Genomic DNA, 57,479 nt, shown 5'->3' on the forward strand with positions numbered 1-57,479 from the left:
GCAACAATTGCGACGATGATCGCCGCAATTCCTTGCAGCCATTCCATAGCCTCACCCCCTTTGCCGTAAACTCGGCCCTGGCGGTGAGGCTTTTCCGTTCTCCCTTGCCTATGAATATTTTACCATGTAGTAGAAGAATAGACTAGGCGAACAATTCAAATAAAGAACAGAAATAATAGGATGATAAGAATCGGAATCGTCAGAAAGAAGAACCCGAAGCAACCGAATAGCATTAGACTTGACGAAACTTTGTTTTCGTCCATTATATACCTCCCCTAAAAATCGTATGAACTTTAACCCCAAAACGCTGTATTGCGTTATGGAGTGGCTGGGTAACGTATGTCACTCAGCGTATTTATTTTCTAATTCGAGGAGGACGTAAGATGATCGAAAATACACAAAACGCACAAGAGGAACGCCTCAAACAACTATTTGCAACGTGGCATCACCTCATACAGACACAAACCGCGGGGCACGATGTGCACCGGGAATTAGATACTGTTATTGAAGCGGTGTTCAACGAGATCGACAAAGTAGATGGTAATGATGTTGGCGACAATAATGCGCAAAAACTGAACAAAAGCTATGCATCCGCGTTACGTGATTTTCATCGAAAAAAATAATGAAGAAACCGCGCATGATAAAAAAATTATGAGGTGAATTTATGGGTAAATATATCAAACATCAAGTTTCAAGGCGGGCCAATCAAGGAGAACGGAATAAAAGGTAAAAACGTCAACCATAAATAATTTATCATCGTTTGTGTGACGTTTTTTTTTATATCGTGCCCGTCTCGTAGCGGGCCAATGGCACGCGTGTAATATAGCGTGGTTTTCTCGTCTGCCTCGTCGCAGATAAACACGGGCGTTGGCCATATGAGTCAACGCCCGTTTATATTTTACGAGGAGGAATAACGAATGAATATGCGAGCATTAAATAATAAATACATCCTCGCCGCACGAGAGGAAGGTATGTCATGGAGAAATATGGACGCTTTTGATTATGACGGTGATATTTTCAAGTCAATCGAAGTACTTAGAGATAAAGGGTATAAGATTTTTTATCTGTCCAAAGTTCAGTATGCCATCGATACGATTTTAAAAAACGAGGAAGAGAAATAGTGGTTGTTTAATTTAGACATAAAACCCCGCCAACACAGGCGGGGTTTTTCTTTTTGCGTCAGTAAGTCCGGAAGAAATTCCAACGTAAGGCACACACGTCAGACTGACTGGATTAACCGAAACTCACCGCGCAGGTGAATAGTTCGCTAAGGATCGTTCAGAAACCTTCCATTGTCCACGGTTTTTTTCTTGGTGACCTGCTATACGTCCTTCTCGCACGGCTTTGATAACCGCCGTGGTGGATACGTCAGACTGCTTCGCCGCTTCACTGGCGGAAAGAAAGCGATCCTTTTGCGCTGGTTCTTCGTCTACCAGGTCGCCGTGACTTGGTGACGCTTTTCCCTGCGCAATTGCAAGCCGATACTCAATATCTTCTACTACTTGGTATAGTGGGGTATTAGCGATTTCACGCGTAACCACTCGACTGCCTTTCATTAGTGGATTGTCAGGCGTTTGTATAAGTCTGAGATAGTCCGCGCGTGGCATATTGGTTTTGTATGCGGAAAGACATTCTGTATAGAATGCGAACTCCGTGTCTGTTAGTTGATGTAAATCAATGACATTTCCGTCTAACGTCACGTGTATATCATACATGTCGTTACCTCCTATGCAACTCTTAAACTTATTATAAACTAAACTTAAACTTATGTCAACTCCCCCGAAGGGGAGGGGAGAGGATTATTCCTCATCCCCGATGATTTCAGCAATTCCGGCAATATTTACGTATACCGCCTCTTGCTGAAATTCCTTCCGCACCCACCGAGCGATTTCAAGGAATTTTGGGATTTCCGTAAGAGAGTTAAGAGCGATCATGTATTTGTCGTTTGTGTCTTTATATGTTTTTTCGCCTCCTTTCCAATATCCTGAAATCGTTCCTTCTTCGACGGACACACCTCCGAACTCTTCAATAATAATGTTGCGGAGGTTTTTCAGTTTCGAGACCGAAAAGGGATTGCCGTCATTGTCTGCTTGCGGAATCAGGATGTAAGTTTCGATCAATCTGACCAGCTCCTTTTAATATGTTGTGTGCCTTACATTTATTATATTAAACTAAATATAAACCTAAGTCAAGGGTTTTTATCAATTTTTTAGTTTAAATATTTTTCGTTGTTAGGAGGTTAGTGGGTGGGGAACTGGGTAGAAAACGAAGTATATACTTACGTAGACGAAAACGGTGAAGAGAGAATTTCCGCCCCCTTAGGTTCACATAAAGTCATAAACATAAAACAGTCAGAAGCATATCGACAGAAATTAGAACGAGAAAGACAACAAGCGCTTAACCGCGGTCGCACATGGGTCGCGTGTTACCACGAACCAATTCGATCAATAATTAAACAGTTAAAACTTACGGAAGCGGGCGCAATCATTAAACTCCTACCTTACTTACGATTTAAAAACGGTGGGCGGTTAATTAACGAAGGATTACCACTGAAACAGAGAGATATTCAACGTATTCTTGGGCGCGGAAAAGAAACGGAGTATACGCAGGTTATCCGTAAACAATTCGAGGTGCTCGGCGACGTAATTTGGTGTGACGAAAACGAACCCTTTTACCCTGTTTGGTGTGACGAAAACGAACCCTATTAAAAACGCTGAAATCCGCGCCATATAAGGGTGAATCGGTGATTTTGGTGGAAATGTTCTCTTTATCTTTAGTTGTACGATATTGACGGTTGTTTTTGGCTTACGCCAGCACTTCGCCTTACGGCTTGTGCAAGGATTATTTATCCTGCGGATATTTTTCATTATGAGGTTCATTCCGCAAGAAAAATGATAGTGGAGCCGATAGGCGACACTGGCGAAGCCATATAAACATACGGGAGTTATTCGGAAGGTAAGAGAGAGGCGGTGAATGAAAATAAGCGACGCGTTAATTGAGTATTACGAACGGCAGGTCGATGAGTATTACCGCAATGAGGAGATTGAATTTTACGAGTATAAGAAGGAAGAATTAAATAAATTCCTCGTGTGTAGCGATTCGCAGTCCTTATACGCTTGACTATTTTAGGAAGGTGGTGGACGCATTGAAAAAGCTGGAAGCTCGTCATTATAAAGCGATATATTACCTATCGCAACCAAATCACGGTGGATTAACGATGGAGGAAATCGCCAAGGAATGCGGAGTTTCCCGCAAATCCTTATACGAGTGGAAGAAAAGCGAACTATTCCAACGTGAGTTGAAGAAGGAAATACGACGGACGGTAGGCGACCGTATCCCTGAAGTGATTGACGCTATGTTCCGCGAAGCGATTGAGAACGGAAGCGGGAAACATGCGGAATTGTTGTTGAAAACGTACGGCGATATGCTTACGGATAAGATCGAAGTGGAAGTGGATCAGACAGTTAATGACAAGCGAGAGGTGAGAGACGCTGAGGCATTACAACGGAAGGCAGACGAATTATTAAGACGGTTTAATAAGGATGAAAGGAAAGAAGATGATGCGCAAGATTAATGTAGGGTACAAATTATAGTGTGTCACCCTTTGTAAAATACGGTGCATTATAATAGGAAGGGACTCAATTCGGAAAGGGTACCAAATGGTGACGGGTGTTACCTTATACCAGCGACATGCTTCTGATGGAGACCGACCCTAGAAATTTTTCAGAGCGGAAAACTGAAACGGAATGATATACAAAATATCCAACAAATGTAAATCATTTATGCATTATCGTATACATCCGGGGTGTCCATATAGGGAAGACGGGGAAAGAGTATGGGAGGATAGGTGGTGGTAGGTGTGGTGCGACTGTATCCCTTGTATACCAAGGTATAGCGCATGTACACCACACACCACATACGCATGTACATAACGTAATGTATAAAGCATTGATCAAAGCAATAATCAAAACGAATTGAACAAACGTTGTTATATCAACGATTGTCATAACGCATGAATGCAACACAATATCATTTTGTGACTTTCTTTATTCTTTAAAATGAATTAAAATAAATAAAAGAATTTTCAGTTTACTTTCCATTTCTTTGTTTCAGCCGAAAATTTTCCGGACCCCCAGGCAGGTGGGGTAAAGCCTCTGGGACTGACGCGCCAAAAATATCGACACCAATTTTTAATATTCGGGGTAACACGTGTCACCCAACGCAGAAGGACTTAACCGCGCACCTAACGAATACCATACGATGAAGAACACACGAGGAGGATTTGACGAGCGTTGAAGACGGAAAAAGTAGTAACGATTGTAGCAGCGGTTTTTATCATCGTACTGTTCGGTATATTATCTTTTAAGGGCGCGGAATCAACGAAGCAGAAGGAGGCGGAGAAAAAGGACTTGGAAGGGTACCGTAAAAAAGTAGACGCTATTTTCAAAGACATGGCGGATGATGTAATGAAGTACACGAAACAGACGGAAACAGAGGACAGTACGGGAGAGTTTCTAGCGATGGCTCAAGTGAACTCTAGCCTAGACGAAGGTCAAGACGCATTACTTAAGGTAGAAACGCCTGATGAGTACGAAGAGCAAGAAGCGGAGGTAATGAGTCGATTAGAGGACGCAATAAAAACGTGCTCAGACGTAATAGGTCTTTACACGGAAGAAAAGAATGAAGAGGCATATAACAAAATTCAAGACGTAATTGATAAATTTGCAGAGGCACTGAAAGAGAAAAACGAAATGTTTGGGTACGAATAACAAGGACGCGTTTCACATGACGCGTCTTTTGTGTGCTTGAGGGGAGTGGGAGGAGGGATCGGAAGATGACAACGGTAGACACAGTTATTTCGGGAATGGTTGCGGGATCAATTATCACAGCGTTGTTTTTGTTGCCCACCGGGTTTGCGCTTGGCGTGTTGTGGACACAATTAACATCACGCAGGATTATATGAGGAGGGTTAGAGATTGAACGGTTTCCTGAACGATCAGTTCAAGAATATGCTGAAAGAAACCCGTAGAGGTTGAGGCATGGCAAACAAACGAAACAATCTATATTGATACACTGGAAGGTACAATGAAGGCGCGTCCAGGAGATTGGATCATACGAGGGGTTCGCGGGGAGTTGTATCCGTGTAAGCCGGATGTATTCGAGAAGACATACGAAATAGTCGAGGAGGAATAACGGTAGTGGGACGGAGGATTAATAATTCCATTCGCGAATAAATATATCGAGTTGACACACCGAGGCAGGGAATTACGGAACCAAGTCGATCAGGCACGCGAAAGGGACAACCGAACAAAAACACAAAAGGATTTAGAATTATTCGAGAAAGTTTACAGTAAGTACAAACGACACTTAACCGAAGTTAGAAAAACCGTGGTAGAGTCGTAGAGGATTTAATTCAGCGACTGGTGCGAGAGAGCGCCTGGAGGAAGTCGCAGTGGGATTCAGGCGAACATACGGTGAATAATTCACTGGAAAACCAGGCTCCCGAACTGTAAAAGGATTGTATGGTTTTACCGGAAAAATGGTACTTCAGAGAAGTGATATTATATATTGATCACTACTAAATACGCTTTCAGCTCAAGGGAAACAGGGTAAATTTAAATGATAATTACATCGTCATACAATCATTCTTAACGATGTAATTAACGAAAATAAAGAGTTTAAATCTACATTTGCGACAAAAGAAAACGGTGCACCCGAAGGCGCGCCGTTTAAAGTTCAATATTCGCGTATACTTCATCGATCTTGTCTTGCTGGATTCCGATATATCGCAGCGTATGACCTTGCGAAGAGTGGTTGAATATTTTCTGCAGTAACGCAAGGTCAGTCCCTGCTTTGTATGCGTGGTAACCGAACGTTTTCCTGAGCGAGTGGCAACCGATTGCGTCATCAATTCCGACTTTTTCTGCTGCGGACTGCAAAGCGCGGAATGCCGTAAACCGTGTGATGGAATTTCCGCCTTTTCGAGATGGAAATAAGGGCGCGGCATCCGGTTCGTTAGAGATATAGCGGTTAAATTCTCTTTTGATTGTGTTGTTGATGCGGAACCGCTTCACCTTCCCTGTCTTTTGCTCTCGCACTTCGATAAATTCTTTTCCGCGTATATCACCGACAGTCAGTTTAAGGACATCACTGATCCGCAAGCCGGAATTGATGCCTAGGACGAACAGGAATCTGTCGCGGGGTTTAAGAACACGTTTCATTTTTGCGATTTGCTTTTTGTCGCGGATCGGTTGTACGGTGTTCATTCTAATCACTCCGTTCTCGTTTTGTTGCGTTAATTATACGAACAAATAACGAATATGTCAACGATAAAATATGCTATACGGGAGGTGGAAAGGATCGCATGGGTTAATGGGCGATGGATCAACCGCGAAGATCGGCAAGAGATGATTGATGCGTCTAAGAAGCTCATCAAGACATATACGGATAACATCAATGAGCTTTCCTCTGACGATTTAGAGGAACTGGAACGCGAAATTAACGAACTCGAACGGTTGGAGCGTATTCATCGTGCTGAGGTGGATATGCTTTATTTCTTTTACGAGTATTTTTCGGATGCACGAAACCCAGGGAATCCGGATAACTTGGTTCCTACGCCGGACGTTGACATGGACGACGCTCCACCGTTTCACCAGAAGTTGTCACGTATTCTAGATTCGGTTTCTAATCGAAATAAAACCGCACGTATCGCATGGGCGGCGAGTCGTGGTCATGCTAAATCAGCGTATTTATCAAACGCTTTTCCCGTACGCGAGATCGTGTATCGTAAAAGAAAAATGATTTTGATTATCTCGGAGACTAACGCGGGGTCAATTAAGTTTCTCAAATGGGCATCGTCGCAGCTAAAGTTCAATTTAAAACTCCGCGAGGACTTCGGCGAATTACTTTACGAACAGAAGTCGAGGAACGAAAAAGATTCCGAAACAGCGTTTCTCACGACAAGTGGAATCAAAATGGAAGCGACATCACTAGGTACACAAATTCGGGGTTTCCGTAATGGATCACAGCGACCTGATTTGATTATCTTAGATGACCTTGAATCAAGGGACTCTAACAATACTCCCGAATTGCGACAAAAGGCTAAAGACTGGCTAAACTCCGACTTGATGCCTGCTTACGACCCAACGTGTACCGCAGTTATTTTTATGGGTACGATCGTCCACCCGGATTCACTTTTAAATTACGTGCTTAATGAACGTCGCGATTTCATTAAAAATAAGTTCCCAGCAATTCTTTCTCACCCTGAACGGACTGATTTATGGTCGGAGTTCGAACGGATATACAAGGAGTACGAGCCGACACAAGAAGAGTACGACGCGATGGAGTACGCTGACGAGGAAACAAGGACTCCGAACGAAGAGGCGGCACTTAGGTTTTACCGCGAAAACAAAGAAGAAATGGACAGAGGGGTTAAGGTCTTATGGCCTCAACGGTTTCCTATGTACGAGTTAATACTTGAAAAGCAGAACTACGGAACGAAAGCATTTAACTCGGAATTTATGAACAACCCTATCGACGAGGAGTCTCGCATATTCAAGCCGGAGAATTTTTACTACTGGGATGATAGAGATCCTGGTTTTACTGTGCCCGCAAAGGGATACGATGTCTTTATGGGCGTAGATTTTGCGATGGGGAAACAACGTGGGGATTATAGTGCAATCGTCACGATTGCAAGGGACAGCAAAACAAAGCGGAATCTAGTTGTAGATGCGTGGGGAGATAGAGTACACCCGGATACTTTTATAAAAATCATCGTTGACAAGGTTTTGAAATATCAGCCGACACGAATAGCAGCAGAAGCGCAAGCCGCACAGGAGTTTTTTACTTTTAAACTCAAGGAGGCGTTGAGGGCTAAGGGGTATCCTTCTGGAACAAGGGTCAAGGAAGTAAAGCACAGGACGCGAAAAGAATTGCGCATTGAAGCATTATTGCCGGAGATCGAAAGCGGGCGTTTGCAGTTTTGCCGCAAGCACTCGCTTTTGTTGTGGCAATTTGAAGCATATCCGCAAGACCACGACGACTTACCTGACGCGCTTGCGATGGCGTGGGATATTGCGAAGAAAGGTGCGCGGGAAGTCGTGACGAAACCCATATGGCTCTAATTAACGAAAGGAGGGAAATCCATGACTAAATTATTCGATGTGGGCGGACAGTTTCCGGATGACGCATCACTTGAACGTCTAGCTAAATACGAAATAGGGAGGAAGATATTCAAGGGACGCCTCGAAGAAATTCGGGACCGCGCGCTAGCAATTTATAAAAGCGATGACAGTAGACGAATGCAGTACGAGCAATTAAAGACATTACTTATCGTAGTTAATTTACCTGATATCCTTTTGACAAAGCCCGCTGATTTGATGGTGGGTGAAACGCCGAGTTATGAAACGGGATTGTCAGACGAGACAAGAGAACAGAAAGCACTTGCAGATATTGTAGAGAAAAACAGTATCTCTAAGATGATTCACGAGACGGTGATTGGAGGAGGGTACCGGGGAGATTCTTTTTTAAAGGTTCGAAACGATTATCGCGAAGATTTCAGCGAAACGCCGGACGGGAAGCCTCCGTCAGGAGTCAAACGGGAGCCGATCGTTGAACCGATCGACCCATCATTCGTTTTTCCGGAAACCTCGGATAAAAATCGAAAGAAATTCAAGGCGATCAACGTCGCATTTGTCGATTGGGTAGATGGCGGTAAGGAAGAAATACCGTTTCTTGAAGTTGAGAGGCACGTTCCCGGATACATCTATCGAGAACGCTTCCGCTTGACGGGACAACGCGTCGAGCGAGTAGACGACGTAGATATTAGCGTATTTGATATCAATGAACAAATAGGGGAAACAGAGGTAATCGAAACTGGAATACCACGTTTGTTGGTATTCCATATCCCATATAAGACAACTGATGACGAATGGCAAGGGATAAGTGGAGTCGAAAAAATGGAATCTGTTTTACAAGCGATTAACGAACGCTTGGTACAAATAGACTACATCCTATGGAAACATGCAGACCCGACGATGTACGGTCCAGACTTGGAGAACAACGCACAGCAGATCGGAACAAGCGGCATGTATATCAAGGTCGAAAAGGAAGACCATACGCCAGGGGCTGTGACATGGGATTCGAAAATGGACGGAGCATTTAGGGAACTTGACTATCTGATCGGAATCGTTTACCAGTTAGCAGAAACTCCGCAATGGCTGTTCGGTACAGTTATCTCCGAACGAGGAACAGACGGGGGGACGGGAACGTCTCATACGGACAGTGCCGCGATTAAATCAAGATTTATGCCGATCTTATCAAAGGTAAAGCGTATAAGGATGCACGTTGACACTGCAATTCGGGATGCATTATTAACTGCAATGGAAATTGAAAATAGAGCAAATGACGGCGTCGATGATTTCGAGCCATACGAACCGATCCGTCCGGTTATCAAATGGAAGGATGGTATTCCAGCGAATGAAAAAGAGCTTGCTGAAATCGTTGCTATTCGCACAGGAAATAAACCGAATCTCGATGTGCAGTCCGCAATTAAGATGCAGGACGAGGTTGATGACAAGAAAGCAAAAGAAATTATGCGCAGAATTAAAAGGGACGAAGAGGACACATTCGGAACTGTTGATGCGTCTATTTTTAATGCGACTAAACAGGAGCAACAAGAAAAACCGGAAGAGGAATCGGAAAAAGAAAAATTCGAGAGCGGGGATAAATAATGCGTATTCCCCCGAAACCAAACTACGAATACGAAGTTGATGAATTAGTACGCCATTATCAACGAACTATACGTGAAATACTCGCGGAGTTGGAACGATTTGATTTAACGGATTATCGGAAAGAAAATGCGCGTGCACTACTGATGTATATCTCCGAATTGCTGGCCGATCTAAATGAAAATGCGGCAGCATGGGTAAAAACAAACATTCCGAAAGCAGCACAAGAGGGCGTTTCTCACACTATTTATGAACTCGGCGTTGTCCCTACACTAACGGAAGCCAACCGGATGTTTAAGTTTAATCGCCCGAACAAAGAGGCTATCGAGGCAATCGTAGCAGATACACAAGCCGATCTTTTAGCGGTAACACAAAATGTTGAACGAAAAGTACGTTCAGCCGTCCGACAAGTGACGGCTGAAGTCATGCGGCACAACTTGACACGAGGGCTCAATGGCGTAAAGGGAATTAGGAGTGAAATCCTTTTCGAACTAAGAAAACGTCTAGGTGATTCCGTTAACACCGGGATTATTGACGCTGCGGGGCGCCGTTGGAAACCGAGAGTATACGTTGATATGTTGTCGCGTACAAAACTTATGGAAACGTACCACACGGCGAAGATAAACGAAGCACTCGGAAGGGGTGCATATTTGGCATTAATTTCGGCGCACGGTGCGAAGGATGCCTGTCGATTTCATGAAGGCCGGATTATGAAGTTATCCCCCAACGCTCCGGGGAATTATCCGACGTATGACGAATTGCACGCTTCAGGTCAGATATGGCATCCAAGGTGTGCGCATACCTTCACAACGTTCATGTCAGAAGAATATTTACCTGCGGATGTAAAGAGAAAAGCAGAGCGACAGGCAGAACGGGGTGAACGTGCGCTAGCTACTGGCGGAAGAGATCCAAAAATCGATTGAGCTACCCGCGGTGTACTTCGACTCTTAATAATTCGTGTCCTGGACGGAAGACATTAAAAGCCGCATAATTTTCGAGGCGTTGCTCGTTAAAAACGAATATGGAGGTTATTACGAAATGAAAAAGAAAAAACGTAGTTTGAAAATGAATTTGCAGTTTTTTGCGGAAGAAACAAAAGAAACAGATACGGAACCGTCTACTGAACCGTCGCAAAAGCAGACCCAGGATAAAATGATACCGTATGAACGTTTTAAAGAGGTCAACGATAGTTTGAAGTCGTTTAAGGAAACGTTTAAGAAACTAGGACTTGAAGATGTAGAGGAACTAAAGGGAATCGTAAGTAATTACAAAAAACTCCAAGATGAGCGAAAAAAAGCGGAGCGCGAAAAAATGTCAGAGATTGATAGACTTAAAGTAGAACGTGACGAGGCATTGACCGGAAAAGAGAATTTCGAGAAGCAACTCGCTGAAGTAAAAGAGCGCATTCGTGAACAGGCTATTCAAAGCGAATTTATAAAAGTCGCGATGGCAAACAACATCGACTACATTGATGATGCGCTCAAATTAGCCGATTTCTCTAACGTTGAATACAACGAAGACGGCGGTGTAAAAGGTGTAGAGGAAGTTGTAAAATACCTTGCCAAGAATAAACCGTTCTTACTGAAACAACAGGAAGTAAAAGAACCGAAGCAAATCGGATCACCCTCCAATCCAGCACCTAACAGAGATGCAAGGACACTGCAAGCACAGTTAGAAGAAGCGAAAAAAGAAAAGAACCTTAGTAGGGTAATCGAATTGTCCAATAAACTGAAGGGTTTACTTAAATCGTAAAAACACCCGCCGAAAGGCGGTTTATTTAATTTCAAAGCAAAAGGAGTAATGGTTTATGTTATTGACTTATGACTTTAAAGACCAGGTACGCCAACTTGACGAAGGAATTAGCTTGATTATTGACGATGAGCCTACGTTGCTCGGACTTGTCGGGTTTGGCGGGGAGTCTTTATATCAAACGAAATTTGAGTGGATGAGTGATCGTCTGAACTCCAATCTGTCAAGTGTGAAAGGTGCCAAACTTGCCTCTGATACAGTTATTACTGTTCCTGAAGGTGATGGAGAGAAATTCCGAGTGAATGCAATTGTGGTTGCTGGTGAAGAGTATATGCGTGTCACTGATATCAACGGAGATGATATTACCGTTGAGCGCGGATTCGACGGGACCACTGCTGCTGATCTTGCCGATGGTGCCGAATTGCGGATAGTTTCTCGTCCTCAACCCGAAGGTGCAATGCCCGGTGAAGATGAGGGGCATGATCGGTATGTAGATTACAACTTTTCTCAAATTATTGAGCGGTACGCATCTGTTTCTAATACGCAGCAAGCCGTTCGTACTCACAACGTGACCGACGAATTACAGTATCAGGTCGAGTTACGACTAAAAGAAATGGCACGTGAGTTTAACGATTGGTTGATTTATGGACGTCGTCATGATGCAGGGCGGAATATTCCTCGTATGACTGGTGGTCTTTTACATTTCTCTGAAATGAAAGGTTCCGCCAAACAAAATGCTAATGGTAATGAAGTTAACGCAAAAATGCTGAATGACCTCATGGAAAAAGTATACCAACGTGGAGGAAATGTTAACACAATTTTGACCAACACAGCAGGATCACGCCAAATCTCTAAACTTTTAAGTGATAATGTACGGGTTGTTCGCGAAGATCAAAAAGCGGGACGCGTAATCATGGAATACATTTCTGACATCGTAGGTGGCTCTTCGGCTACCGTTGTCGTTGACCCGAACTTCCCGAAAAACAAAGTCGCGTTACTGGATCGAAGTATTCTTTCCTTGCGTCCTCTGCGTCCGGTTTATGACGTTGATGCGTCCGTCCCTGGTGCCGATTTTGTAGCTCGTCAGATTCGCGGAGAATACGGAATCCAAGTTAAAAATGCCAACGAGAAAGTCGCTATTCTGGAAAACATCTCTACTAGCGTTACTGCTTGATTTAAGCGCCCTTCACTTAAGGGGCGCTTAATTCCTTCGAAAGGAGGGTCAACATGGCGAAGTATAAAGCACATCCCTTTTACATTGTGGATTCAGGTCGCAGTCGAATAAGCTTTAACCACAATGGTTTTTACGAAACACAAGACCGTAAGGAAATCGATATTTTAGATAAATTGTGTCCAACGTGGGTTAAACGTCTTGATGATCAACTTGATGATCAGATGGAATCTGAAAAGAAAGCTGAAGAAAAACAAGCGGAGAAAAAGGTAACCGTCTATAAGCGCAAAAAGACCTCCGCTAAATAACAGGAGGTGAGTGCAGAATGGCGGAAACGGTCACGCTGGAACAGGCGAAACAATACTTCAACGAATATGTTCTGCATAGCAATGCTTGGGACGAGGCAGACGACAAACGAAAACAAAAGTCATTGAACAATGCGGAACGAGTGTTGTACCGATATTACAGTGAATATGACGAACAAGACGCAAACAACATGCTACCGTGGGAGGCAGTCTGTGAGCAGGCGTTATGGATGCTTCGTATGAATGACGCTATATTACAAGCGGAGCAAGGCGTTATGCAGGTTAGCGCGGATGGTGTCTCCGTCTTAACAAAAGGGAATGCGACCAACAGAATCGCACCTGAGGCAAAACGGATCGTCGCAGACGCAAAGGACACCATGGGCCGCGTAGTCTGGACGGTGATTTGACGTGGCGCTTATTCCGTTACGACAGACCGTCACAATTACGCGGAGTACAGGAGAACTGGACGAATGGGGACGTCCGATAATGGGCGAACCAGAAGCATTTAAATGTCGTGCTCGCGAGGTAACCGAAGTAGTTGAAAACCCGCGAGGTGAGGAAGTCTTGGCGCATGTCGTATTTCTTCTAGATCAACTGGTTCCCGTAGGTTATGGTGACAATCTGTCGTATACAAACGAGATTGGAATCAAATACGAAGGGAAACCCAAAAGGGTTAGTGTGATCCGTGATTTTAGCGGAAAACCGCTCTTTACGAAGGTGTTTTTATGAGTTTCTCGATTGATACCAGCCACTTTAAGATACGTATAGGTAAAATGATTCCATCAGTCCAAGCCACTGCGCGTACATCAATGCAGGCGACTGTAGATGATCTCGAACGCATCGCGACAAACATTACGCCAATTGACACGGGGCAGCTACGACGAAGCGCAACGAAAAAAGTATCGGGAAAAACAATTATTGTCGGGGAGGTTGGTTTTTCAGCGGTCAATAATTCAAAAGGGTATGGTCCATTTAATTACGCAATATGGACCCATGAAGCATCCTATACGCCTAGTCATACAGGGGGAACGGACGGATACGCAATCGGAAATAAGTATCTTTCGCGTCCGCTATACGGGGAGGCAGAAAAGTACCTTCGTTGGTGGGCGGAAGGGATTAAGAAAGGATTGGAGGGTAGGTAGTGCGTATACTCGATTTAATTAACTGGATTAAAGGGCGAGTCCCCTACGACTTCTACCCTAACGAATTTCAACGTGACTCTCCGGATGCAAGCGCATATATCCGTATCTATCCAGGAGAAGGCGTGGATAGTGATACAGGGAAGCGAATACCTCATTTTCAGGTATTAGTCAGAGGAGACGTAGAGGCATATCCAGAGACAGAAGAGAAGTCAAACGAGATATTCAACGCGATCACAAACCAGCGTGATATATGGATCGGAAATGAATATGTCGTTCAAATCAAGGCACAGGGTTCTGCGCCTTTTTATATTGGCTTGGACGAAAACAGACGCCCGGTTTATTCGATGAACTTTCGGGCGATTATCAAACCGAATCTAAAAGGAGAGAAATAGATGCCCCAAATCAATGTGCCGATTGGCCCTTGTGTCGTTGAGTTCGGAAAGACAGACCCTACAATTTTCAATATAACAAAAGGGGGCGTTGTTCTTACACTTGAAACAGAAGTTCACGATACAACTGTAGATCAGTTCGGGAACACGCCCGTAAAATCCGTTATTCTTGGACGTAATTTACAAGTAACGGTACCCATGGCGGAGTATGATCTAAATAAATTAGGTGCTGTTATGCCGGATTCTGATTTCGTGACTGATGCCACTGATCCCACCAAAGTAAAGCTAACGATAAGAGCAAATTCAGGTTTTGACTTATTGGCCCTTGCGGATCAATTAGTAATTAAACCAACAGACAAAAATGCAACTCCTAATGATTATGTAACGGTTCCTCTTGCTGGACCGATGGCTGACATAGAGGCTACTTACGACAGCGAAAATGAGAGAATTTACAATATTACATTTAAAGCCTATGTCGATAGCGAAAACAACAACCAATTATTTATTCTTGGTGATACTACTGCATCTGAGACGTAAAAAGGCGGAACTTCCGCCTTTTTATTTTCTCTCTCAAGGGAGGTTAATAGGTGTTTAAGTGGATTAACAGAAGAAAAGAAAAAGTCTTCCCTGTTCGTACTGGTAATGACTTATATCTCGGAGAAAAACTCGTTAAGCCGCGTAAGGTTACTCCGATCGTCTGGAAAGAGCTTTTCGAAATGGTCGAAAGCCTCCCTGCATGGGTTATCCAAGTCGCGCTTGTTCACAATCGAGAGGATTTCCCGGCTTATCTTGCGCATCTCATTCGGGTTTCTACGGATGAAGTAGTAAAACTAACGTCCGTACTCAGCGGGATTGATGAAAAGTACATTTCGGAAAATGCGTCCATCCCGGAAATTATCGGATACATCACGGAAACGGCGAAGCTGAACGACTTCAGTGGTGCGCTAAAAAACTTAAAGAGCCTCCTCCCCGCGAGTCTGACGACAATGTTCAGCGAGACAGCGGAGATGGAGGCGAAATAAAAACAATTGACGATATGTATCACGCATATATTCGCGGATGGTCCGCGGTGTTAGGCGTATCTCAACGAACAATTGAAACGGAATACTACATTGTAGATGTACCCAAAATAATTAAGATTCGGAACCAAAACGATGCGGTAAATAAATTATTTCAGATACAGGTGGAAAGTTTTCCGTACATGGAAAAAAGATCTCAAACTGCTTTGATTGAAGCGCTACAACGTGACGTGGGGATCAATCAGGAAAACACGAATTTTGACCGTTCTAAAATGGATCAGCTACATGCAATGTATGCACAAATTCAGTAAGAAAGGGGGTCGTATATTGCCAAACGCAGGTGAAATTCGTGCACGCATGACATTGGATACAACGCAATTCAATGCAAAAATGGCGAAGGCTAAGAACGATATGGATCGAACGTCTAAGTCATCGAAAAGACTTAGAGGCGATTTAGAATCAGTGCGTACAGGATTTACGGCTGTAGGGACGGCAGCAGCGGTCGGGATTGGTGCGGCGGTGTATACAGCAGCAAATTTTGAGCAGTCGATGGCAAGGGTCAAAGCTGTCAGTGGAGCGACAGATGCTGAGTTTACGCAGTTAACGGATACGGCACGAGAATTAGGAGCGACGACGTCATTCAGCGCGTCACAAGCCGCGCAGGGTATGCAGTATCTTGCAATGGCGGGATTTGAAACGAATGAGATTATTTCCGCAATGCCACACGTTTTAAATCTCGCATCTGCTGCGCAGGTTGATCTCGGTGTGGCTTCCGATATTGTTTCGAATATTATGACAGGATTTGGATTATCTGCGGAGGAATCTGGCCGTGCAGTTGATGTACTGACCACTACGATGACTACAGCGAACACAGATTTGAACCAATTAGGTGACGCTATGAAATACGTCGCTCCTGTTGCTAGTGGATTAGGGTGGTCGATCGAAGAAACAGCGGCTGCTATTGCTGCCATGTCTGACGCAGGGGTTCAGGGATCACAAGCAGGTACAGCACTACGCGCCTCACTGCTTTCGCTTGCAAGCCCGACTGGGCAGGCAGAGAAGGCGATGAAAAAATATGGCATCGAAGTCAAGGATGCAAACGGCAATATGAAGACAATGCCGGACTTGGTTTCGCATATTGCAAAAAGACTTGGCGGTTTGACAAAAGCGCAAAAAACAGCTGCACTGTCTCACCTTGTAGGACGCGAAGCCGCGTCTGGCTTTATAGCAATGATTGAAAAAGGTGGACCTGCGCTCGCGAAGCATAAGAAACAATTGGAGAACAGCGCGGGGGCGGCGGAGGAAGTAGCCAAAACACAAAGAGAAACATTGATGGGTGCATTGAAAGAGATGAAGTCAGCCTTTGAAGAGTTGGGGATTGCAGTAGGCAATCAATTTATCCCAATCTTAAAAGAGGTCGCGGGTGGTCTCACTGGAGTTGCCCGCATTATGGGCGAATTAGATCCGAAGCTGGTTGCTGGTGCTACGTCTTTTCTTGGAACAGCAGCAGCGGTTGGCACCTTAACATCCTCGCTTGGTCTACTTGTGATTGGACTCCGCGGATTAGGTCCGTTTTTCGGTCCTGCGGGATGGTTAATTACTGGGCTGTCTGTGGTTGCGGGATTGTACGCATCCAATAAAATTGCCCAAGACAAGATGACAGAATCAACTGCTCGACAAACCGCGAAATTGTATGATCAAAATGTAGCAACAGGGGAAATGATTGATCGTTTCGATGATCTGAGATCCCGGACGAACCTAACGAATGAGGAGTTCGGCGAGTTCCTTGACATTCAAACAAAATTAAAAGATAAATCGAATTTATCGAAAACAGAAGTCAAGGTTTTATCCGAGCGGATGAACGCTTTAAAAAGTAAATCAAGCTTGACGAAAGACGAATGGAATGAACTGGTACAGTTAAACGATAAATTGATCGAACGATATCCGGATCACGGGAGTGCCCTTACGGATCTTGGAAATAAGTATATTGCGAACGTTGATACGCTGCGGAAGATGAACGCAGAGAAACGCGAATCGCTACGAATGGAACTGTGGAATAAGCTCGAAAAAGGGCTTGATGAGTACCACAAGGGGCAAAAGCGTGTTGTTCAGGCGCAAAAGGAATATAGGCAAGCAGACAAAGAAATTGAAGAACTAAAAGAGCGGAGAAAGGCACAGAACAAGCAGATCAAAGAACTTGAAGACCAGATCACGGAAGCGAAAGAGAAAGGTAACTTGAAAGGAGCGGAACACCTCCGGCAGCTAAAGTCTATTATCGAAGGTAAAAAGAGAGAAACGGATCAGGAAATCGAAAAGCAGAGAAAGATTCGCGAGGGAGCAGAGAAGGAAATTCGCGGCATACAGAAGAAGAATGATGCTCTTCGGCAGGCTGCACAAAAATACGCAGATATTCTTCTTATGCAAAACGGAATCAACATGGAAGCAGGCAAAAACCTGGAAAATATCTATAAAAGAAAGTTTGCAATTCAAGAAGAGCTTGCAGCATATGACATGCGGAGAGAAAAAGGCGAGCAGCTAACTAAACAAGAACGGGAACATTATGAGGCTAAAAGGAAAGAGCTGGGCGTATTAGACTCTATCCTGGATCAAACAGGAGCACGTAAGTTAATTGAAAAAGATGTACTGGATAAACTTCGGGAAGAGTACGACGCGTCAAAAAAGACATCAGATGAATTGAATAAAAAGACGAAAAGAAAACACGATTATAAGGACGCTAAAGATGAGAAAAAGACTGCGAAAGCAAGTACAAAAGAATTAAACACGAAAACATCTAGGATACACAACTATGCAGATGGCAAGAAAGAAAAAGACACGGCGAAAGCCTCCACGAAAGAGCTTAACACGAAAACTAAGCGACCACACGATATTAAAGAGGTTCAACTCGCGCTAAATACTGCAGAGGCAACAACACGAGAAGCGAATAAAAAGACGAAAAAACCCATGGATTCAAGCGATATTAGGCAAGGACATGGTAAAGCAAAAGACTTAACCAGAGAAGCGAATAAGCGCACGAGAAAACCACTTGATTATAGTTCGATCATAAGCGCACTAAATTATGCTAAATCGCTTCATTCATGGCTTTCCTCCCCTGTTCGTAAGGTTGTTAGTGTTGCGCGCAACATCTATGAAAGAGTTTTCGAGCGACATCAAGGTGGGATGATTCCCGATCCACCTAAATTTCATAATGGTGGTATTGCAGATTTTACCCATGGGATGGGCGGAATTACGCCAGGGTTAGGCGGAGTTGACGCGCGTTTGTTAGGACGCGAAATGGTTTTAACTCAATTTCAGCAGGCGCGACTATTCAATGCAATTAATTCTGGGGCAATTGGGGATGGAGGGCTATCACGACAAGATTTTGAAGAGTTGGCAGATCGAATAGCAAATCGCCCTGTTGTAGTCAGGGCTAACTTTAACAGGACAGAGTTTGCACGCCTTCTAGCCGAACCAATAAAAGAAGAGCAAGTACGTCTAGCCCAGAGGAATCAACGGGGAAAGGGGAGGTCGTAATATTTGACGGGTTTTAATTTTAACGGTGAACATAGTTCCACTTACAATCTTACTGTACTGAACATTCAACGTTCGTTCCATGCCCCCGTTCAACCTCGACTGATTACCGCACCGGGAAAGCGTGGGGCTTATAACTTTAACGATTCTGATGTCGATATGCTAGCATTTGACGTTCAAGTTCTTCTACTTGAAAAAGGAAACCAAGAGTACCATAAGACAAGGCGAAAAATTGCACAGTGGTTATTCACAAATGAAGAAAAACCGCTTGTGTTCGACGATGAACCGGACAAAACGTATCTTGCGATGTTGTCGGGCGAAACAAACATCGATAGGATTGGATCGTCTGGTACAGCGAAGATTACATTTGTATGTAGTGATCCATACGCGAGAGGCGAGACGAAAACACAACGAATAGCAAACCCCGGTATGGTGTTTCGGCGTGAAGGGGTACGTTATCGAGAGGACGGAACTGTAGTTACGGAAAACTATCCGGTGTTTAAAGAGGGGAGGTTTAGTCAAGCGGTAGTAATCGAAGAAGGAACAACCAACCTTCTTGATACCGCGTCTTATCCTGTATTAGAAACCGTATCTGTCAACGAAGGGGAAGATTATTTTCTTTCAACCGTTGAAGGGTCAGCGGAAATAAGACATAAAAGAGCATATAACATTAGTGAAGAAAATCGACGTTTAGTCAAAGCAGGGAAAGATATAGATACGTTTATAAATAATGAAACAATCCCAGAAACTGACCGAGTTTTAGATGGACTATTGTATAGCACTGAAAATGAAGGAACCTATTCACTTCAGCCGGAAGTAAAAACGGTAAGGAGCCTTGCGAATTTCGGAAAAAAAGATATAGATCCATCTATCGTCATTGAAAATCCCTCTGACTTTGATTTAGTTCCGCCTGATCAATCAGGAGATATTGGAAATAACCCACCTACACACGGTATGGAATACACTACAGACAGAGTGTACACGTCAACTGAGGAGCAAAGCGAGTTTTCAATGGCTTCTCCGGCGCTAGGACTAGGGGAATCTAGTACGATAAAACTGTCGCATACATTCCCAGAGTGGTCTAGAGATCGCCAGATGGTATATAGAGTATATTTAGAGGGAAACAACAATTCTGGGATTCAAGGAAACACGTTTCGGATGACCATAGATGGATTAGGGGAAGTTTACTATCTCGACCCGACAAATCCAGATGTGTATAACGCATGGAAATTTTATTACGCACATTCAGGGCTTATGGATAATATTAAAGACGGAGAAAATCGATTTTATATTGGTTTTCGTAGGGGGGAAGGAGAAGGGGACTTTCGAGGGTACTTGGATCTTGTGTACTTCGAGTATAAATATGATGGATATGTTTTAAATGGATTCGCAGAATTTTCCGTCAGTCTTGACGGAGTAAAGGACTTAGCATCAGCGAAAATAAACGCTAATGTAACTAAACCAGAAGGAACGGACGTAGTGTTCGAAGTAGATACAGATGGTACGGGGTTTGTCCCTTACAGCATTGGCGACCCAATTCCTGGTTTATCTGACGGGGATGACTTGACAGGAAAGACGGTTAAAATAAGAATATCCTTGAGCACAACGAATGACCGCGTAACTCCTTCTGTTAATGGAATTAAGTTAGAAGTAGTCAGCGGATACATTACACCTAAAACAGTTACACTACCTGTAACAGATGTTTCCCCTATTGGGATAGCAAAAACTTCAAAATTGATTGCAAGACCGAAAATTCCCGCGGATACTTCCATTTTGATCGAGAAATCACTCGATGGCGGTAACACATGGTCAAAAATAAATCCCGGAGATACCATCGTTGAAGAGGGAACGAATTTAGAAGGTAAACAACTCGCATTAAGGTATACATTGTCTACGTCTGATAAATTAATTACCCCTGACATAGGGGAACAAATCGAATGGAAAATCGAACAAGAGCGAGCAAACAGGATCACAACTGCGACAACAGAGGTCGAACTTACACCTGTTGATGTTAAGCGGTGGCAATTAGAGAACAAGACATATCCCACCGGGTGGCATCCGACTGGAGAGCGAAAGCCGGAAACCATGTATACGCCTATTACTGATTCTCTAAAAAGTGGCGTAGGAACGATTGGGCTTTGGGTCTATGAAGACGGACACACGGTCCAAAACCTACGAAAAATCCTTGAAACGGATGGCGGAGAGGACTTGATGTTTTTCCGTTCCTCAGACGGTAGTTATAGCGTCCGTATGAATGGTGAAACGAATCTTGTATACTCTGCTGGAATCGGGTGGCACTACTGGGTTATCCGCTGGGATGGACTGAACGCCGATCTGTTCCTCGACGGCCAACCAGTATCAAGCGATCAACTATCGAAGGAACTTTCACTTGAGTACACGGAGAAACTGTTCGTTGGATGTTCTGCGTCAGGAACCGAACAGTTTAATTCTTTGATTGACGACTTAGCAATATACTCAACGGTGTTAACTGATACCGATATAGCAGACATATATAATTCCGGAATACCCGCAGAAGCGGAAGGAGAATCCGTCGTTTTTCCGTTCGATAATTCGCTATACCCGCAAGGTTCTTCCGCAATCGAAGTCGATGGTACGGCACCTACTCCGGCGGTTTTTCGCGTTACATTTAGCGAAGCATCCGATCACTTTAAGATCAGTAATGGATACGAGTACATCTTGATTAGCGCACCATTTCAGGCGGGTGATGTGCTTGAAATAGATTGCGACAAACAGGTCGTAAAAAAGAACGGTGTACCATCGAAAGCTATGCCACATTTAAGTATGGATTCCGATTTTTTCGATTTAATTCCAGGAGGGAGCGTAACTGTTGAACCCGCTAGGATAACTAAAGTGGATGCAACATTTACGGAGAGGTGGCGTTGATGTCGTATTTTAAGATATGGATTTTAGACCCAAACGAACAGATACAGGCGGTTGCCTCTAACAGGGGTACCGCCTTGCCTATTCTGGACGTAAAACATAAAGAGCAGATTAACGGGGAAAACAGCCTAGAGTTTCAAGTACCGTCAGATCACCGAGATGCTAAACATATCGTAGAAAATGGCGTAATAGTATTTCGGGGTATAGGAGGATCATTTCAAGAGTTTGTCGTCAGGGAGATTGAGGAGTCCCACGGAGAAAGTGGAGATACAAAACGAATATTCTGCGAACATGTCTCAAATGAGCTGATGGATTTTCCGTTGGAAAAATATGAAGCAAACAAACATGATGTTACCACAATGTTAAGCGTGATTCTATCCGGTACCCGCTGGCAGGTTGGTCTTGTTGATCCCACTGAAACACTGACACATACATTTTATATGAAAAGCGTAATGAAGTGTATTGGTGAGATCGTAGAAAAGATGGGGGTTGAGTTTCGATTCCGGGTTCAATTTATTGGGAACAAAATAACTGGAAGGTATGTAGATGTATTTTATGAACTCGGAAACGATACCGGAAAGCGATTTGAGTATCGTAAAGATATGAACCAAGTTCGGAGGGTAGTTGATACCTATATACCTACAGCATTAGTAGGACTAGGAAAAACAACTGAAGAAAAACTGAAGAATACAGAAAACGAAAAGGTCACGTTTGAAAAAATCGAATGGAAGAAGGAAAACGGAGATCCACGAGATAAACCCGCTGGACAACTATGGATCGGAGATGAAGATGCGCGGAAGCGGTACGGAATACCAGACGGTAAGGGTGGACGGACACACCGTATTAAATTCGTTGAATTTTCCGATATAGAAGACCCAGAGGATTTGATTAGAGAAACAAACGAAGAGCTTGATAAAGCGATTATGCCAAAAGTAACTTATGACATGGACGTTATCGACCTCGAAAAGGCGGCCGGGTTAGATCATGAGGCGGTTAGATTAGGTGATACCGTTCGGGTAATCGACAGGGAGATTTCCACTCCTATAAATATAAAAGCCCGTATTGTTGAGATAGATCGTGATTTACTTCACCCGGAAAACACACGCATAGTACTCGGAAATTTCTTGGATCTATATGGACCAGAAGATGATCTGAATAAAATCAAAGAACGTACTGGATCGTGGGATGGCGCAACAAAGCCCGGTGATAAGGTAAAGACACGGTGGCTTGACGGGATTATCGACGCCTTGCAAAACGAAATATATGGTGGCGCGGGGACTGTCCGTCTTCAAAACGACGGAATGCTTATTCTCGACAAACCAGCCGACCACGATCCGCAGCGTGCGATCATTTTAAATAATGGAGTTCTAGCGATTTCAAATAAACGTGTTTTGGGTGGTGATCCAGCAACCGCCTCCGGGTGGGAATGGCGCACATTTGGTACGGGAGATGGATTTACCGCTGATCTTATCAATGCGGGGACATTAAACGCAAGTCTCGTAAATGTATTTACAGAAAGCGGTGATAAGGCGAGTAAGGTTACGATACAGAATGGAAACGTGTACTCGTACACAAACGGACAGTTGTCTATGCGTTACGGAAATTATCGTCTAGAGATGTACGACTATAAAAATGCAGGAGGAATGCTTGGTTATATCGGTACGGCATATGATACTTCAAATGAGGAATATAGAGGAATTTCCTTAATTGGTGAAAAAGATTTTATAACCTTAGGTAGATTGGTTAATGGCTATATTAGGGCTAACTTTAGAACCGATTTCAATAGGGGAAGTACAGCTGTAATAGGACCAGGAACGAACACAGAAGGATCTGGATTATATACTGGTGCAGGGTTGTACGCGGACGGTAGAATATGGCAATACGACAGCGACACCCCGTCACGTGGACAGCCTTGTATTATCACTGAAAAAGGTAACGTCGATAGTGTGTATATATCTGATGTAGCTGTTTATGTAGGTGATCTAGAGAACGGAAGTGAAGGGAAATTTGTTGTAAGGGTAAACAACGCAAATACGAACGGATACAAGGAACAACTTTTAGTAGATTACAACAGGGTTTATTTTGGGACAAACCGAGTAGTGTGGGTTAAGCCATATTCAAATGCGTTTCGGATGGGTGTAGGAAATGATAATTACTTTCGTCTATTCGATAATGGTCAATTTGAGATTATAGCGAATAACGTTACTCGTCATGTGTTTTACCCGAATGGTTCGAAGTCGGGGGGATCAATTGAGATCGATGGGAAAGTTTGGGGGATGTCCCCGATTGATAGCCCTCAAGTACTGATCGAGACTGTCATCTTCGATCAAAACGTAACCGAAGATGGTGTACTGGTGGAGTTGGAAGAGCGCTACGCAAAAGCCGTTTCGCACTATGGTGTTTTTCCCTCTCGCGGTGATGTGGTCGTCGAGAATAAAACGGAAAGTTCCTTTATAGTCCGTGGGAAGGATGGAGTTGTCGACCTGAGAATCGTAGGTATCCGTGTAGGGGATGAGGGGACTTACTGGAGGGAAATGCCTACAATCGAATCTAACGAACAAAACGATCCAATAGAAGCTCCAGCGCCACAATAAAAGAGAAGGAGTGAGTATTTATGAATGAAAAACAAATTGACATTGTTATTGAAGAAACGAAAGAAGAGGTTGCGAACATCTTAAACGAAAGTAAGTTACCTGTTTCTATTTTGGGCTTAATTATGAGGGAGATGGCGCAACAAATCACCGCACAGGAACGACAGATTGTCGATCAACTCAAACAAAATAACGAACATGAAAACGAAGTCAAGGCGAAATAACTCCGCCTTTTATTTATATACGAAATAGACGTAAAGGGAGGCGGTGAAGATTCGTGAAAGACGCGAAATGGAGGTGGACGAAATGTCCATCGATGAATTACGGAAGGAACAACAAAAGTTAGAGCGAGAGCTTACCGAGATTCGCGCTCACATGACAGCGTCAGACAAAGACACTGCCCGCGCTCACAAACGAATAGATGAGATTGAGAAGAGATTGACGGATATTAGCGCGGCGATTACGCTTACGGTGAAGTCCATAGAGAAAATGGATAAAGACATTTCGAAAGTATCCGATAACGTAGGCGAAATCAAAAGTAAACAGGAAAGCTCTACGAGTACCATTTCGTTTCAACAAAAGCTGATTATCGGTTTCATGATCATAATCGCAGCGCTTCTCGGTATTAAACTTCCGATTTTCTGACACGAAAAAGACAAACGTATTAGCGTTTGTCTTTTTTATTATATTACACATCATGAAAAGGGTGATCGTATGAGTAAAGTTGTTGTGATCGATCCGGGGCACGGCGGAAAAGATCCGGGTGCTACAGGGCACGGGTTGAAGGAAAAGGATTTGACTCTCAAAATCTCCAAATACGCCTATGACTATTTGGAAAGTAATTATGAAGGCGTAAAGGTGTACATGACCCGGACTAAAGATACCTATCCTTCCCTTTCTGGTCGGTGTAGGTATGAAAAATCAAAGAACGCTGACCTGTTTTGCAGTATCCATGTCAACGCGGGTGGCGGAAATGGGTTTGAATCCTATGTTTTACGCGGGGCTTATACTTCTACCCGGCGAAAGCAAAAAATTATTCATGATGAGATCATGAAAGTTTGCCCATCTGGCTGGAGAGACCGCGGAAGAAAACAAGCGGGGTTCTATGTTCTCAAACACACCCGATCCTCTGCAATTCTCACGGAAAACGGGTTCATTGACACGAAGTCCAACGCAGATGACCTGAAAAAGGATTCTTTCTTGAAGAAATTGGGTTACGCTCACGCGAAGGGGATTGCTAAAGCTCTAGGGCTAAAGCGGAAGACAAAGGAAGAGGGCAAAGGGAAGAATAAGGGAGAGGAAAAGAAGAAACTCAAAGAGTTTTGGCGCATCCACAAAAACGGGAAACAGATTGGCTACTACGATATAGACGAAAACGCCAGAAAAATGATTCACGAAGTACTTGAGAAGTCTATGATAGCAAACGAAAAGGAAATCGACATCAAAGTTGAGCGTGATCTTAAGTACGTTTGATTTATGTTCATATGATTCACACATTTCAAAGGAGTGAAGGAAATGGAAAAACCTTGGTTGACTAAGGATTGGTTTATTCTTATTGTTGCGTTCGTGGGCGGAATTAAACTGGCGTTATCTGCTTTCTTCGGGATTGAAGTCCCTCAAGAAGGAATTGACGGGGTTCTCGATATGATTGGTGCGGCTGCAATGTTTTATGGTATCTGGAAAAATACACACGTAAGTAAAAAAGCTAAAGATCAAATGGAAGTACTGCGCGAAAAAGGACAAGGACTCGGTTGATTAATTCGCCCTGGGCTTACGAGCCTGGGGCGCTTTTTTTTGTTTGCGAATACATAAACGAATTAATTGCGTATTGACACACGTAAGAGTAAGTCGTATAATCGACGTACACTATTCGTACCGCACACGTCTGTAAATCCCGATATGAGTCTTACGTTTTGAGTCCTACGTTAGAGTCGTACGTAGTAATACGAATCAAACGCACATCTGACGTTGGATAAACTCAATACCGATCGAATGTACAGAGATTTTAACAAACGTATTCCACATACGTTTGACTCAAAATCGTGTTCCTTCGGGAGTGTGGGTTCGAGTCCCACCTTCGGTACCAGAAAAGACGGGGATTATACGCTATATGGGCGTAAGAGTCCCCGTCTTTTTGTGTCTAAAAATACTGTGTTAGAGTCATGACGCCGGACGAAACAGATGGAGTGGACGAACTGTGAAATGTTTATGAAGGTGTACATAATGTCGCATGAGCAGTTAGGTGCGTCTGTTGTTTTTGTGATTCACTTAATGGCATGAAAGGTACAGCTGCCGAAAATATGGCTGTTTTGACTGAAGAAGGAGGCCATTTCGAGAAAACGCGCTCGTTTTTCTTCCGATTGACCGGAATTTTGTAAAATTTGTATCGTTCCTTCCCAGCCTTCATCAATCAACATTCCATCCAATGACATCAAGCTCATTGTAGTAGCATGATATTCCACTTGGGAAAACGGGACTTGAGCGAACAAGGAATTCCATTCTGTAACGGTTAAAGGTGTGGCAGGGATCTTTAATTGCTTGTGAAACCGATCCAACAGTTTTGGCGACAGCGGTTCCTGCAGTCCCACATCATGTGTTCCCAGACGGCCACCTTTTTTGAGAACACGGTAATATTCCTGAAGAGCTTGTTGTTTTCCCTTGTTGGGAAGCATCGTTAACATGGCTTCATTGATGACAGCGTCAAATGTTCCATCGGAAAAAGGAAGATTGCGTGCATCCCCTACCAATATTTCAATCTGATCTTCCAAACCTGCTTTTTTTACGTTTTCTTTCGCTTTTTCCAGGCTGGGACGATGTAAATCGACGGCGACCACCTTGCATCCGTAGGTTCTGGCGATATGAATGGTGGTGGTCCCCATATTAGGGGCAACTTCCAGCACGGTAGAATGTCTCTTTAATTGCAAATGATCCAGGATTCGCTCAGTGGCTCGACGTCCTCCAGGACGGAGCATGGTCTTACCCAGACTGGCTAAAAAGAGATGAGCGGGCATTTGTGTATGTTTCATTCATCATTCCTCCTAAACGATTGTGTGGATTCGGATGAAGATAAAGCAAGAGATGGGTTTGACCGCTTCGATATAAGTGATTCAAAGCGAAATTTCCTGTTTCCAATCCAGACAACATGGATAGATGATGGGCACTGGCAGTACATTTTCCATATAATTAATCCTTGAGTATTAGACGAAATCCTATGGAAGTTTGAGGCTATTCAGCTGGAATTGGAACAGGATGGTTACGTTTTTTTACAGTTTTGTGGGCATCCATCGCGGTTACCACCTCCAGTTTCCATCATGAGAATGATTATCGTTATTGCTAAACTTAGGGTACCTTATTTTTTAAAGTGATGATGTGATTAAAATCACATCATCACTGGGATATCCGTTATAGGTGAAAGGATGGATGTATGTTTTACGGTTACTTATCCTTCTTTTTGGCCGCCACTCCGACAAAGGTTTCCAAAATCGCTTGAGCACCAGCAATCGATAGAATAAAGATCAACGGAACACCGATTGCAGGAATGAGAAGATACAGCAAACCGATGAGGATAGCACTCAAATTCCAGCGCACCAATAGCAATTCAGTAGATAACCAAACGGGGATGTGGCTTCTTTTTGAGTGATGGTTTTTCCATTTGCGAGGTGTGTTGTTTTAATGCGCAGAAAGGGTTTGCGGAGAAACTCGGTGATTTTGTCGAATACGATTAAGTGCGTAAGCGATAGGTTGCTAATACGATCATGATATACTTTAGCCAAGATACTTCCTTCATCTCTATGTTTTCCCGCTTATTGTTGTATGCGGGAGTAACGGGGGTTCGGGATACTGGGAATACGTTGGAGGCACTTCAATATTTGCAGGAGAGAGAGGAAAACGAAAGAGGCCTTCATATTTTCGGATGTGGGCCTTTACTGGATGATTTACCGTTCACCTGGGCTTTTTCCCGTCTGGTGCGAAACGAAACAGAGACTCAGAAGCAAGTGACCCGTCTTGCAGCCGAAGGAGTGGATTTTATCCGGGCGTATCAACGGGTGAATCCCAGTGCATTGGCGGCCATTGTGGAAACCGCTGGTCAATATGGTTTGAAAGTATCGGCCCACCCTAGAACGACAACGGTGGCGGAGGCTTGTCGGTTAGGTGTTTGCAGTCTGGAAGGATTGGCCTATTTTCTGGAACCGGAGTGGATGCCGGAACAGGATTGGGACGAAATGACTCCGGCAGACCGTGCACGGCTGTGGGCGCATGTGGATCTCTCTTCCTCCAAGATCAATGAATGGGTGGAACGTTTAGTGGAACAGAAGGTGACCGTCTGTCCTGCTTTATTGGCTGCTCGACGAAGGGCCAATTTGGATGAAGCGATCAATGATCCCTATCTGGACTACATGTCGGCTGTTATGCCGTATCACCGCCACTTGAAAAACATGCGCAACCCTTTTAGATATGCCGTTGGAAAAACGTTTTTAAAACGGTATATGCCGGTGGCCAGTTTGGATAAAGCAGAGCAGAAAGAAGTGGAAGAAGGATTGCTTCGGATGAGGGATATGTTGCAATTGCTTCACGAGAAGGGTGTGAAATTGGCCATTGGTTCCGATAGTCCCACGTAATCGCTGGCTCCGGGGTTTTCCATGATGCAGGAGATGCAACAGTGGGTGCTCAGCGGAATCCCCGTCAACGCGGTATTGGCATCAGCCACTTCCCGTGTTGCCGATTTCCTAGCCAAACCGAATATCGGTCGAGTAAAGCCTGGTGCATCGGCAGATCTGCTGTTGCTGGAAAAGGATCCAGAAGAGGAGATACGTGCCCTCTTGTCACCGGAAAAAACAGTAATAGTCAGGGGGCGCCGGGTGAACGGGAGGAGATCAAAAAAGCCGTGATCGCGCAGATCAAGCAGGAAAGCAGGTGAAACGAAATGCAATCGGTAAACACCTCAGCCTCTTCCTCAGAGGAAAATAGAGAACATACCGAATGGCAAGAGTTGGCTGTGGAAGTCCAACACCTTCACAAAGCCTACGAAGATCACGTGGCGGTGGATGATATCAGTTTCACAGTCAAAAAAGGGGAAATATTTGTTCTCGTTGGACCGAATGGTGCGGGCAAAACTACAGCCGTGGAATGTATGGAAGGTTTGCGGAAACCGGATCGAGGAAGTGTCCGGCTTCTGGGAATGGATCCTCGGAATAACCGGGAGAAAATATTTCAACATGTCGGAGTGCAACTTCAGGAGAATAATCTACATCCGAGACAAAAAGTATACGAAACCTTGGAGGTTTTCTCCAGCTTTTATTCTGATCCTGCCCCGTATTCCCAGCTGATTGAGCGGTGTGGGTTGGAAGGGAAAGAAAATGATTTTTACGGGAAATTATCTGGAGGACAGAAGCGCCGTTTGTTGATGGTATTAGCTCTTTTGGGCCGCCCGAAGTTAGTCATTTTAGATGAACCAACCAGTGGACTCGACCCGCAAGCGCGGTATAACATTTGGAAATTGCTTGAAGAGTTGAAGCGACAGGGGACGACGATTTTTTTAACCACCCATTATATGAATGAGGCTGAAGAACACGGGGATACCTTGTGTATGATCGATGAGGGACGAGTGATTGCAATGGGAGAACCCAAAAAACTGCTGGCTGAGCATCAGATGGGTTCCTGCATAAAAATTGCGGAGTGTCCCAACCTCGATGAAAAAAAGCTAAAAACCTTTCCCCAGGTGGGCCAAGTGGAAAAAGTGGATGGCCATTTTTTGCTGTATGGGTCCGGAAAAGATTTCCTTCCAATGATCACCAGCAAATTAGGGAAAGAAGGGGTAACCGCGGATCAGATTGAAGCCCGTAAAGCAAATTTGGAAGACTTGTATCTCTTGATGACGGGAAGAGCTTATCGGAAGGAGACCTGATGGTGATAAAACCGATTCAACGCATGTTTAAAGCAGAGATCAAGTTGTTTTTGCGAGAGCCCTTTGCAATGTTTTTTACATTGCTGTTTCCCGTAATTTTATTGCTGTTGTTCGGTTCGGTATACGGTGATATGCCGATCAGCAAAGAATATCGGTTTATCGATACCTATATGGCTTCATTGTTTGCCATGGTGATCGCTAATCTTGGGTTGGTGTCGATTCCTATCACGCTGGCGGATTATCGTGAAAGGGGGGTTTTGAAGCAGTATCAGGTAACACCGGTTCCGAAGTTTGCGTTTTTGGTTGTTCAAGTGTTGGTGCAGATTTTCATGTTCCTCATTTCCGCTGTACTTATTCTGGCGGTCGCGGAATTGGTTTTTGACTTGAAATTTGGCGGTAACGTTTTGATTGTCAGTGGATTCCTTCTTTTTAGCATGGCGATGCTTTATGCTGTCGGGTTTGCTATTGGAGGGTTGGCTTCCACAGTTCGAACGGCTCAGACGGCAGGGATGGCAGTGTTTTTTGTCTTGTTTTTTACTTCGGGAGCGGCGATTCCCCGAGGAGAATTTCCAAAGTGGTTGCAGGTTGTAACTGATTATGTTCCGCTATCCCATGTAGTCGATGTCACCAGTGCCCTTTGGATGGGAGACGCGATCGGAAAACACACGGATTCCCTCATATTGATCACTGTTTTATTAGTCATAGCATTGGTGGTAGCCAAATGGAAATTTCGTTGGCAATCTTCCTGATTACGGGAGGGAGCAGGGTGTGATCTTTCTCTGGATGTTCTTCGTTTTGCAATTGATCGGAATAACTGGCTCTAACATATGGGCAAACAGTCCGTTTCACTGGATGACATCGGTCGGTATATTGGGAGGAATTGTTGGTGCTTGGCGGGCGCTCCGCGTTGCAAAAGGGGTTTGTCGCAAGTTTCTGATCGTTGCTGCAATCGGTGCTATGATAGAGCTGATCGGTGCGATTTGGACGCGGATGATGGAACATGTTCCCGACCCGTCATCACCAGCACAGATCCTGACATGGTTTGGCTTCTCCTGTCTCTTTTTTAGTATCACTTTTGCATCGATTGCACAATGGGCTCAAAAACGGGGGAAGATTGGCACTTGAAATGGATCTATCAGTTTGAGACTGCTGGTGTTTACACCACAGTCTTTTTTGTTTCTCGAACCTCTTCTTAACTAAAAAATAAATTTCTGCTTGATTCCGTCAAGGAGATGAGATACAATAGATCTTGCGGTACTGATCTCGACTAAGTGCTTGACCGAATTGCTCGCATTTGGGTTGCAGGAATACCGCACAATATCGGGGTGTGGCTCAGCTTGGCAGAGCACCTGCTTTGGGAGCAGGGGGTCGCAGGTTCAAATCCTGTCACCCCGACCAGATGTTACAGAAGACAGGCCTTTGGGTCTGTCTTTTTGTTTCTTTATGGAGGGGGATATGTAGTGATTGAAAGTAACAGACTTTTATTTCGACCCTATACCTTAGACGACCTTGACTTTTACGCTTCTTTGTGGGGGAACCCAGAGGTTGTACGTTACATCGGTAAAGGAAAGACAAAAACAATTGAAGAATCACGAAGGAGTATGGAAAACAGGCTGTTACCCGGATACAGAGATGGACTCGGTTTGTTTGCAATGGTATTGAAAGCGAATAACCAATTGATTGGACATGCCGGTTTGATAGAGCAAAAAGTGGACGGTCAACAGGAGATTGAAATCGGATACTGGCTCCTTCCTGACTACTGGGGAAAGGGACTTGCTAAAGAAGCGGCGATCACATTTAAAGATTACGGATTATTTGAGTTGAAGTATCACAAGTTGATTTCATTAATCAATCCCAACCATCCTGCTTCGATCTTCGTCGCGAAAAAGGCAGGGCTTGCTTACGAAAAAACGGTTTCATTACCGGAAGGAGATACACTTGTCTATTCCATTTCCAGAAACCTAAGGGAATGATCAAATAATATCTAAATATGATATTATTGTGTTATTCAGCTTTTCCCATATAAATGAAAAAGAAAGGGGAGAATTATGGATCATTTTATTACAAGATTCGCACTTTTGATTGCCATTGGAGCAGGGATCGGAATCGTTGTATTGGATAATGTTGCGATGGGGATTGGAATAGGAATTGGTGTTGCCATTGCTACAGGCATCATCTCCCGTTCTCAGGATAAGAAAAAAGGTAATCGATAAGGTAGTAATGGCCAGCTTTTTGGAATGAGCGGGAATCTGGGTTATAGCACATACATATGTACTTTCAGATGTGACAGTGGCATTTGGAATGAAGGATCATAACGGGAAGGATCTCGATGCGGAGACTGTTCACCATCTCTATCTTGCTATCACAATGAATTTGCCACCGTGTTAAGTACAGAAAAACTGCTTCAGTCCATTCCGTGAATAAATGACTTTTTGTATAGGAGTAGAAAGAAATGATCAAAACCCTTCAGGTAAGTGATCGAACAGTTGCCCAAAACATACTGGATGTTCAGATTCCTTCCTATCAAGTGGAAGCTGAGATCATGGGTTTTCAGGACATTCCTCCCCTGCACGATACCGTGGAAGGGATTATGCAATCCAATGAAACCTTTTTGGGAACCTTTTTCGATGAACAGTTAGCCGGTTTTGTTTCATATAAAAAGGACGGATCCATTCTGGATCTTCATCGATTGGCGGTTCATCCCACCTATTTTCGGAAAGGGGTGGCCAGCCGTTTGCTTGATTATTTGCTGAAGCAGGAATCCAGGATGGAGAAAGCGGTGTTAAGTACAGGATCAACCAATACCCCGGCCAAGAATCTGTATCGACGCTTTGGCTTTCGTGCCACTGGAGATAAAGAAGTAGCTCCGGGCGTTTATTTAACCTGTTTTGAAAGACGGATGGGGGAAGCAGTATCTTTTGATAACATTGATTCATAGTATGAGTCGCTTTCCATTTGTCTGTGTGCTGTATCCAGAGGATTATAGGCGATCCTTCGCTTGCTTCAATCGCTGGATCACTTGGTGATGCGGAAGCGCTTCAATGTACCGGCCATTGCGGCCAAAGGTGGTTTCCGCTGCGAAGAGAGAGTTATACACCGCTTCTTCTGTAGCTTCCACAACGGCCTGAAAGCATTCTGTCATCAAGGGACCATCTTCGGCGATCTGTTTGGAAGATAAGACGGAGGCTGTTGGACGGTGGGGTTTCCGTTCTGCATTGCTGAAAGCGATGACGATTTCTCCGCTTCCGTGGTGAGCCATCGACCCCGTCCGAGCCAGACCGAAGGGTGTCCGTTTGGCCAGCCGCTTCAATTGTCGGGAACTGAAAGGGAGGTCGGTTGCGAGGATCACAATGACTGATCCATCCCTGGACGGCTGGGTGGGCTTCTTTTTGAGATGGTTCATGGGTACCCCAAGAATAGTGAGTTCTTCAGGCTTTCCAAAGTTGGTCAGTACCATGGCTTCAATGTATCCAACCAGATCATTCCGTTGCAATCGGCGGGAAGCGGTTCCGATTCCTCCTTTCCAACCATAGGAGATCATCCCAGCCCCTGCACCAATCGCTCCCTCTTCTGAAAGCTGATTCTTTTCGGCTTGTTGAATAGCCTGGATGGCATGGTCAGGATGCAGGTGAAGCCCGCGCAGGTCGTTGAGCCAGCCATCGTTACACTCTGCGGTGACGATATTGACAGTGCTATCCGTATCCCCGATTTCGGGTTTTTTTTCCATTAACCACTGGAGGGCTCCCTCCGTTACTGCTGGAACTCCGAAGGTATTGGTCAAAAGGATGGGAGATTCCAAAACACCCAGTTCATCCACCTGTATCAACCCTGTGGTTTTGCTAAAACCATTGATCACGTGGGAGACAGCCGTTGTTTTTTCCAAAAAAGGATTTTTGTCATGAGGAAGAATAGCGGTAACTCCTGTGCAAACGCCTTGATCTGCTTCTTTCAGGGTGATGTGACCCACCCGAACCCCGGTTACATCCGTGATGCAGTTTTGGGAGCCGGAAGGAAGCCTTCCCACTGAAAAACCGTAGTGTCGCAAATGCTTTTTCAGAGAAATCCCCCTTGTCCTTGTATGTTTTTTGTCTTAGCATGAATACGAGCATCTTTCCTGTGCAAAGTGTAGCCTTAAAAGTGAGAAAAACCCGGTGTATCATGAAGAATGGCTACACCGGGTTTGCTTTTACGATCCTTGGACATAGGAAACAGTGGACAGGAGGTGATTGCGGATAAAATGAGCAACACCTGCTTCATCATTGCTGGGGACAATCTGCTGGGCGGCCTGCATCAGTGTAGGGTGTGCATTGGCCACAGCGGCCGAGGCTCCAGTCACTTGAATCATGGATAGATCGTTCAGATGATCGCCGATCGCAGCGCATTGCCCAACATCCAGGTCATAACGCTCTGCCAGTTTGCGGACGGCATTCCCTTTGGACACATTCAATGGCAGCAGCTCATAATAGTATTGTGAAGACTGTACAAGTTCCAACGGATAATCCATGTTCTGTGCCCAATGTTGCAAGTGGGGAGCTGCATCCTCTTTTGCTACGATTACAATCTTGATCCAAGGGGTTTTTGGAAGGCGGTGAAAGCTTTGGATCAATTCCAGCGGGAATTCCCCTTCTTCAATCGCTGACTGAGACAAAGGGCTGATGTCTTTTCCGTACACTTTATCCAGGGTGTAAACAAAAATATCCAGGATACCTGTCAGCTTTTCCAAATCTGCCAGGGTGTCCAGAACAATTATTCGGTCAATGGTGGCTGTCGGTTTTAACACGTTTGTAGCAGGATCAAAGAGGATTCCGCCATTACATAGGATGACAGGGAGTTGTACATCCATCTCTTTGATAAATCGTTTGGCCTCAGGATAGCTTCGGCCTGTTGCCAAAGTGAAAAGCCCACCCTGACGGCGAAAGGTAAACAGGGTTTGTTTGTTTTCGGCAGGGATTTTTTTTGTTCGGTTGACCAAGGTTCCATCAATATCAGAGACCAGCATCGGATATTGCAAAATGGACAAAACGGATCACTCCTTTTGTCTTTCACATAACAAGCATATCGAAATCGTATGAAGATCCTATAAACCATATGTTAAAATCGTGTGCAACAATTGACACTTAAAGGTTATCAAAATATTATATCACCTAACGGAAAAAAAGAAAATGATTGATTTTTACTGAAGGTGATTCCGATGAAAGTAGACGGATCATTAAAAACAGGATGGGGGAGAGACGGGAATGGATCTGGAATCCATACATAGGCGCTATCGGGGTTGCACCCGTTGTCCGCTTCATCAAAGGCGAACTCGGATTGTGCTGGGGGAAGGGAACCCTGATTCTCCCCTGATGTTTGTCGGAGAAGGTCCTGGAGCCGATGAAGATCGAAAGGGTCGACCATTTGTTGGACGGGCTGGTCAATTGTTGGACCGGATGTTAGAAGCCGCGGAAATACCCCGTGAAAAGATTTTTATTACCAATATTGTAAAGTGTCGTCCTCCGGGAAACCGGACCCCGACGGAAGAAGAAATGGGGACATGTATTACCATACTGCGGGAACAATTTGTGGCCATCCGGCCCAAACTGATTGTAGCTCTCGGTTCAGCCCCCACCCGCGCCCTGATTGATCCCCAAGCTCGAATTACAAGAGTTCGGGGTCGCTGGATTGAACGGAAAGGGGTCTGGATGATGCCCACCTTTCATCCTGCCTATCTTCTTCGCAATCCCGAAGGAAAGCGTGCGGCATGGGAAGATTTTCAGGCGATTCGGGATGCCTACCGGAAATTTGTGGTAGATTAGTGCTCAATGAAAGTTTTTTAGTCAGAATGGAGGTAAAGGAAATGAAACGGCTGCAACAAACCTTGTCTCGAATCGATGGTAAGGGGTATAAAGCGTATAAGGATCTACAGGGGGAGTATCATTTTCCCCGGTTTCAGCTTTTTATTGACTACGTACAGGGAGATCCTTTTGCTGCACCTTCCCGCGTTCGGGTACGGATGCCACAAAGTGAGGCCAAATATCGAAGCAAATGGTATGACACGCCGCACAGAAAAGTGGCATTGGAAGATTGGATAGCCCGTGTTTGGACGAAAAAGGCAAATCGCTATTCTTTTCGGGTAAAGGGAACAGGGAAAAGCGGATTGATCCGTGTGGACCAGCCGGGCCAGGAGATTCTGAATCGGACAGCTGTCGTTGTGACAAAGGAATATGTGGAAGTACGGGTTACGGTGGGGCTACCTGCCCAAGGACGGCGGGTGCTTGGCCGAAAAGCTGAGGACATGTTGTGCGATTATCTGGTCCGGCTTGTGGATGAAGCCATTCCTGCCGAGTCTATTGATCCCAAAGGGGTAGAGGAGCGAATGAAGCTGGTGGATAACCAGCAGGGAATCCGTCAGTATCTCAAGAAAAACGGATGGATCGCTTTTGTAGCCAACGGATCGGTTCTGCCCCGAAAAAGCGGGGTGAGTGATCAGCCGTTGCAGGGAAATCATGTGGTGAAATTTCAAGCGCCGCAATCGTTGGAAGACGTTGTGGAAGTACCACACGGACCTCCCATCAGAGGAATGGTGATTCGAGATGGTATCACCCTGATTGTCGGAGGTGGTTATCATGGAAAAAGCACCCTTTTAAACGCCCTGGAGCGGGGGGTATACGATCATATTGCCGGAGATGGACGGGAGTATGTGATTACGGATACCGATGCGGTCAAGGTTCGGGCGGAAGACGGTCGACGAGTGGAAAAGGTAAACATTTCTCCCTTTATCAATAATCTGCCTTTCGGGCGGGATACGATTCGCTTTTCCACTGAGGATGCCAGTGGCAGTACTTCTCAAGCAACCAATATTATGGAAAGTCTGGAGATGGGGGCTTCCTGTTTGTTGATTGATGAAGACACAAGTGCTACCAATTTTATGATCCGGGATGGTCGGATGCAAAAGTTGGTGGCGAAGGGGAAAGAACCGATTACACCATTTATCGATAAAGTGAGACAGTTATATGAAAACATGGGAACTTCCAGCATCCTGGTATTGGGAGGGTCCGGAGACTACTTTGATGTGGCGGACACGGTGATTATGATGGATGAATATCTTCCATATGAAGTGACCCAGCGCGCAAAGGAAGTGGCACAAGCTCAAAGTAATAACCGAGTTCGTGAAGGGGGAGAAGCGTTTGGGGATGTAACACCTCGGAGCATTTTAGCCAATGGGTTTGATCCAAGAAAAGGAAAAAAAGAAAAGGTAGACGCCAAGGGACTTCACTCCATTCAATTTGGAACGGAAACGGTTGATTTATCGGGGGTAGAACAGTTGGTGGACGTCAGTCAGACTCGTGCGATTGCGGAGATCATGCGTTTGATCGGGAAAAAAGCGAATGGACAGAAGAGCTTGCGTGAACTGATTGAAGACGTTTACCAAACGATAGAGAAAAAGGATCTGGATGTGATTTCACCCTTTCAAGGACAGCACCCTGGCGATTTGGCCTTGCCGCGCAAAGAGGAAGTGGCTGCTGCCATTAACCGGTTGCGTACCTTAAAAGTTCAATGAGGAGGAAACGGATGTGAAAGAAGTTACCATATACACGGATGGTGCCTGCTCAGGGAATCCCGGTCCAGGAGGCTGGGGTGCCGTTTTAATATACGGGGATCACCATAAAGAGATCACAGGCGGAGAAAGAAAGACAACCAACAATCGAATGGAATTGACTGCTGCAATTGAAGCCTTAAAGAGACTGAAAGAACCTTGTCGGGTGAAATTGCATACAGATAGTGCCTATATGGTGAACTGCTTCAAGCAGAAGTGGTATGAGAACTGGGAGAAAAGAGGATGGGTGAATAGCCGTAAAGCCCCCGTTGAAAACAAGGATTTGTGGCAATTGTTATTAAAGGAAGTTCGTAGACATGATGTGGAGTTTGTCAAAGTGAAAGGACACAGTGATGTGGAGCTGAACAATCGTTGTGATGAATTGGCCCGCGGAGCGGTTCCAAAGGATTGAACGACAAGAAATCCTTGGTACTGCTCACCACGTTTTCTCTATAAAATAGCAATAACCTTCTGGATGGTTAACAGGGCATTTATGAAAGATCCATGATATGATAGTACAAAGTCCATTTCAATATGAAAGGAGGGGATGGCAAGTGGGACCGGGGGATATCAAGAAAACACTCCAGGAAGAAGCGAAGCGACTAAATATTGATAAAATCGGCTTTGCTTCTGCGGATCCCTTCACAGAATTGAAGGAACGATTAAAAGACCATCGGAAAGCCGGGTATGAGTCCGGCTTTGAGGAACCGGATTTGGAAAAACGAACCGATCCCCGAAAAACACTTCCCAATGCCCGTTCCATTATTGCCATCGCCCTTGCCTATCCTACCCGTCTGGAAAACCCACCCGATTCCAAGCCTGGTGCATACAGGGGGGTGTTTTGTCGGGCATCCTGGGGTGAGGATTATCACCGGGTGCTGAAAAGGAAACTGGAAGGGTTGAAAGTGAAATTGTTAGAGCTGGTTCCTGATGCAAAAGTGGAAATCATGGTGGATACTGGGGCTCTTTCCGACCGGGCGGTTGCCGAACGGGCCGGAATTGGGTGGAGCGGTAAAAATACATCGATCATTACACCGGAATTTGGCTCATGGGTCTATTTGGGAGAAATGATTACAGATGTTTACTTGCCGCCGGACCAACCGTTAACGCAATCCTGTGGGGAGTGCACCGCGTGTTTGGATGCATGCCCGACAGGAGCTTTGGTTGCTCCGGGACAGCTCAATTCCCAAGCTTGTCTTGCTTATCTGACACAGACGAAAGGAATGCTTGCTGAAGAATATCGCAATAAATTGGGAGGTTATCTTTACGGATACGAAACCTGCCAGGCAGTCTGCCCATATAATCGAAAGAAAAACTTTACACAACATGAGGAGTTTCATCCGGACCCAGATCAGGTAAAACCTCTCCTGAAGCCACTGCTTCGAATGAGCAATCGGGAGTTCCGGCAGCGGTTTGGGAAGATGGCCGGTTCGTGGAGAGGGAAAAAACCCATCCAACGAAATGCCATCATTGCTCTGGGACGCTATCGTGACCGGACGGCCGTACCCGATTTAATTCATCTGTTGGAAAACGACCCTCGCCCCGTGATCAGAGGAACGGCGGCATGGGCTTTGGGACGAATCGGCGGATCGGAAGCGGAAGAAGCCCTTTATCGTGTCAAAGAGAAAGAGTCAAATGAGCAAGTGATGGTGGAAATTGAGAAGGCTTTGCATGAATGCGGTATACAGGAGACAGCCAATCACAGAACGTACAGGGAGGCTTGAGGAGATGGTCTCAGGTTCACGCGTCCTCGTATGGAGTGAAATGGACAGCCCGATTGGTTCGATTACATTTGCCATGACAGGGAAAGGACTCTGTCGTCTCGATTTTATGAATGGGGAGCAGGCTCCCATGATGCTGGAGCGCTGGGCCAAAGAATGGATCGGTTCGGTCCAGGTGGAACGAAATGATGCGGAGCTTCAACCCGTTGTTCAGCAGATGGAGGAATATTTTAATAAGAAGCGAAAGCATTTTGATGTGTCCCTTGATCTTCATGGCACATCATTCCAAAAATTGGTTTGGAAACAGCTGCAGAACATTCCATATGGAGAAGTGCACTCCTACAAAGATGTGGCCCAGGCGATCGGAGCGCCCAAAGCGGTTCGTGCTGTTGGTGGCGCCAATAACCGAAATCCTGTATCCATTATTGTTCCTTGTCATCGAGTAGTAGGCTCCAACGGTTCCCTTGTTGGATACGGTGGGGGGTTGGAGATTAAAGAACAACTGCTTGTTCTGGAAGGTGCACTTTCCCGTTAAAAATTTATTGGTGCAATTGTTTTTTACTTTATAGATGAAAGTCAATCAACTCTGGGGAAGGGGACTTTTCCTGGGGTTGGTTTTTTATTGGCGAAAACAATTGCGAAAATATATGTCTTTTTCGTGTCCATTTTGTAATACACTTGCCAATCACATCCATTTCCCTTACCCTTAACTAATATGACTGGCAAATGTACTGATATCTGTTCTATTTTTTCATATCTCGGTAATTAAGATGAGTTTTGGAGGGACCTCTTTTGTCAGAGATCTATTATATGCTGGGTGGAGATCAGGGGATTGCTGCAATATTAAATGATTACTATGACCGGTTAACAAGTGATGAAGAGTTGGCTCCTTATTTTGAAAAAGTGGACACGGACGAGCTACGGAAACGGCAAATTCGCTATTTTACCAATCATATGCTTGGTCGCACGACTCACACGTACAAGGATCACATTCTACGGGAAACGCACGAGGGATTGCAGATTACATTTGATCATTATGAACGCGCCATCAAGCATGTAAATGCAGCCATGCGCAAGCATCGAGTTCCTCTGGAAGCCCGTGTGAAGGTGGAAGCGATGTTTCGTTCTTTTAAACCGCATATTACCTATAAGTGATGAAGTGAACGTCGTCTACAGACAGGGCAGATCATGAATCTGCCCTGTCTGGTTTTGCGTGTAAATGTTCTTTTTTGCCCAGCTGTTGCTGTGATATAATATAAAAACCAAAATATTTTTTAAATATACCATATCGTTTCGGAGATAATCCGGGCGTTTTTTTTATCTTCATAATGGTGAGAAGGGGACGAAAGATGCGTATTTTTCGGGATCTTGGGTGGTTTTTTAAACAAGAGAAGAGTCGTTATATCTTGGGTGTGGCGCTTTTAATCGTGGTTGCATTGTTGGATATCTTTCCGCCTTATGTTGTTCGTCTCGTCGTGGATGGGATTGAACAGGGAAACGTGACTCCCGCCTTTCTTCTTCAATGGTTAAGTCTGATGGGTGCAGCCGGTATAGCGATGTATATTTTGCGTTACATATGGAGGATTCTTTTGTTTGGTGCGGCTTTTCGATTGGGGAAGCAGTTGCGGGGAGATCTGTATATGCATTATACCCGTATGTCGCCCCGCTTTTTCAATGTGCGTCGAACAGGGGATCTGATGGCTCATGCCACCAATGATGTGCAAGCCGTTCGGGTGACGGCGGCGGAGGGTGTCCTCACCCTTGTGGATTCACTGGTACTCGGAGGGCTTGTCATCCTGAGTATGGCGATTTTTATCAGTTGGAAGCTTACGCTGATCGCACTGATCCCCATGCCTTTTATGGCTTATGCGATCAGTCGTTACGGAAATATGATGCATGAGCGGTTTTTGAAAGCGCAAGCTGCATTTTCCAAAATTAATGACAAAGCGCAGGAAAACATTTCAGGGATTCGTGTCGTGAAAGCGTTTGGACAGGAAGAAGCAGAAAAACAATCGTTTGATCAGCTTTCCCAGGGTGTTGTGGAAAAAAATATTGCAGTGGCTCGGGTCGATGCGTTGTTTGGCCCCACCATCTCCTTGATCGTCGGTGTATCCTTCTTTTTGGCGGTCGCTTTTGGAGCGGGTTATGTGATCGGTGGGGAAATGACGATTGGTCAGTTGACGCAGTTTACCATATACCTGGGACAATTAATCTGGCCGATGTTGGCTTTTGGATTTTTAACCAATGTTGTGCAACGGGGGCGGGCTTCCAATGATCGCATCCGATCCCTTTTAAATGTAAAGCCGGACATTGCCGACAGAAAGGGAGCTGTCCAACATCCTGCAACGGGTGCGATTCAGTTTGATATTGATCAATTTACCTATCCGGGTGCAGTACGACCCGCCCTTGAAGCGATTCAGGCGACGGTTTCACAAGGGGGGACGTTGGGTCTGGTTGGAAAAACCGGCAGTGGCAAGACGACCCTCTTTCGACTTTTGCTCCGGGAATATGAGGCGACAAATGGATCGGTTTCCATTGGCGGCATCCCTGTAGAAGGGTATACGCTTTCCGCATTGCGGGCGAAAATCGGATATGTTCCCCAGGATCATTTCCTTTTTTCTGCCACCATCCGTGAAAATATTGCCTTTGGAAAACCGAATGCCACACAAGAGGAGATTGAGCGTGTCACACGCCTGGTTCAGGTTCATGAGGATATTCTCCGTTTTAAAGATGGGTACGATACCGTTGTAGGAGAAAAGGGGGTCACCCTATCCGGAGGACAAAAACAACGGATTTCGATTGCTAGAGCGCTTCTTCTTGATCCGGAAATTCTGATATTGGACGACTCCCTGTCCGCAGTGGATGCGAAAACGGAGGAACTGATCTTAAAGGCCTTGAGAGAGGAACGAGCGGGAAAAACCACGTTGATCGCTGCCCATCGCTTATCCGGTGTCGAACATGCGGATGAGATTCTTGTATTGAAAGACGGAACAGTTCGTGAGCGGGGAACGCATCAACAGTTATTAAATAACGAAGATTGGTATGCCAGAATGCATCACCAGCAACAATTAAAATCTCTGATCGAAAAAGGAGGGGTGGCTGATGGTAATGAAGCGGTTGCTCGGCTATCTTCAACCTCATCGTAAAGCGCTGTTTTGGGCATTTCTTCTCCTTCTGCTGGCGACTGGAGCGGATGTGGCGGGTCCACTTTTGGTAAAAGTGTTTATCGATGACTACCTGACCCCGGCTACCTTTCCGGTTCAGCCGTTGGTTTGGTTGGGAGGGGGATATTTCGGCCTTCTCATCATCAACGTGGTGATGCAGTATTTTCAGCAGTTCAGTTTTCACCGAATTGCTCTTCGGGTGATTCAGCAATTGCGATTGGATGTATTTGGAAAAGTGCAACACTTGGGACTTTCCTTTTTTGACCGAATGCCGGGAGGGGGATTGGTTTCCCGGATCACAAATGATACCGAGGCAGTAAAAGAGCTGTTTGTCAGTGTACTGTCCACATTTGTGCAAAATATTGTCCTCATTCTGGGGATTTTTGTTTCGCTTTTTCTTTTGGATGTGGAGTTGGCTGCTTATTGTTTGTTCCTCCTTCCGCTCATCTATGGCTTGATGCTTGCCTATCGCCGTCTCAGCCACCGGGCGTATCAAGAGGTTCGTCGGAAACTGAGTGAATTAAATGCCAAGCTGTCTGAGGCCATTCAGGGAATGAATGTGATTCAGGCCTTTCGACAGGAAAAGCGCTTACAGCAGGAGTTTGAAAAAACCAATGGGGAACATTACAGAGCGAATCTAAAAACCGTGCACTTAAACGGGATGTTACTTCGTCCTGCCATTGATTTGCTCTATGTATTGACGATTATGGCCGTTCTTGGGTTTTTTGGGGTAAAAATAGAGGACAGTGCGTTCTCGATCGGGGTGTTGTACGCATTTATCAATCTCTTGGACCGTCTGTTTGAACCGGTGAACCAGATGATGCAACAATTATCCTTTCTTCAGCAGTCGCTCGTTTCAGCGTCGCGTGTGTTTGAATTATTGGATGAAGAGGAGTTGGCGCCTGCCAAAGAAGGTAGCGAGACCCCCGAAATTACGGAGGGACGTATTGTTTTCAACCATGTCACCTTTTCCTATGATGGCCGGACGGATGTGTTGAAAGATATTTCTTTTACTGCTGAACCGGGTCAAACCGTGGCTCTTGTCGGTCATACCGGGAGTGGGAAAACGTCGATCATCAATTTATTGATGCGGTTTTATCCATTGAAACAGGGAGAAATCACCATTGATGGAGTGCCACTGCAGAAATTTGGCGATCAAGAGTTGCGGAAGAAGGTGGGATTGGTGCTCCAGGACCCCTTTCTGTTTACAGGGACGGTGGAGGAAAATATCCGACTGCACAATCCGGATCTGACAGAAGAGGATGTCAAGGAAACAGCGAAGTTTGTGCAAGCAGACCCGTTTATTGACCAACTGCCTCAAGGTTATCAAGAACCGATTGGGGAGAGAGGAGCTACCTTTTCCAGCGGTCAGCGGCAACTTCTCTCTTTTGCCCGAACCATGGCGCTAAATCCCAAAATTTTAGTGTTGGATGAAGCAACGGCAAGTGTAGATACGGAGACGGAAGAGAATATACAGAAATCCTTGTCCAAAATGCGGAAAGGGCGCACCACCATAGCGATTGCCCACCGTCTGTCCACGGTACAGGATGCAGATCTGATTCTGGTGCTTCATCAAGGGGAAATTGTGGAGCGGGGAACCCATCAGGAACTTCTCTCCCGAAAGGGCCTCTACCACAAAATGTACCTTTTGCAGCAAGGGATGGAGAAAGATACAGCTTCGTAGAGATTTCACCCGCTGTTCAGCGGGTTTTTTTATGAAAAAAGATCCTAGGTCAGTAAGTTTCGGTTATTTCACGGATTTCATGCGCATAGACTCCGACCTATCTATCATATGATGGGGAAGAGATTGGTTCGAAGGGACGGTGCCTATGGAAAAACGTTCGTGGAGGCAGCCCGTGATCGCCTGGTTCCGCGGGCAAAACCAGTTATGGGTGGAGGGGGAACCTGACCGCCTCTTCGATTGGGTACACAACAAAGATACGGATTGGGCTAAAACAGAGTGGGATCGATGGGTCCGCAACCGGGAGCAACAGCAGGAGCGCAACATCAAGCCGATCAAAGGGGAGACGCGGGTTCGGGTCCTTCGGGAGAAAATGTGCAAAGAAGATATAGACATGGAAGTGGCGGTTTATCAACGTTTTCTTTATCGGATGTCTACGCAGCTACTGGAACAGGAAGAGGTGAATGGTTATCAAATACGACTGATGGACAGCAAAGATGGATGGTCCATTTCTGAATGTCATCTGGCAGAAGGAATGGAGTTGGACAGCGGACAGGTATGGACGTATTATCAGCCACCAGAAGAAGGGGATATTTCTAAAAACCACTACAATCGAACCAAGGCAGTGCAGTATGCAGAAGCATGGTGGAACGGTTTCAATCCGCGGTACGGGAAATTTGAGGATGACTGTACCAACTATATCTCTCAATGTATCCATGCGGGTGGAATTTCAATGGACTTCGCTCCCCGTCGGGATTGGGGATGGTGGTATCGAGGCAGCAGGGAGAATTGGAGTTACAGTTGGGCTGTGGCACACAGTTTGCAAAACTATTTGGCTTCAGGAGGCATTATGAAGGCTCAAAGGGTGGATTCTCCGCAAGATCTGCAACTGGGAGATATCATTTGTTATGACTGGGATGGAGATGGACGTTGGCAACATAACACAATCGTTACGGCCTTTGACCCGATGGGTATGCCTCTGGTCAATGCCCATACCGTCAGCAGTCGCCATCGATACTGGGATTACCGGGATTCTCATGCCTGGACACCCAGAGTAAAGTATCGTTTCTATCATCTCCAGGGATAGCAAAGCCGTATGCCCTTTAAGCAAGTTTTCATTGTTGCTTGAGGGGTTTTAAATTTGGAATATTATACCTGACTTCTGTTTATGCTAAGGGAGTGATCATAACAGAAAAAGGTGAGAGAGATTGGATGAATTGACGATAGCTCGATCATTGTTTGGCAGTTCGCTTGCTTTTCACATCATATTTGCCACATTGGGTGTAGGATTACCCTTTATGATTCTGATTTCGGAAATTATCTATCAGGTTACCGGTGACCGGGATTACACATTGATGGCGAAGCGGTGGACGAAAGCTCAAGCGATTTTATTAGGAGTGGCCATTCCTTCGGGAACGATCGTGGGGGTGCAATTATCCCTTCTATGGCCCCGGTTTATGGAAGTGGTGGGAGAGGTGATTGCTCTCCCTTTCCAGATTGAGTTGTTTGCCTTTTTCATAGAGGCACTCTTTATGTCCATCTATGTATATGCAGCCGATCGGTTGTCACCCGTCAGTCGGATCGCCAGTGTTTTTTTGGTTGCTCTGGGTGGTGGTGCGTCCGCTGTTCTTATCACTTCTGCCAATGCTTGGATGAATACTCCGACAGGGTTTGAAACCAGTGATGGTCAAATCACAAATGTACAACCCATGCAAGCTTTTTTCAATCCAAGCTTTCCTTCGGCCGCGCTCCATGTATTAGTCTCTGCTTGGATGACAGGTGCATTTGTTATTGCCGGTCTGGCAGCGTGGCGGCTGTTGCGACGTAAACAGGGCTATCGGGAGGTTCGCTACCATCAAAAAGCGTTAATGATGTCCCTGGCGGTCGGGGGAATCATGTCTTTGGCGACTGCTTGGAATGGACATGCTGCGGGGCAGGTTTTGTACGAATACCAACCGGAGAAGTTGGCGGCCGCAGAAGGGCATTTTGAGACACAAGCCTATGCTCCGTTAGCGTTGGGTGGAGTGGTGGATTTGGAGAAGGGGGAATTGGTGGGAGCCATCAAGATTCCCTGGATGCTCAGTTTTCTTGCTGACAATCGGTTTGATGCGGTGGTGAAGGGGCTAAACGATTTTCCGAGGGAAAATTGGCCGCCTTTTTATGTTCATACATTGTTTAATCTGATGGTTGGGATCGGAACACTGTTGATGATTCTGTCGCTTGTTTCATGGATCATCAAATGGAGACGACGACACAGGGAAGCACTCCCCCGATGGCTGTTGTGGATCTTGTCCTCTACAGGCATTTTGTCCATGCTGGCCATTGAATTTGGATGGATTTTCACCTGTAGTGGCAGGCAACCCTGGACTGTTTACCATTATCAGCGAACAGCTGAGTCCGTCACCCGTGCAACTGGACTGGGGTTGTGGTTTGTTCTATTTATCTCCCTTTATATCCTGCTTTTTATTGGGACCATCCTTGTGATGCGTTCCTACTTCAAACGGCATCCGTTGCAGGATGAATGGAAACAGATTCAGGCACATCCGACAGAAAGGAGATGGTGAGGGATGAATGACCCCCTGTTGGCCATTTCTCTCGTTTGGCTGTTTGTTTTTATATACGCCATATTGGGTTCAGTCGATTTCGGGGCAGGATTTTGGAGCATGTTTTATACACGGAAAAGAGATACACAGGCCGGTTCCATTGCCAACCGTTTTCTTTCTCCGACCTGGGAAGTGACCAATGTCTTCCTTGTATTACTGGTTGTCAGTCTGGTCGGTTTCTTTCCAGCGGCTATTTACACCTTTGGAATGGCTTTGCTGATTCCTGGAAGTTTGGTCCTGATTTTGCTGACCATTCGAAGTGCCTTCATGGTATTTCACTATTCTGTACAGCGGTTTAGGGATACGCTGGATCTGGTGTCAGGTGTGACAGGTGTGCTGATCCCGGCTCTTTTGGTAAGTATCCTGCCCATCTTGGCGGGTGGATTCATTGATCCCGATACCCATATGCTACAGGTGGGAAAATTGTTTACCAGTCCGGTTACATATGCTTATTTGGCATTTGGACTGGCAAGCGAACTGTTTCTTTCCGCCACTTTTCTTGCCGACTATTCCAGAGAAGCAGATGATGAGTCCACCTATCAGGTTTTTCGAAAACATGCGGTACGGTTGGGCCCCTTTACACTGTTAACCGCTGTGCTCACCACTTTGCTGATGGGACAGGAAGCTGTGTGGCTCCGAGAACATCTCTTGGATCAGCGTTTGTGGTTTATTCTTTCGTCTCTCTGTTTTTTTATCGGTTACCTGTCCCTTTTTTGGAGGCCAAGAGATGGGAACAAGGCCCGTGGGATTCCCAGATTAGCGTTTACACTGTTTATCGCTCAATACGCTTTGGCATCCTTTGCCTATGGAAGAGCCCATCTTCCGTATTTGGTTTACCCTTACCTAACCGTAGAAGGAAGTATAACCAATCCGGAGATGCTTCGCTATTTGCTCATCTCCTTTATGATCGGTATGGCCATTCTCGTACCCGGATTCTATTATTTTTGGCGGTTGTTTTTGAAAGATAAGCGGTATCTGCATCAGCAGTAGAGCCCATAAAACGTTTATGGGCTCCAGTAAGAGTCAGGAAAGGCCAAGGATTTGGTCCAACTCTTTTTTTTGACGCAGATGATGGCGAAAATGCATTTCTCCCAGTTGGAACCACTCTTGTACATTTAAGGCGCCAAACCTGGGGTGTGCTACTTTGCCAGTGTGTGGGGTGGATGAAATTCTATCTATTTTCTCGTTTGCCTGTTCCAGGACTTTTTTCAGTCCGGAAACTAACTCTTCTTTGCTTTCCGGTTGAGCTGGAGTAAAGTCAGGAACGAGTCTGTCTGAAAGTTTAATTTTTATGGGAGGAAAGCTTCCGTTTTGGAAGACGCGAACTCCCGCCTCTGTCTTTTCTTCTTCACACTCGGCTTCATTGCTTAAACACTGGTTAATCGCCGGAAATTGCATGTTTAAAGAAATTTGAATCAAATGGTTGTACATTTGTCCCAGTGACCATTGATCGGGGTGTGGTTTGTATTGCAATTGCTCCAAAGTATAATGTTTCAATTCATTTAAATAGTATTGAATGATTTGCTCCCATTTCTCTGCGGTATCATAAATTTCTGTAATTTTCCATCAACTCCTTTCTCTTTCGATATTTTCACTAAGCTTCTTCGCTTAAAAGGACCGTCTGCTGTTCAAGGCTGATGCGATTCCATTCTTTCAACGACCAATCCGAGGAGTCCGGGACCAGTATGGACGACTAGAGCAGGACTGATGGCACTTACATAGAGCTCACAGACATTTTCCAGACCCTTCAAACGATCTTTTAAGGCTTCAGCTTCCTTCTCTGCCTGGCCTTGCAGAACGGCGATTCGGACTTTAGAGGACTGAATCTGTTCAAGTACCGGTTCCATCAGCTTTTTGATCGCCTGTTTCTTGCCACGGGCCAAGCTTAGCGGATAGTATTTCCCTTCCTGATCAATGGATATAATCGGTTTCAGGTTGAGAATGGACCCCAGAGAGGCTGCAACCTTACCAATTCGCCCACCTTTTTTCAAATACTCCAGGGTGTCAACAATAAAATAACCCTTGATTTTTTTCTTAACCTGCTCCACCCGATTTAGGATATCAGCGTAGTCCCATTGCTTCTGAATTAAGCGAGCGGCTTCCAGAACAAGGAATCCCAGCACCCAAGAAAGGCCTTTGGAGTCGATGACATCCACTTTCATTCCTTCATATTCTTTGGCAATCCGGAGAAAACTGTGATATGTTCCGCTTAATCCTGAAGAGAGAGAGATAACCAGACAGTGCGTATATCCTTCTTCTTTCAACTGATCAAATGTATCCAACATATCCTGGGGAGTGGGCATCGAGGTTGTGGGAATTTCATCTTCAAGGCGGTTATAAACGTCATTAGGGGAGATATCGATCGCATCCCGGTATTCCCTTTCGTTATATATAATTCGAAGGGGAACCGCCCGAATGTTCCAACGCTCCAACAGATCGATAGGCAAATCACAGGAACTGTCTGTTACCAAAGCAATTTTTGTCATAATTGTCCCCCCTTGTTTCATTACCAGTATACGTGTAGCGGTTCATTGGAAACAACATAAAAATCAAATAAAAAAAATGGGAATCTCTATTGATTTTCGTTAAAATGATTAAAGGAATCAATCGGAAAGGAATGGGTCGATGTCGTTTCATATCTGTCTGGTAGAACCGGAAATCCCAAATAATACAGGAAATATAGCACGAACCTGTGCCGTCACGGGTTCAGTGCTTCATTTGATCCGACCTCTCGGTTTTTCTGTTGAAGATAAATATCTCAAGCGGGCGGGAATGGATTATTGGAATCAAGTAGATGTTCGCTACTATGATTCTTTTGATGAATTTGTGCAGTCACTGCCCGGAAACCGGTTTTTTTGTGCGACGACAAAAGCAAAGACATGTTATAGCCATATGAATTACCGGGAAGGAGATGTATTTGTTTTTGGAAAGGAATCAAAAGGGCTGCCGGATGAAATCTTGGAAGCCTATCAGGATACCTGTATCCGGGTTCCGATGCGTCCGGTGGTTCGGTCGCACAACCTAGGAAATTCCGTAGCGATTATCTTATATGAGGCACTTCGGCAAACGCATTTTCCCGGTTTGAATTGAGAATAGAAGGGGCGACAAATGGATGAAAGTTTGTTGTTTTGATCTGGATGGGACGTTGTTACCAATGGATACGGAATCATTTATCAGAGAATATATTAACGCGCTGTCTTTGTATATGGGAGATATCTTTCCATCGGATCAACTGCTTCCATTGATTTGGGATGCAACCAAAACGATGATTGAAAATCAGGATGAGACGTTAACCAATGAACAGGTGTTTCAACAGCGGTTTTTGAGTCTGTCCGGTATGAAAAAAGAAGAAATTTGGCCCCATTTTGACAAATTTTACAGAGAACAGTTTCCAACCCTGAAAAAATATATTCAACCCTCCCCCATTTCCCGACAAATCATACAGGCTGCTCTAGATCGGGGTTATCGGGTAGCAGTTGCCACCAATCCGGTGTTTCCCAGAATGGCGATCTTGGAACGGATGCGTTGGGCGCAGGTGGAAGACTTAGTCGAATGGGTATCTGTCTATGAAGAATCCTATCTTTGTAAACCCAATCCGGGATATTTTCTGGAAGTAGCTCAGAAGATGGAGGTTTCCCCTGAAGACTGTGTTATGATTGGGAATGATGTACAGGAGGATCTGGTGGCAGGTACTGTCGGCATGAAAACCTACCTTGTAACCGACTGTCTGATTGACCGGGGAAATCCTGTATACAAGCCGGATCAAAGTGGATCGTTGGAGCAACTTTATAAGGATATACAGGAAGGAAACGGAATGTTTCTCCATTCATAAACGATGAAAAGCCTCCTGCTTTAAACAGGAGGCTTTTGCTTAATAATTGTTTTTAACGGTTCCCATTTTCCACGCATAGACATCGTAAAAGTACAGCCAATCGGTGATATTGTTGTCCTTGTTATCATTAGAGTGATATGTGGCATAAATTTGGCCGTTTTTGATTTTGGTGATGACGACACTATGGTCGATATTTCCATCCCCTTCAAAATCGACATTGACTATATCTCCGACTTTCAGCTGGGAGATCGTGGAGGCATTTTGTGCGTTTCGTACAAATTTCATATGCTTATAGAAGCTGTGCGCCAAGCCCCAGGTCATGCTCGGTTTCTTATCGTCATAGTACCAGTAATCATACCAGTCCCAACGTCCCTTACGCTCCTTGATTCCTCCATTTTGAATCACTTGGGAGACAAAGTTGGTGCAGTCATACCAGCAGGCATAGCAACCACCTTTGGCTCTGCTGTAATAGCCGTATTCCTCATTATTGCGTTTATTCCACCATTTATAGGCATAATCCCGTGCTTTGGACCGATCGTATCCATTGTTTTCTGTTCCCGGTTGTTCGTCAGGCTTTTGCTCATCAGGCTCTTGCTCATCAGGCTCTTGCTCATCAGGTTCTTGCTCATCAGGTTCTTGTTCGCCGGGCTCTTGCTCATCAGGTTCTTGCTCACCGGGCTCTTGCTCATCAGGTTCTTGCTCACCGGGCTCTTGTTCGCCGGGCTCTTGTTCACTAGGTTCCTGTTCACCGGGTTCTTGTTCGCCGGGTTTTTGCTCACCGGGTTTTTGCTCACCGGGCTTTTGCTCGCTGGGTTCTTCTTTACAGGGGTCTTGTCCATCCTGAAACCATCCAGAAAACCATCCGTCTTCTTGACATTCTGGTTTTCTAGGTTTCTGCTTCCCAGGTTCTTGTTCACCCGGTTTCTCCTCTCCAGGTTTTTGCTCACCGGGTTCTTGTTTATCGGGCTCTTTGTTTTCGGGTTCTTGTTTATCAGGTTCTTTGTTTCCGGGTTCCTGCTTATCCTTATGTTTTTTCTCAGGGGTGTTGTGTTTTTTCTCATTGGGATCCGGCTTAAGCTTGGAACCGGGGTTGTTGACCGGAAGAAGGTTGAGCAGTTCAGCACGTTCTTCCTTGGTCAACCCTTTGCTTTTGGCTTTTTTGATCAGTTCCCGAATTCGTTCATTGAGCAGTTTGTTTTCATATTGGTCCACCAATTTGACCAGTTCGGCAAGCTTCTTTTTCTGTTCATCTGTTTTACCATGTAAATCGGTTCCTTGTTGTTTGAGAAAGTCCCGATATCGTTCATTTTTTAAACTAGGTTTAATGTTCTGTTTTTTGGCCTCTTGGTTTACTTTTACGACAATATCTTGATGCTTTTTTGTAATCTCTTCTTCAGACAATGAAATGTCATTGTAGTAACTGACTTCTTCTACCAATTCTTCATCAGACATTTCACTGTACTCGTCCACTGTTGAATCCACTTTTGCCTGTTTCGTTGCTTGGCCTTTGGCGCTATCAGCAGTGCTGGATGGAAAGACTTCCGCATAGGCCAAAGAGCCTACCAAAAGAGCTGCGGCTACCCCGGAGATTACCGCAATTTTTCGCTTTTTCATTTTCTTTTTAAATTTACTTTTTCGATCATCCATGATTCCGTCCCCTTTTAGTGAAGAATAGAATGAACCCTTCATGGTGTAAAGAAGTTAGCTTTATCATAGATGGTGCTGTGTTGCCGGGTCAATAGTCTATTTAAACTATTTTTTCATCAAAATTATTTATTTAAAAAAATAAATAAATATTATCCCTTCTTGTCAGCTGGTTCGAAGTGAATTTTGAGAAACAAGTTTCTTTTTTGGCATAGGGTATATTATCCGCAGACAATTTCAGCATGTTAACAGGATAAAGTTTGAAGGGATCACTTGATTGCAAGGCACATGTACCAGGTGCAGGCTGAATATCTTGGATATAACGATGCGTTTATCTGATCCTGGAAGTTGAGAGGAGGCTCTTATGGACATCCTGAGGCGTATTGCAGAGTACAGACAGCGAGAAGAAGAACTGGCGTGGGAAGGGACTTTCAGAGACTACCTTGAGATGGTTAAAAAACGTCCGGAGCTGGCTCAAACCGCTCATTCCAGAGTTTATCATATGATTGCCGAGGCTGGTGTTGAAAAGGATCATCAGGGGAATAAAAACTATCTTTTTTTCAACCGGGAATTGTTTGGATTACAGCGCCCCATTGAACGACTGGTGGAGGAATACTTCCACTCAGCTGCCCGGAGGCTGGATGTTCGCAAGCGGATTTTACTCTTGATGGGCCCGGTCTCAGGAGGAAAATCCACGATTGTCACGATGCTGAAAAGGGGGCTGGAAGCCTTTTCGCGAACAGAGAAGGGGGCGGTATATGGGATCAAGGGCTGCCCGATGCACGAAGAGCCCTTGCATCTGGTTCCCGTATCATTACGTGCTACCGTGGAAAAACAGCTGGGTGTTCGAATCGAGGGCAATCTGTGTCCATCGTGCCGATTGCGCTTAAAAAAGGAATATAACGGACAGATTGAAGATTTTCCGGTGGAACGGATTCTTTTCTCCGAAGATGACCGGATCGGCATCGGAACATTTAGTCCCTCGGACCCGAAATCACAGGATATCGCTGATCTTACGGGAAGCATTGATTTTGCCACCATTACTGAATATGGGTCTGAATCCGATCCCCGTGCCTACCGTTTTGACGGGGAATTAAATAAAGCCAACCGAGGGTTGATGGAGTTTCAGGAAATGCTGAAATGTGATGAAAAATTTCTGTGGAATCTGCTGTCCCTGACACAGGAGGGGAATTTTAAGGCTGGAAGATTTGCATTGATCAGTGCGGATGAATTGATCGTCGCCCATACAAATGAAGCGGAGTACAAGGCGTTTATCTCAAACCAAAAGAATGAAGCGCTTCAATCCCGGATGATTGTTATGCCGATTCCATATAATCTGGAGGTTTCCGAAGAAGAGAAAATCTATGAAAAGCTGATTCACCAGAGTGATCTGAGTCATGTGCATATGGCTCCGCATGCCTTGGCCGCAACTGCCATTTTCAGCGTCTTGACGCGGTTGAAAGAATCCAAGAAGCAGGGAATGGATTTGGTGAAAAAGATGCGGTTGTATGATGGGCAGGCTGTGGATGGTTTTAAAGAAGCCGACCTAGAAGAGTTGCGGAATGAACATTTGGATGAAGGGATGTCCGGAATTGATCCCCGATATGTAATCAACCGAATCTCCAGTGCCATGATCCGTACGGAAGCAGATTGTCTGAACGCATTGGATCTTCTGAGGTCCATTAAAGGGGGGTTGGATCAGCACCCTTCCATTACCAAGGAGGAACGGGAGCGTTATCTGAATTTTATTTCAATCGCAAGAAAAGAGTATGATGAGTTGGCGAAAAAAGAAGTTCAAAAGGCGTTTGTTTACTCCTATGAAGAGTCAGCCAAGACCTTGATGGACAACTATCTGGATAATGTGGAATCTTATTGTAACGGAAGCAAAATGAAAGATCCCTTGACGGGTGAGGAACTGGACCCTGACGAGAAGTTAATGCGCTCCATAGAGGAACAGATCGGCATTTCCGACAATGCCAAGAAAGCCTTTCGGGAAGAAATTTTGATCCGTATATCCGCATATGCCAGAAAGGGCAAGACGTTTGACTATAACAGTCACGAACGGTTGCGGGAGGCGATTCAGAAAAAACTTTTTGCCGACTTAAAGGATGTTGTCAAGATTACGACATCCACCAAAACTCCGGATGAAAATCAATTGAAAAAGATTAACGAAGTAACGGCTACACTGATAGACAATAATGGATACTGTCCCACCTGTGCCAATAACCTGTTGAAATATGTGGGCAGCTTGTTAAATCGGTAAGGGGATTTTGACAGGTGTTGGGAGGTGAATGAAAGTGGACGGTTTAAACTTTATTATTTCCAGGGAAGACTGGTCCCTGCACCGGAAAGGGTACCAGGATCAGATGCGTCATCAAAAGAAAGTAAAAGAAGCGATCAGGGAAAATCTGTCCGACCTGATCAATGAGGAAAGCATTATCCTCTCCGATGGTCAAAAAGTGATGAAAATCCCCATCCGTTCCATGGAAGAATACCATTTTCGGTATGATGCCAATAAAGGAAAACATGTGGGTCAAGGGGCCGGTAAAAGTCAAGTGGGGGACGTTATTGGACGGGAACCGGTCAAAGCTGGAGCTGGAAAAGGAGAGGGGGCAGGAGATGCGCCGGGTCAGGATTACTATGAAGCAGAGGTTTCCATGGAGGAGCTGGAGAATATTCTTTTTTCAGAAATGGAACTTCCAAGGTTGGAACAAAAGGAACCGAATGAAGTGGAAGTAAAAGATATTCGCTTTAATGACGTCCGGAAAAAGGGCTTGATCGGAAATATTGACAAGAAGCGCACCCTGCTGGAATCCCTGAAAAGAAATGCAATGAAAGGCCAACGCGGATTTCCCCGCATTTCCGATGATGATCTTCGTTTTAAAACCTGGGAAGACATCACCATCCCACACTCCAACGCTGTCGTTCTGGCCATGATGGATACCAGTGGTTCGCTGGGAATGTCATAATGAACGAAAACAGTAAAGCACTCTGTTCTGTCACTCGACCATTTGCTTCCTAAAAAGAAGAGAGAAAGGCATAAAACGGTGGATGCTATGTTTTAATTGAAATGGATTTTATCGGCATTGTTGGCTTAGGGCCTTTTTTGAGGGATGTACACAAATGATCTTCAGTTGGTACCCTTTTGTTAAAAAATAAGGAGCCGCCAGCTGTTGCTGGTGGCTCTTACTTCGTTTTCCCTGGGGTTATATTTATCCACGTTTGTTGCGGGGTCGACCGATCCAAAACTTGTTGATGTTAAAAAAGGCCATTAAAAACGTACAGATAAGAGCGAAAAAACCCAATAAGACATCATCCATCATCGAAGGAATACCTCCTCAAAATCCCCAGGCGATGAATTTATTCGTAAATACCGTTTCGATTTTTGTCTACTTTCACCAATTTGTCAAAAACTTTTTCATCATTCTTGATGAACAGCTCTGTTGAGTGGGTTTCCAACCGGGAGATATAACTGGCAATTACAGGGGTATAGGGAGAAAGTAAATTAAAGACGAATCGTTGAATGCAACTGTAATGAATGAAGTGGTGTACGCAAAAAGTCCGATTCCCATGGTACAGGGAGTCGGACGTCTAGACGCTAAAGAGTGTTTGAATGTACACCCGTTTTTTGTCATTCTTTGCATGATGGACTTGGTAAATGATCATATGCATTTTTGTTAATACCGGCAAAGTCCATGATTTTGCGTAAATCAGTGACAAATGTCATAAAATAATCTTTATGATGTTTGCTACCAGCATATTCTCTTAGATAATAATCATTGGATAATGAATGATATAAGTTGCTTAAATCATCTACAAGTACCTTTTTGATATCAGCTTTTGTAATCGATTGATCCAGACTGCATTCATTAACGAGGGTCTGTAATGTTTCTGCAAGTGCATCACCATCATATGATGGATGTGATAATAAATACTTTAAATCATAAAGATCTTTGAACCTTGGTCTCACAATTGTTTGATGGAGTTTCCAAGCGACCTGGATCGAGAGTGGTACAGAGTACGGAACAATGAAACGATCTCCAAAAACGGGTCGATACTCCAGTGAAACAGGTTCTGCTTCCATTTCCAAGTTAAACGAGATATCCAGAAAAACCTCATCATAATGATCAACTTTCCTAGGTTCATCTGTGAAAAAGTAAGCAAGGTCCGTACATACAGTTGGAAAATCATCCGCCATGGCATAGTCGATATCTCTCCAAAATGCATTTTCTCGAAAGCTTCTAAACGTTATGCCATCGTCTAAATCCATTTCTGTCACTTGAATCATCCAATTTGTAAATGTTTCATGTGCATGTTCTATATCACTGATTTTCCCCATATACAAAAAGTCGATATCTTCCACATCTCGAACATCTGGGTTATCCAAGTATTGTCTTGTCAATAGGCTGCCTTTTAATATGAATGGCATATTCACAAGTGAGATCCTTCTCAAAAGGGCTTCTAAAACAACGAGTTCTCTTACATGATAATTCATTTCTTCTAAATGTTCCCGTTTAATCATAATTATCTCCTATTTTAAAACATTTTATGAAAGCCATCCACGATCCAATTCTTCTCTGCTGTCATAGATGCATAGTTCATATTGTTCTTTCAAAATGTCTATCTTATATCTTTGCGAGCGAGAAAACCCCTAGCTTTAGCTATGGGGATGAGAGCGAGCGTCAGGCGAGGGAGGGGTGTTTTTTACCCCTCTCGCAAGCCTGACCCTCTTTTGCTCTCTTTTTTTGCACCTGTTTAATTAGATATATTGAATCTATATAATATTCGTTGTAAAATTGGCAATAGGTGATGAATTTGAGAACGGTTCAA

At 44.8% G+C, this 57,479-nt stretch carries 58 protein-coding genes, 1 tRNA gene and 2 pseudogenes; 50 read left to right on the forward strand and 11 right to left on the reverse strand.

The window, feature by feature from the left end:
- Positions 1-383 precede the first annotated feature (383 nt).
- The gene (locus tag FN782_RS15335) at positions 384-623 is read left to right on the forward strand and encodes a hypothetical protein (RefSeq protein WP_142506681.1); all 240 of its coding nucleotides are present in this window, start codon (positions 384-386) and stop codon (positions 621-623) included.
- 294 nt (positions 624-917) lie between these two features.
- A complete protein-coding gene (locus tag FN782_RS15340) occupies positions 918-1,121 on the forward strand; it encodes a hypothetical protein (protein WP_142506682.1) in 204 nt (67 codons plus the stop codon).
- A gap of 123 nt (positions 1,122-1,244) precedes the next feature.
- On the opposite strand, the gene FN782_RS15345 is transcribed toward FN782_RS15340, so the two are convergent.
- Both FN782_RS15345 and FN782_RS15350 read right to left on the reverse strand, forming a co-directional pair.
- Entirely contained in the window at positions 1,245-1,715 is a 471-nt protein-coding gene (locus FN782_RS15345; RefSeq protein ID WP_142506683.1) for a MerR family transcriptional regulator, read from the reverse strand.
- Between the two features lie 84 nt (positions 1,716-1,799).
- Positions 1,800-2,120 carry a hypothetical protein gene (locus FN782_RS15350; RefSeq protein ID WP_142506684.1) on the reverse strand — a complete coding sequence of 107 codons (321 nt, stop codon included), beginning with the start codon at positions 2,118-2,120 and terminating at the stop codon, positions 1,800-1,802.
- 126 nt (positions 2,121-2,246) lie between these two features.
- On the opposite strand from FN782_RS15350, the gene FN782_RS15355 reads away from it, so the two are divergent.
- The 4 genes from FN782_RS15355 (at position 2,247) to FN782_RS17340 (ending at position 4,963) form a co-directional block, all read left to right on the forward strand.
- Entirely contained in the window at positions 2,247-2,708 is a 462-nt protein-coding gene (locus FN782_RS15355) for a hypothetical protein (protein ID WP_142506685.1), read from the forward strand.
- Positions 2,709-3,145: 437 nt separating this feature from the next.
- On the forward strand, positions 3,146-3,574 hold the full coding sequence (locus FN782_RS15360; protein ID WP_185956363.1) for a phBC6A51 family helix-turn-helix protein: 429 nt from the start codon (positions 3,146-3,148) through the stop codon (positions 3,572-3,574).
- A 718-nt stretch (positions 3,575-4,292) separates the two neighbouring features.
- Entirely contained in the window at positions 4,293-4,769 is a 477-nt protein-coding gene (locus tag FN782_RS15365) for a hypothetical protein (RefSeq protein ID WP_142506687.1), read from the forward strand.
- Positions 4,770-4,834: 65 nt separating this feature from the next.
- Positions 4,835-4,963 carry a hypothetical protein gene (locus tag FN782_RS17340; protein WP_281285976.1) on the forward strand — a complete coding sequence of 43 codons (129 nt, stop codon included), beginning with the start codon at positions 4,835-4,837 and terminating at the stop codon, positions 4,961-4,963.
- Between the two features lie 766 nt (positions 4,964-5,729).
- Here FN782_RS17340 and FN782_RS15370 read toward each other — a convergent pair.
- Complete coding sequence (locus FN782_RS15370; protein WP_142506688.1) at positions 5,730-6,266, reverse strand: site-specific integrase; 537 nt, start codon at positions 6,264-6,266, stop codon at positions 5,730-5,732.
- 84 nt (positions 6,267-6,350) lie between these two features.
- Here FN782_RS15370 and terL point away from each other — a divergent pair, with 84 nt between their 5' ends.
- The 20 genes from terL (at position 6,351) to FN782_RS15465 (ending at position 26,278) form a co-directional block, all read left to right on the forward strand.
- On the forward strand, positions 6,351-8,123 hold the full coding sequence (terL, locus tag FN782_RS15375; protein ID WP_246064989.1) for a phage terminase large subunit: 1,773 nt from the start codon (positions 6,351-6,353) through the stop codon (positions 8,121-8,123).
- Positions 8,124-8,144: 21 nt separating this feature from the next.
- Complete coding sequence (locus FN782_RS15380; RefSeq protein WP_185956364.1) at positions 8,145-9,731, forward strand: phage portal protein; 1,587 nt, start codon at positions 8,145-8,147, stop codon at positions 9,729-9,731.
- Complete coding sequence (locus tag FN782_RS15385) at positions 9,731-10,651, forward strand: phage minor capsid protein (protein WP_142506689.1); 921 nt, start codon at positions 9,731-9,733, stop codon at positions 10,649-10,651. The genes FN782_RS15380 and FN782_RS15385 overlap by 1 nt, the downstream gene beginning before the upstream one ends.
- Positions 10,652-10,766: 115 nt before the next feature.
- Positions 10,767-11,480 carry a phage scaffolding protein gene (locus FN782_RS15390; RefSeq protein ID WP_142506690.1) on the forward strand — a complete coding sequence of 238 codons (714 nt, stop codon included), beginning with the start codon at positions 10,767-10,769 and terminating at the stop codon, positions 11,478-11,480.
- Between the two features lie 55 nt (positions 11,481-11,535).
- Entirely contained in the window at positions 11,536-12,651 is a 1,116-nt protein-coding gene (locus tag FN782_RS15395) for an SU10 major capsid protein (protein ID WP_142506691.1), read from the forward strand.
- Positions 12,652-12,704: 53 nt separating this feature from the next.
- Positions 12,705-12,956 carry a hypothetical protein gene (locus FN782_RS15400; protein WP_142506692.1) on the forward strand — a complete coding sequence of 84 codons (252 nt, stop codon included), beginning with the start codon at positions 12,705-12,707 and terminating at the stop codon, positions 12,954-12,956.
- 17 nt (positions 12,957-12,973) lie between these two features.
- Complete coding sequence (locus FN782_RS15405) at positions 12,974-13,360, forward strand: hypothetical protein (RefSeq protein ID WP_142506693.1); 387 nt, start codon at positions 12,974-12,976, stop codon at positions 13,358-13,360.
- A gap of 79 nt (positions 13,361-13,439) precedes the next feature.
- Positions 13,440-13,682, forward strand: coding sequence for a hypothetical protein (locus tag FN782_RS15410; protein ID WP_142506694.1), 243 nt, complete (start codon positions 13,440-13,442; stop codon positions 13,680-13,682).
- A 44-nt stretch (positions 13,683-13,726) separates the two neighbouring features.
- On the forward strand, positions 13,727-14,095 hold the full coding sequence (locus tag FN782_RS15415) for a hypothetical protein (protein WP_246064990.1): 369 nt from the start codon (positions 13,727-13,729) through the stop codon (positions 14,093-14,095).
- Positions 14,095-14,487 (forward strand): minor capsid protein, encoded by a 393-nt coding sequence (locus FN782_RS15420; RefSeq protein WP_142506696.1) that lies wholly within the window; start codon positions 14,095-14,097, stop codon positions 14,485-14,487. The genes FN782_RS15415 and FN782_RS15420 overlap by 1 nt, the downstream gene beginning before the upstream one ends.
- Positions 14,488-15,021, forward strand: a complete 534-nt coding sequence (locus tag FN782_RS15425; protein WP_142506697.1) for a hypothetical protein — start codon at positions 14,488-14,490, stop codon at positions 15,019-15,021.
- 50 nt (positions 15,022-15,071) lie between these two features.
- Positions 15,072-15,506, forward strand: a complete 435-nt coding sequence (locus FN782_RS15430) for a hypothetical protein (RefSeq protein ID WP_142506698.1) — start codon at positions 15,072-15,074, stop codon at positions 15,504-15,506.
- A 47-nt stretch (positions 15,507-15,553) separates the two neighbouring features.
- Positions 15,554-15,814, forward strand: a complete 261-nt coding sequence (locus FN782_RS17015) for a hypothetical protein (RefSeq protein ID WP_185956365.1) — start codon at positions 15,554-15,556, stop codon at positions 15,812-15,814.
- A 16-nt stretch (positions 15,815-15,830) separates the two neighbouring features.
- Entirely contained in the window at positions 15,831-19,034 is a 3,204-nt protein-coding gene (locus FN782_RS15435) for a phage tail tape measure protein (protein ID WP_185956366.1), read from the forward strand.
- Positions 19,035-19,037: 3 nt separating this feature from the next.
- Positions 19,038-21,935 carry a distal tail protein Dit gene (locus tag FN782_RS15440; RefSeq protein WP_142506700.1) on the forward strand — a complete coding sequence of 966 codons (2,898 nt, stop codon included), beginning with the start codon at positions 19,038-19,040 and terminating at the stop codon, positions 21,933-21,935.
- Entirely contained in the window at positions 21,935-24,526 is a 2,592-nt protein-coding gene (locus tag FN782_RS15445; RefSeq protein WP_142506701.1) for a phage tail spike protein, read from the forward strand. Before FN782_RS15440 ends, FN782_RS15445 begins: the two co-directional genes overlap by 1 nt.
- 20 nt (positions 24,527-24,546) lie before the next feature.
- Entirely contained in the window at positions 24,547-24,747 is a 201-nt protein-coding gene (locus FN782_RS15450) for a hypothetical protein (protein WP_142506702.1), read from the forward strand.
- 43 nt (positions 24,748-24,790) lie between these two features.
- A complete protein-coding gene (locus FN782_RS15455; protein WP_142506703.1) occupies positions 24,791-25,168 on the forward strand; it encodes a coiled-coil domain-containing protein in 378 nt (125 codons plus the stop codon).
- Positions 25,169-25,237: 69 nt separating this feature from the next.
- Positions 25,238-25,996, forward strand: coding sequence for an N-acetylmuramoyl-L-alanine amidase (locus FN782_RS15460; RefSeq protein ID WP_142506704.1), 759 nt, complete (start codon positions 25,238-25,240; stop codon positions 25,994-25,996).
- Positions 25,997-26,038: 42 nt separating this feature from the next.
- The gene (locus FN782_RS15465; RefSeq protein WP_142506705.1) at positions 26,039-26,278 is read left to right on the forward strand and encodes a hypothetical protein; all 240 of its coding nucleotides are present in this window, start codon (positions 26,039-26,041) and stop codon (positions 26,276-26,278) included.
- A 509-nt stretch (positions 26,279-26,787) separates the two neighbouring features.
- Here the strand turns inward: FN782_RS15465 and FN782_RS15470 are convergent.
- Together FN782_RS15470 and FN782_RS15475 are read right to left on the reverse strand one after the other, a co-directional pair.
- Positions 26,788-27,549, reverse strand: coding sequence for an SAM-dependent methyltransferase (locus FN782_RS15470; RefSeq protein WP_142506706.1), 762 nt, complete (start codon positions 27,547-27,549; stop codon positions 26,788-26,790).
- 409 nt (positions 27,550-27,958) lie between these two features.
- Positions 27,959-28,310: pseudogene (locus tag FN782_RS15475) on the reverse strand (DUF1360 domain-containing protein).
- Here FN782_RS15475 and FN782_RS15480 point away from each other — a divergent pair.
- The 9 genes from FN782_RS15480 to FN782_RS15515 all read left to right on the forward strand — a co-directional run bounded on the left by FN782_RS15480 (position 28,279) and on the right by FN782_RS15515 (position 33,366).
- Complete coding sequence (locus tag FN782_RS15480) at positions 28,279-29,142, forward strand: amidohydrolase family protein (protein ID WP_185956372.1); 864 nt, start codon at positions 28,279-28,281, stop codon at positions 29,140-29,142. The pseudogene FN782_RS15475 and the gene FN782_RS15480 overlap by 32 nt on opposite strands.
- 24 nt (positions 29,143-29,166) lie before the next feature.
- Positions 29,167-29,412, forward strand: coding sequence for an amidohydrolase family protein (locus FN782_RS15485; RefSeq protein WP_185956367.1), 246 nt, complete (start codon positions 29,167-29,169; stop codon positions 29,410-29,412).
- Between the two features lie 35 nt (positions 29,413-29,447).
- Positions 29,448-30,428 (forward strand): ABC transporter ATP-binding protein, encoded by a 981-nt coding sequence (locus FN782_RS15490; protein ID WP_142506709.1) that lies wholly within the window; start codon positions 29,448-29,450, stop codon positions 30,426-30,428.
- Positions 30,429-30,430: 2 nt separating this feature from the next.
- On the forward strand, positions 30,431-31,177 hold the full coding sequence (locus FN782_RS15495) for an ABC transporter permease (RefSeq protein ID WP_185956368.1): 747 nt from the start codon (positions 30,431-30,433) through the stop codon (positions 31,175-31,177).
- 19 nt (positions 31,178-31,196) lie between these two features.
- Complete coding sequence (locus FN782_RS15500) at positions 31,197-31,553, forward strand: hypothetical protein (RefSeq protein ID WP_142506711.1); 357 nt, start codon at positions 31,197-31,199, stop codon at positions 31,551-31,553.
- 196 nt (positions 31,554-31,749) lie between these two features.
- Positions 31,750-31,826, forward strand: a tRNA-Pro gene (locus FN782_RS15505).
- Between the two features lie 62 nt (positions 31,827-31,888).
- On the forward strand, positions 31,889-32,401 hold the full coding sequence (locus FN782_RS15510; RefSeq protein WP_185956369.1) for a GNAT family N-acetyltransferase: 513 nt from the start codon (positions 31,889-31,891) through the stop codon (positions 32,399-32,401).
- 75 nt (positions 32,402-32,476) lie between these two features.
- Positions 32,477-32,641: a hypothetical protein gene (locus FN782_RS17020; RefSeq protein ID WP_185956370.1), complete on the forward strand. Its 165-nt coding sequence runs from the start codon at positions 32,477-32,479 to the stop codon at positions 32,639-32,641.
- Positions 32,642-32,880: 239 nt separating this feature from the next.
- Complete coding sequence (locus FN782_RS15515) at positions 32,881-33,366, forward strand: GNAT family N-acetyltransferase (protein ID WP_142506712.1); 486 nt, start codon at positions 32,881-32,883, stop codon at positions 33,364-33,366.
- A gap of 42 nt (positions 33,367-33,408) precedes the next feature.
- On the opposite strand, the gene FN782_RS15520 is transcribed toward FN782_RS15515, so the two are convergent.
- Together FN782_RS15520 and FN782_RS15525 are read right to left on the reverse strand one after the other, a co-directional pair.
- A complete protein-coding gene (locus FN782_RS15520; protein ID WP_246064991.1) occupies positions 33,409-34,473 on the reverse strand; it encodes a DmpA family aminopeptidase in 1,065 nt (354 codons plus the stop codon).
- Positions 34,474-34,614: 141 nt separating this feature from the next.
- Positions 34,615-35,448 (reverse strand): HAD family hydrolase, encoded by an 834-nt coding sequence (locus FN782_RS15525; RefSeq protein WP_142506714.1) that lies wholly within the window; start codon positions 35,446-35,448, stop codon positions 34,615-34,617.
- A gap of 217 nt (positions 35,449-35,665) precedes the next feature.
- Here FN782_RS15525 and FN782_RS15530 point away from each other — a divergent pair, with 217 nt between their 5' ends.
- The 11 genes from FN782_RS15530 (at position 35,666) to FN782_RS15580 (ending at position 48,163) form a co-directional block, all read left to right on the forward strand.
- Entirely contained in the window at positions 35,666-36,223 is a 558-nt protein-coding gene (locus FN782_RS15530) for a uracil-DNA glycosylase (RefSeq protein WP_142506715.1), read from the forward strand.
- 41 nt (positions 36,224-36,264) lie between these two features.
- Complete coding sequence (locus tag FN782_RS15535; protein ID WP_142506716.1) at positions 36,265-37,968, forward strand: ABC-ATPase domain-containing protein; 1,704 nt, start codon at positions 36,265-36,267, stop codon at positions 37,966-37,968.
- 13 nt (positions 37,969-37,981) lie between these two features.
- Entirely contained in the window at positions 37,982-38,416 is a 435-nt protein-coding gene (rnhA, locus tag FN782_RS15540) for a ribonuclease HI (protein WP_142506717.1), read from the forward strand.
- A 97-nt stretch (positions 38,417-38,513) separates the two neighbouring features.
- Positions 38,514-39,728 (forward strand): tRNA epoxyqueuosine(34) reductase QueG, encoded by a 1,215-nt coding sequence (gene queG, locus FN782_RS15545; RefSeq protein WP_142506718.1) that lies wholly within the window; start codon positions 38,514-38,516, stop codon positions 39,726-39,728.
- A gap of 4 nt (positions 39,729-39,732) precedes the next feature.
- Positions 39,733-40,260: a methylated-DNA--[protein]-cysteine S-methyltransferase gene (locus FN782_RS15550; RefSeq protein WP_142506719.1), complete on the forward strand. Its 528-nt coding sequence runs from the start codon at positions 39,733-39,735 to the stop codon at positions 40,258-40,260.
- A gap of 257 nt (positions 40,261-40,517) precedes the next feature.
- Positions 40,518-40,880 carry a group I truncated hemoglobin gene (locus FN782_RS15555; RefSeq protein ID WP_142506720.1) on the forward strand — a complete coding sequence of 121 codons (363 nt, stop codon included), beginning with the start codon at positions 40,518-40,520 and terminating at the stop codon, positions 40,878-40,880.
- A 194-nt stretch (positions 40,881-41,074) separates the two neighbouring features.
- The gene (locus FN782_RS15560; RefSeq protein ID WP_142506721.1) at positions 41,075-42,871 is read left to right on the forward strand and encodes an ABC transporter transmembrane domain-containing protein; all 1,797 of its coding nucleotides are present in this window, start codon (positions 41,075-41,077) and stop codon (positions 42,869-42,871) included.
- A complete protein-coding gene (locus FN782_RS15565; RefSeq protein ID WP_142506722.1) occupies positions 42,828-44,573 on the forward strand; it encodes an ABC transporter ATP-binding protein in 1,746 nt (581 codons plus the stop codon). Before FN782_RS15560 ends, FN782_RS15565 begins: the two co-directional genes overlap by 44 nt.
- 145 nt (positions 44,574-44,718) lie before the next feature.
- Positions 44,719-45,657: an amidase domain-containing protein gene (locus FN782_RS15570; protein WP_142506723.1), complete on the forward strand. Its 939-nt coding sequence runs from the start codon at positions 44,719-44,721 to the stop codon at positions 45,655-45,657.
- Between the two features lie 121 nt (positions 45,658-45,778).
- Positions 45,779-47,134 (forward strand): cytochrome ubiquinol oxidase subunit I, encoded by a 1,356-nt coding sequence (locus FN782_RS15575; protein ID WP_142506724.1) that lies wholly within the window; start codon positions 45,779-45,781, stop codon positions 47,132-47,134.
- A 3-nt stretch (positions 47,135-47,137) separates the two neighbouring features.
- Positions 47,138-48,163, forward strand: a complete 1,026-nt coding sequence (locus tag FN782_RS15580; protein WP_142506725.1) for a cytochrome d ubiquinol oxidase subunit II — start codon at positions 47,138-47,140, stop codon at positions 48,161-48,163.
- Between the two features lie 33 nt (positions 48,164-48,196).
- Here FN782_RS15580 and FN782_RS15585 read toward each other — a convergent pair whose 3' ends face one another.
- Positions 48,197-48,733 (reverse strand): DinB family protein, encoded by a 537-nt coding sequence (locus FN782_RS15585; protein WP_142506726.1) that lies wholly within the window; start codon positions 48,731-48,733, stop codon positions 48,197-48,199.
- A gap of 68 nt (positions 48,734-48,801) precedes the next feature.
- Positions 48,802-49,659 carry a DegV family protein gene (locus FN782_RS15590; protein ID WP_142506727.1) on the reverse strand — a complete coding sequence of 286 codons (858 nt, stop codon included), beginning with the start codon at positions 49,657-49,659 and terminating at the stop codon, positions 48,802-48,804.
- A gap of 139 nt (positions 49,660-49,798) precedes the next feature.
- Between FN782_RS15590 and trmL the strand changes: the two genes are divergently transcribed.
- Positions 49,799-50,263: a tRNA (uridine(34)/cytosine(34)/5-carboxymethylaminomethyluridine(34)-2'-O)-methyltransferase TrmL gene (trmL, locus tag FN782_RS15595; protein WP_142506728.1), complete on the forward strand. Its 465-nt coding sequence runs from the start codon at positions 49,799-49,801 to the stop codon at positions 50,261-50,263.
- A gap of 22 nt (positions 50,264-50,285) precedes the next feature.
- The gene (locus FN782_RS15600) at positions 50,286-51,005 is read left to right on the forward strand and encodes an HAD family hydrolase (RefSeq protein WP_142506729.1); all 720 of its coding nucleotides are present in this window, start codon (positions 50,286-50,288) and stop codon (positions 51,003-51,005) included.
- A 39-nt stretch (positions 51,006-51,044) separates the two neighbouring features.
- Here FN782_RS15600 and FN782_RS15605 read toward each other — a convergent pair whose 3' ends face one another.
- Positions 51,045-52,652, reverse strand: coding sequence for an amidase domain-containing protein (locus tag FN782_RS15605; RefSeq protein WP_142506730.1), 1,608 nt, complete (start codon positions 52,650-52,652; stop codon positions 51,045-51,047).
- A 361-nt stretch (positions 52,653-53,013) separates the two neighbouring features.
- Between FN782_RS15605 and FN782_RS15610 the strand changes: the two genes are divergently transcribed.
- A complete protein-coding gene (locus FN782_RS15610) occupies positions 53,014-54,912 on the forward strand; it encodes a PrkA family serine protein kinase (protein WP_142506731.1) in 1,899 nt (632 codons plus the stop codon).
- Positions 54,913-54,940: 28 nt separating this feature from the next.
- Positions 54,941-55,609, forward strand: a pseudogene (locus FN782_RS15615) (DUF444 family protein); the annotation flags it as partial.
- Positions 55,610-56,280: 671 nt separating this feature from the next.
- On the opposite strand, the gene FN782_RS15620 reads toward FN782_RS15615, so the two are convergent.
- Positions 56,281-57,171: a nucleotidyl transferase AbiEii/AbiGii toxin family protein gene (locus FN782_RS15620; protein WP_142506733.1), complete on the reverse strand. Its 891-nt coding sequence runs from the start codon at positions 57,169-57,171 to the stop codon at positions 56,281-56,283.
- Positions 57,172-57,479 lie beyond the last annotated feature (308 nt).

The organism is Melghirimyces algeriensis (genome assembly GCF_900182565.1).
Taxonomy (GTDB): Bacteria; Bacillota; Bacilli; order Thermoactinomycetales; family DSM-45169; genus Melghirimyces; species Melghirimyces algeriensis.

Coding starts and splice junctions, on each gene's coding strand:
- FN782_RS15345 (WP_142506683.1), bottom strand. CDS start 1,715: ATGTATGATATACACGTGACGTTAGACGGAAATGTCATTGATTTACAT.
- FN782_RS15390 (WP_142506690.1), top strand. CDS start 10,767: ATGAAAAAGAAAAAACGTAGTTTGAAAATGAATTTGCAGTTTTTTGCG.
- FN782_RS15380 (WP_185956364.1), top strand. CDS start 8,145: ATGACTAAATTATTCGATGTGGGCGGACAGTTTCCGGATGACGCATCA.
- FN782_RS15490 (WP_142506709.1), top strand. CDS start 29,448: ATGCAATCGGTAAACACCTCAGCCTCTTCCTCAGAGGAAAATAGAGAA.
- FN782_RS15410 (WP_142506694.1), top strand. CDS start 13,440: ATGGGCGAACCAGAAGCATTTAAATGTCGTGCTCGCGAGGTAACCGAA.
- FN782_RS15515 (WP_142506712.1), top strand. CDS start 32,881: ATGATCAAAACCCTTCAGGTAAGTGATCGAACAGTTGCCCAAAACATA.
- FN782_RS17020 (WP_185956370.1), top strand. CDS start 32,477: ATGGATCATTTTATTACAAGATTCGCACTTTTGATTGCCATTGGAGCA.
- FN782_RS15385 (WP_142506689.1), top strand. CDS start 9,731: ATGCGTATTCCCCCGAAACCAAACTACGAATACGAAGTTGATGAATTA.
- FN782_RS15600 (WP_142506729.1), top strand. CDS start 50,286: ATGAAAGTTTGTTGTTTTGATCTGGATGGGACGTTGTTACCAATGGAT.
- FN782_RS15560 (WP_142506721.1), top strand. CDS start 41,075: ATGCGTATTTTTCGGGATCTTGGGTGGTTTTTTAAACAAGAGAAGAGT.
- FN782_RS15590 (WP_142506727.1), bottom strand. CDS start 49,659: ATGACAAAAATTGCTTTGGTAACAGACAGTTCCTGTGATTTGCCTATC.
- FN782_RS15395 (WP_142506691.1), top strand. CDS start 11,536: ATGTTATTGACTTATGACTTTAAAGACCAGGTACGCCAACTTGACGAA.
- FN782_RS15530 (WP_142506715.1), top strand. CDS start 35,666: ATGGATCTGGAATCCATACATAGGCGCTATCGGGGTTGCACCCGTTGT.
- FN782_RS15335 (WP_142506681.1), top strand. CDS start 384: ATGATCGAAAATACACAAAACGCACAAGAGGAACGCCTCAAACAACTA.
- FN782_RS15535 (WP_142506716.1), top strand. CDS start 36,265: ATGAAACGGCTGCAACAAACCTTGTCTCGAATCGATGGTAAGGGGTAT.
- FN782_RS15450 (WP_142506702.1), top strand. CDS start 24,547: ATGAATGAAAAACAAATTGACATTGTTATTGAAGAAACGAAAGAAGAG.
- FN782_RS15340 (WP_142506682.1), top strand. CDS start 918: ATGAATATGCGAGCATTAAATAATAAATACATCCTCGCCGCACGAGAG.
- FN782_RS15565 (WP_142506722.1), top strand. CDS start 42,828: ATGGTAATGAAGCGGTTGCTCGGCTATCTTCAACCTCATCGTAAAGCG.
- queG (WP_142506718.1), top strand. CDS start 38,514: ATGATAGTACAAAGTCCATTTCAATATGAAAGGAGGGGATGGCAAGTG.
- FN782_RS15415 (WP_246064990.1), top strand. CDS start 13,727: ATGATTCCATCAGTCCAAGCCACTGCGCGTACATCAATGCAGGCGACT.
- FN782_RS15620 (WP_142506733.1), bottom strand. CDS start 57,171: ATGATTAAACGGGAACATTTAGAAGAAATGAATTATCATGTAAGAGAA.
- FN782_RS15445 (WP_142506701.1), top strand. CDS start 21,935: ATGTCGTATTTTAAGATATGGATTTTAGACCCAAACGAACAGATACAG.
- FN782_RS17340 (WP_281285976.1), top strand. CDS start 4,835: ATGACAACGGTAGACACAGTTATTTCGGGAATGGTTGCGGGATCAATT.
- FN782_RS15465 (WP_142506705.1), top strand. CDS start 26,039: ATGGAAAAACCTTGGTTGACTAAGGATTGGTTTATTCTTATTGTTGCG.
- FN782_RS15605 (WP_142506730.1), bottom strand. CDS start 52,652: ATGGATGATCGAAAAAGTAAATTTAAAAAGAAAATGAAAAAGCGAAAA.
- FN782_RS15580 (WP_142506725.1), top strand. CDS start 47,138: ATGAATGACCCCCTGTTGGCCATTTCTCTCGTTTGGCTGTTTGTTTTT.
- FN782_RS15470 (WP_142506706.1), bottom strand. CDS start 27,549: ATGAAACATACACAAATGCCCGCTCATCTCTTTTTAGCCAGTCTGGGT.
- FN782_RS15405 (WP_142506693.1), top strand. CDS start 12,974: ATGGCGGAAACGGTCACGCTGGAACAGGCGAAACAATACTTCAACGAA.
- FN782_RS15570 (WP_142506723.1), top strand. CDS start 44,719: ATGGAAAAACGTTCGTGGAGGCAGCCCGTGATCGCCTGGTTCCGCGGG.
- FN782_RS15425 (WP_142506697.1), top strand. CDS start 14,488: ATGCCCCAAATCAATGTGCCGATTGGCCCTTGTGTCGTTGAGTTCGGA.
- FN782_RS15370 (WP_142506688.1), bottom strand. CDS start 6,266: ATGAACACCGTACAACCGATCCGCGACAAAAAGCAAATCGCAAAAATG.
- FN782_RS15400 (WP_142506692.1), top strand. CDS start 12,705: ATGGCGAAGTATAAAGCACATCCCTTTTACATTGTGGATTCAGGTCGC.
- FN782_RS15460 (WP_142506704.1), top strand. CDS start 25,238: ATGAGTAAAGTTGTTGTGATCGATCCGGGGCACGGCGGAAAAGATCCG.
- FN782_RS15485 (WP_185956367.1), top strand. CDS start 29,167: ATGCAGGAGATGCAACAGTGGGTGCTCAGCGGAATCCCCGTCAACGCG.
- FN782_RS15550 (WP_142506719.1), top strand. CDS start 39,733: ATGGTCTCAGGTTCACGCGTCCTCGTATGGAGTGAAATGGACAGCCCG.
- FN782_RS15610 (WP_142506731.1), top strand. CDS start 53,014: ATGGACATCCTGAGGCGTATTGCAGAGTACAGACAGCGAGAAGAAGAA.
- FN782_RS15480 (WP_185956372.1), top strand. CDS start 28,279: ATGATATACTTTAGCCAAGATACTTCCTTCATCTCTATGTTTTCCCGC.
- trmL (WP_142506728.1), top strand. CDS start 49,799: ATGTCGTTTCATATCTGTCTGGTAGAACCGGAAATCCCAAATAATACA.